Genomic DNA, 57,671 nt, shown 5'->3' on the forward strand with positions numbered 1-57,671 from the left:
GACGCCCCGCTGCTTGCGATGGACGTCCTCCAGTGGAGCCGCCACTACCGCTGCTTCCCCGGCCAGGGCGGCTTCGACGTCGCCGGACTCCTCCGGCACGTGCTGAGCGCGGGCTACGACGGCCCGCTCTCGCTGGAGATCTTCAACGACGTGTTCCGGCAGGCGGAAGCGGGCCCCACGGCGATCGACGCCCACCGCTCGCTGCTGGTCCTCCAGGAGACGGTCGGTCTCGCACAGCCCCCCGCGCCCGTCGTCCCCACCGGCATCGCCTTCGCCGAACTCGTCACGCCCGACGCGGAACCCGTCTCGGAGCTCCTGCGCGCGTTGGGCTTCGCCCGCACGGCCCGCCACCGCGGCAAGCCGGTCGACCTGTGGCAGCAGGGCGAGGCCCGCATCCTCCTCAACACCGGCCCGGCCCTACGCCGCGACGGCACCGCCCTCGCGGCGATCGGCCTCCAGTCGCCCGACCCGGAGGGCGCCGCCCGCCGCGCCGAAGCCCTCCTCGCCCCCGTGCTGCCCCGCCGCCGCACCCCCGAGGACGCCCGACTCGACGCCGTGGCCGCACCGGACGGCACCGAACTCTTCTTCTGCGCCCGCACCGCCCCCGAACACCCGGGCTGGCGCGCCGACTTCACCGACATCCCCGGCCAACTCCCGCCCGGGACAGGCGTCCTGTGCATCGACCACCTCGCCCTCACCCAGCCCTGGCACCAGTTCGACGAGGCGGCCCTCTTCCACCGCAGTGTCCTCGGCCTGCACGCCGAGCAGAGCGTCGACGTGGCCGACCCCTACGGCCTGCTGCGCAGCCGCGCCGTCACGACCCCCGACGGCAGCGTCCGGATCGCCCTGAGCGTCGGCCCGGCCCCCACCGAGGACGGCGCCCACGCCCAGCACATCGCCCTCGCCGTCGACGACGTGGTCGCCGCCGCCCGCCGCTTCCGGGCGGCGGGCGGCCGGCCGCTGCGGATGCCCGCCAACTACTACGACGACCTCGCGGCCCGATTCGACTTCACCGAGGACGAGTTGGCGGCCTACCAGGACCTCGGCATCCTCTACGACCGGGACGCGGGCGGCGAGTTCCGGCACTGCTACACCCGCACGGTCGGCCGCGTCTTCTTCGAACTGGTCCAGCGCGACGGCGCCTACCGGGGCTACGGCGCCCAGAACGCCCCGGTGCGGCTGGCCGCCCAGCACACCGCGAAGCGCCTCACTGGCGGCTGACGGTCCTGGTCACACCGGTGACGACCGTCGTGGCCAGGATCCAGCCGGTGATGATCAGGGCATAGCCCAGGTACTGGTACCAGCCGGTCGGCGCGAACGCCTCCTCCTGGCCGAAGGAGATCACCGGCAGCAGCAGGTCCAGGGTGTAGAACACCGGGTTGAAGTGCGGGGCCTCGGACGCCTTGAGGGCGTGCGGGTGGTGCAGCCCGTAGGCGATCGACCCGATGGCCAGCAGCGACAGCAGCCAGCCGCAGGCGCGCAGCGGGCGGAAGCCGTAGCCGACGGTGGCGTCCTGGACGTAGCCCCAGATCCGGCTGTACCACTGGAGGGTGCCGCGCAGCCTGCGCTGCTTGGCGAGTTGGACCTGACGGGCCGCGTAGTCGTCACCGGTGCGGCGGTAGGCGCCCGCCAACTGCTCGTAGGCGTGCGGTACATAGCCGTCGCCGTCCTGCTCCAGCATGGCCAGGCGGCGCTCGGCGGGCTCGTGCGGGATGAGCGAGGCGTACACGAGGCTGGTGAGATACACCTGGCCCGGCACCACCCGCGGCTCCAGCAGCAGCACGTCGATCTGGGCGCTGCGCAGGACGACCCCGCCCACGACCGGCGGGCTCTCCCGCAGCCAGAGTTCCCCGATGGTGGCGCTGCTCGCCAGCAGCACGGAGCTGCCGGGGTTCGACAGGGTGCTGTAGGACAGGTCGAGGCGGCCCGCGATCCGGGCGCCGCGCAGGCCGACCCAGCCCTCCGCCCGGGCGTGCCGGAGCAGGACGTTGCCCGCCACGACCAGCACCTCGGCGTCGATGGCGGAGTTCCCGGGGTGGTGCAGGTGCGCGGTGTTGAGGTTGACCGACCCGGCGACGCTCGCGCCGCTGAGCCGGATCTGCCCCTGCGTGCGCAGTCCGGCGGCCCGGAGGTCGTCGCCGACCGAGGCCTGGTTGAGCTGGAGGACCGGCTCCTCGGCGTCCGGGGCGAAGACCTCCGCGCCCTCCATGAACAGACTCCCGGCGACCTTGACCTCCGCGAGCCGCACCACGCCCCGGAACCGGGCCCGGGTCAGCCGCAGTACGCCGTCCACGCGCATCGCGTGCGCGGTCAGTCCGGGCAGGAAGGAGTCGCCGAGATTGAGTTCGCGCAGCCGGGCCGCGTAGCAGCGGGGCACTTCCTCGAAGTGGCAGTAGCGAAGCCGCACCGGGTGGTCGATCGTCGCGTACTGGAGGTCGAGCCGTCCGGTGATCCGGGCGCCCGCCAGACTCAGCGACGCTATCTCCCCCGCTTCCTGGGGCCCGTTGAGCAGCAGCGCCCGCAACACCGAGGCGCGCACGGTCCGTTCGGGACCCCAGTCGCCGCCGAGGCCGATGTCCTCGTCCTGCGCGGTGCGGAAGTCCACGGACTCGCCCAACGGGAAGGCCCGCCACACCTGTTCCTCGGCCGGTGTCAGATCGTTGATCTCCATCAAGGGGCGACTCTAGTCCGGCGGCCGTCGTCGGCACAGGGGACGAGAGCGGCCCGGACCGCGTGTCAACGCGCGGTCCGGGCCGGGGAGTTGTGCCGTCAGGGCCGGGTGTTCCACTCCGCGACGACCGGCCGGTCGTGCTCGGTGGAGAGGCGGCTGACGGTGCCGGTCGCCAGCTGGAACAGCCGGCCGTCCGCCGCCGGCAGGCCCAGCCTGCGCGCGGTGAGGACGCGCAGGAAGTGGGCGTGCGCCACCAGCACCACATCGCCGTCGCCGAGCGCGGAGTCCACCCGCTTCAGCACCCGGTCGGCCCGCTCGGAGATCTCGTCGGGCGACTCGCCGGGGTGTCCGGCGGGGCCCGGCGGTACTCCGTCGCTCCACAGGTACCAGTCGGGGCGGGTGCGGTGGATGTCGACGGTGGTGACACCCTCGTAGCCGCCGTAGTCCCACTCGTGCAGGTCGGGCTCGGGTACGGCCCCGGTGACGCCCGCGAGTTCGGCGGTGCGTATCGCGCGGTCCAGCGGGCTGGTCAGGGCGAGTGCGAAGGCCCGGCCGGCGAGGAGCGGGGCGAGGGACCTGGCCTCCTCCTCGCCGTGCCGGGTCAGCGGCAGGTCGGTCCAGCTGGTGTGCCGGCCCGACACGCTCCACTCCGTCTCGCCGTGGCGGACCAGCAGAAGATCCCCCACGGCGCGCCTACTTGGTCTCGACGGCGTGGCCGCCGAACTGGTTGCGCAGGGCCGCGATCATCTTCATCTGCGGTGAGTCGTCCTGGCGGGAGGCGAAGCGGGCGAAGAGGGAGGCGGTGATGGCGGGCAGGGGTACGGCGTTGTCGATGGCGGCCTCCACCGTCCAGCGGCCCTCGCCGGAGTCCTCCGCGTAGCCCTTGAGCTTGTCGAGGTGCTCGTCGTCGTCCAGGGCGTTGACGGCGAGGTCGAGGAGCCAGGAGCGGATGACGGTGCCTTCCTGCCAGGAGCGGAAGACCTCGCGGACGTCGGTGACGGAGTGGACCTTCTCCAGGAGTTCCCAGCCCTCGGCGTAGGCCTGCATCATGGCGTACTCGATGCCGTTGTGGACCATCTTGGAGAAGTGTCCGGCGCCGACCTTCCCGGCGTGGACGAAGCCGAACTCGCCCTCGGGCTTGAGGGCGTCGAAGACGGGCTGGACCTTGGCGATGTTCTCGGCGTCGCCGCCGACCATGAGGGCGTAGCCGTTCTTCAGGCCCCACACCCCGCCGGATACGCCCGCGTCGACGAAGCCGATGCCCTTGGCACCCAGCTCCTCGGCGTGCTTCTCGTCGTCCGTCCACCGCGAGTTGCCGCCGTCGACCACCGTGTCACCGGGCTGGAGCAGTCCGCCCAGCTCGTCGATGACCGACTGCGTGGGGGCGCCCGCCGGAACCATCACCCAGACCGTGCGCGGGGCTTCCAGCTTGTCGACCAGTTCGGCCAGGTCGCTCACGTCGGAGATCTCGGGGTTGCGGTCGTAGCCGATGACGGTGTGGCCGGCGAGGCGGATGCGCTCGCGCATGTTGCCGCCCATCTTGCCGAGGCCGATGAGTCCGAGCTGCATGTCAGTTCACTTCTTCCGGAGAGTGCGGTAGGTGGCCACGAGGGCGGCGGTGGAGGAGTCGAGGCCGGGTACGTCGGTGCCTTCGGTGAGGGCGGGTTCGACGCGTTTGGCGAGGACCTTGCCCAGTTCGACGCCCCACTGGTCGAAGGAGTCGATGTTCCAGACCGCGCCCTGGACGAACACCTTGTGCTCGTAGAGCGCGATCAGCTGGCCGAGCACCGAGGGGGTCAGCTCGCGGGCCAGGATCGTGGTCGTGGGGTGGTTGCCCTTGAACGTCTTGTGCGGGACCAGCTCCTCCGCCACACCCTCCGCGCGCACCTCGTCGGGCGTCTTGCCGAACGCCAACGCCTGGGTCTGCGCGAAGAAGTTGGCCATCAGCAGGTCGTGCTGCGCCTTCAGCCCGTCACTCAACTCCGCCACCGGGTCGACGAAGCCGATGAAGTCCGCCGGGATCAACTTCGTGCCCTGGTGGATGAGTTGGTAGTAGGCGTGCTGCCCGTTCGTCCCGGGCGTGCCCCACACCACCGGGCCGGTCTGCCACTCCACCGGATTCCCGTCCCGGTCCACGGACTTGCCGTTGGACTCCATGTCCAGTTGCTGCAAGTAGGCGGTGAACTTGGAGAGATAGTGCGAGTACGGCAGCACCGCGTGCGACTGGGCGTCGAAGAAGTTGCCGTACCAGACGCCCAACAGGCCGAGGAGCAGCGGTGCGTTGGACTCGGCGGGCGCGGTGCGGAAGTGCTCGTCGACGAGGTGGAAACCGTCGAGCATCTCCCGGAAGCGGTCCGGACCGATGGCGATCATCAGGGAGAGCCCGATCGCCGAGTCGAACGAGTAACGTCCGCCGACCCAGTCCCAGAACTCGAACATGTTGTCCGTGTCGATGCCGAAGTCCGACACCTTCCCGGCGTTCGTCGACAGCGCCACGAAGTGCTTCGCCACGGCCTTGTCGTCGCCCCCGAGCCCCTCAAGGAGCCACGTCCGGGCGGACGTTGCGTTGGTGATCGTCTCGATCGTGGTGAACGTCTTGGAGGCGATGATGAACAGCGTCTCGGCGGGGTCGAGGTCATGGGTCGCCTCGTGCAGGTCCGCGCCGTCCACGTTGGAGACGAAGCGGACCGTCAACGAGCGGTCGGTGAAGGCGCGCAGGGCCTCGTAGGCCATGGCGGGGCCGAGGTCGGAGCCGCCGATGCCGATGTTGACGATGTTCTTGATACGGCGGCCGGTGTGGCCGGTCCACTCGCCGGAGCGGATCCGGTCGGCGAAGCCGGCCATCTTGTCGAGGACGGCGTGGACCTGGGGCACCACGTTCTCGCCGTCGACCTCGATCACCGCGTCGCGCGGGGCGCGCAGCGCGGTGTGCAGGACCGCGCGGTCCTCGGTGACGTTGATCTTCTCACCGCGGAACATCGCGTCCCGGAGGCCGAACACGCCGGTGACGGTGGCGAGTTCCTGGAGGAGGGCGAGGGTCTCGTCCGTGATCAGGTGCTTGGAGTAGTCGATGCGCAGCTCGCCGACGGTGACCACGTACCGCTGCGCGCGCTCCGGGTCCGCCGCGAACAACTCGCGCAACTGCGGGTGCGGTTGAGCCGCGCGGTGGTCCTCCAGGGCGGCCCACTCGGGCCGCCGCACCAGCTTGGGGGAGTCAGACATGAGAGGGGGTCTCCTTGGTGCCCTCGGCCCGCAGGGCGATGGCGTACATCTCGTCGGCGTCGAGGCGCCGCAGCTCCTCGGCGATGAGTTCGGAGGTCGTGCGGACCTTCAGCGCGAGGGTGCGGGAGGGCTGTCCGGGCAGGGACAGCGTCGCGAGGGGGCCCTCGGGACGGTCGATGACGATGTCTCCCGCCCCGGTGCCCAGCCGCACGGCCGTGATGACCGGCCCGTCGGTGACCACGCGGTCGATCTTCACGTGGAGGCGGGCCTCCAGCCAGCGGGCCAGCAGCTCGGCGGCCGGGTTGTCCGCCTCGCTCTCCACGGCACCCGAGGTGATCTTCGACTTGGCCTGGTCGAGGGCCGCCGCCAGCATCGAACGCCACGGGGTGAGCCGCGTCCAGGCGAGGTCGGTGTCGCCGGGCGCGTAGGAACGGGCCCGGGCGTCCAGCGCCACCAGCGGGTCCGCCGCCGCGTACAGGTCGGTGATCCGGCGCTGCGCGAGGGCGCCCAGCGGGTCCTTCGCCGGGATCTCGGGCGCCTCCACCGGCCACCACACGACGACCGGCGCGTCCGGCAGCAGCAGCGGCAGCACCACGGAGTCGGCGTGGTCGGACACCTCGCCGTAGGTCCGCAGCACGACCGTCTCGCCGGTGCCCGCGTCGGCGCCCACCCGGACCTCGGCGTCGAGGTGCGAGTTGGTGCGGTCGCGCGGGGTGCGCGCGTGCCGCTTGATGACGACCAAGGTGCGCGAGGGGTGCTCGTGCGAGGCCTCCTCGGCCGCCTTGATCGAGTCGTAGGCGTTCTCCTCGTCCGTGACGATGACCATCGTCAGGACCATGCCCACGGCAGGGGTGCCGATGTCGCGGCGACCCTGCACCAACGCCTTGTTGATCTTGCTTGCCGTGGTGTCGCTCAGGTCGATCTTCATGGCCTGCGCCAGCTCCGTCCGTCTCGTGCGAGCATCTCGTCCGCCTCCTCGGGGCCCCAACTGCCCGAGGAGTACTGCGCGGGCCTGCCGTCTCGTGCCCAGTACTCCTCGATCGGGTCGAGGATCTTCCAGGACTCTTCCACTTCCTGGTGACGCGGGAACAGGTTGGCGTCGCCGAGCAGTACGTCCAGGATGAGCCGCTCGTACGCCTCCGGGCTCGACTCCGTGAACGACTCGCCGTAGGCGAAGTCCATGGACACGTCCCGGATCTCCATCGAGGTGCCCGGCACCTTCGAGCCGAAGCGGACCGTCATGCCCTCGTCGGGCTGGACGCGGATGACGATCGCGTTCTGGCCCAGCTCCTCGGTGGCGCTGGAGTCGAAGGGGGAGTGCGGGGCGCGTTTGAAGACGACCGCGATCTCCGTGACCCGCCGCCCGAGGCGCTTGCCGGTGCGCAGATAGAAGGGGACGCCCGCCCAGCGGCGGTTGTCGACCTCCAGCTTGACGGCCGCGTAGGTGTCGGTCTTCGACTGCGGGTCGATGCCGTCCTCCTGGAGGTAGCCGACGACCTTCTCGCCGCCCTGCCAGCCCTCCGCGTACTGCCCGAACACCGTGTGCTCGCCCAGCTCCCGGGGCAGCCGCACCGACTTGAGCACCTTGAGCTTCTCGGTGAGCAGCGCCTCCTCGTCGAAGGCGATCGGCTCCTCCATGGCGGTCAGCGCCATCAGCTGGAGCAGGTGGTTCTGGATGACGTCACGGGCCGAGCCGATGCCGTCGTAGTAGCCGGCCCGGCCGCCGATGCCGATGTCCTCGGCCATCGTGATCTGGATGTGGTCGACGTAGGACCGGTTCCAGATCGGCTCGTACATCTGGTTGGCGAAGCGCAGCGCCAGGATGTTCTGGACGGTCTCCTTGCCGAGGTAGTGGTCGATGCGGAACACCTGGTCCGGGTCGAACACCTCGTGCACGATCTTGTTCAGCTCGCGCGCGCTCTTCAGGTCGCGCCCGAACGGCTTCTCGATGACCGCCCGCCGCCAGGCCCCCTCCGGGGCGTCCGCGAGCCCGTGCTTCTTCAGCTGCTGGACGACCTTCGGGAAGAACTTCGGCGGTACGGAGAGATAGAACGCGTAGTTGCCGCTCGTCCCGCGCGAGGTGTCCAACTCGTCGACGGCCGCGCGCAGTTGCTTGAACGCGGTGTCGTCGTCGAAGTCGCCCGGGATGAACCGCATGCCCTCGGCGAGCTGCTGCCACACCTCCTCGCGGAACTCGGTCCGCGCGTGCTCGCGCACCGAGTCGTGCACCACCTGCGCGAAGTCCTGGTCCTCCCAGTCCCGGCGGGCGAACCCGACCAGGGAGAAGCCCGGCGGCAGCATGCCCCGGTTGGCCAGGTCGTAGACGGCCGGCATCAGCTTCTTGCGGGACAGGTCACCGGTGACCCCGAAGATCACCAGGCCGGACGGGCCCGCGATGCGCGGCAGCCGCCGGTCCCGGGCGTCGCGCAGCGGGTTGTCCCAGCCGGTGGCCGCCTCGTCCGTCAACTGCTCGACGGTCAGAGCCTGTTCACTCATTCCCCGTCGACCTCCTTCTCCTTGCCGCTCAGCGACTTCGCGACGGCGCCCAGCAGGTCCTGCCAGGCCACCTCGAACTTGGCGACGCCCTCGTCCTCCAACCGCGCGACGACGGTGTCGTAGGAGATCCCCAGACGTTCTACGGCGTCCAGGTCGGCGCGCGCCTGCGCGTAGCCGCCGGTCACCGTGTCGCCGTGGATGTCACCGTGGTCGGCGGTCGCGTTCAGAGTGGCCTCCGGCATGGTGTTGACCGTGCCGGGCGCGACCAGCTCGTCGACGTAGAGGGTGTCCTTGTAGGACGGGTCCTTCACACCGGTCGAGGCCCACAGGGGACGCTGCTTGTTGGCCTTCGCGCCCGCGAGGGCGTTCCAGCGGTCCCCGGCGAAGACCTCCTCGTAGGCCTGGTAGGCGAGCCGCGCGTTGGCGAGCGCCGCCCGGCCCTTGAGGACGAGGGCCTCCTGCGTGCCGATCGCCGTCAGCCGCTTGTCGATCTCGGAGTCGACGCGGGAGACGAAGAAGGAGGCGACGGAGTGAATGCTCCCCAGGTCCAGGCCGGCGGCCCGCGCCTTCTCCAGGCCGGCCAGGTAGGCGGCCATGACCTCGCGGTAGCGCTCCAGGGAGAAGATCAGCGTGACGTTGACGCTGATGCCCGCGCCGACGACCTCCGTGATGGCCGGGAGACCGGCCTTCGTCGCCGGGATCTTGATCATCACGTTGGGGCGGTCCACCAGCCAGGCCAGCTGCCTGGCCTCGGCGATCGTCGCCGCGGTGCGGTGGGCCAGGCGCGGGTCGACCTCGATGGAGACCCGGCCGTCCCGGCCGCCGGTCGCCTCGTACACCGGGCGCAGGACGTCGGCGGCGGCGCGGACGTCGGCCGTGGTCATCATCCGGACGGCCTCCTCGACCGTCACCCCGCGGACGGCGAGGTCGGCGAGCTGCTCCTCGTAGCCCGCTCCGGAGCCGATCGCGGCCTGGAAGATGGACGGGTTGGTGGTGACGCCGACGACGTTCCTGGTGTCGATGAGCTCGGCGAGGTTGCCGGACTCGATGCGCCCGCGCGAGAGGTCGTCCAGCCAGATGGAGACGCCCTCGTCGGACAGGCGCTTGAGTGCTCCCGCGGTGGCGGTCACTTCGGTCACTGTGATCATCTTCTTTCTGGCGATCGGATCAACCGCGCGCGGCGGCAAGGGATTCCCGGGCCGCAGCGGCGACGTTCTCGGCCGTGAAACCGAACTCGGCGAACAGGGTCGTGGCATCGGCGGAGGCGCCGAAGTGTTCGAGGGAGACGATGCGTCCTGCGTCACCCACGAACCGGTACCACGTGAGACCGATCCCGGCCTCGACCGCAACGCGGGCCTTCACGGACGGCGGAAGGACGCTGTCGCGGTACTCGCGCGGCTGCTCCTCGAACCACTCCACGGACGGCATCGACACCACCCGGGTGCCCACGCCCTCCGCCTCCAGCCGCTCGCGCGCCCCGACGGCGAGGTGGACCTCGGAGCCGGTCGCGATCAGCACGACGTCGGGAGTCTCGGTGGAGGAGTCCTTCAGGACGTAACCGCCGCGCGCCGCATCGGAGTTGGGCGCGTACGTCGGCACACCCTGGCGGGTCAGCGCGAGTCCGTGCGGGGCGGGCTTCGTGGCGTGCCGCCGGAGGATCTCGGCCCAGGCGACCGCCGTCTCGTTGGCGTCGGCGGGGCGGACGATGTTCAGCCCCGGGATCGCGCGCAGCGAGGCGAGGTGCTCGACCGGCTGGTGGGTGGGGCCGTCCTCGCCGAGGCCGATGGAGTCGTGCGTCCACACGTACGTCACCGGGAGCTGCATCAGCGCGGAGAGGCGCACGGCGTTGCGCATGTAGTCGGAGAACACCAGGAAGGTGCCGCCGTAGACGCGCGTGTTGCCGTGCAGGGCGATGCCGTTCATCTCGGCCGCCATGGAGTGCTCGCGGATGCCGAAGTGGATCGTACGGCCGTACGGGTTCGCCTCCGGGAGCGGATTGCCCTCCGGGAGGAAGGACGAGGTCTTGTCGATGGTGGTGTTGTTCGAACCGGCCAGGTCGGCGGAGCCGCCCCACAGCTCGGGCAGGACCGTTCCAAGTGCCTGGAGGACCTTGCCGGAGGCGGCCCGGGTGGCGACGGAGGAACCCTCCTCGAAGACCGGCAGGGACCGCTCCCAGCCCTCGGGGAGCCGGCCGCCGACGATCCGGTCGAAGAGCTCCGCCCGCTCGGGCCGGGCACCGCGCCACTTGTCGAGCTGCTTGTCCCACCCTGCGTGCGCCTCGGCACCCCGGTCCAGGGCCCGGCGGCTGTGCGCGAGGACCTCGTCCGCGACCTCGAAGGACCGCTCCGGGTCGAAGCCGAGGACGCGCTTGGTGGCCGCGATCTCCTCGGCGCCGAGCGCGGAGCCGTGGGCGGCCTCGGTGTTCTGGGCGTTGGGGGCGGGCCAGGCGATGATCGTGCGCATGGCGATGATGGAGGGGCGCGTGGTCTCGGCCTGCGCCGTCCTGAGCGCCGTGTACAGCGCGTGCGGGTCGATGTCGCCGTCGGCGGCGGGCTCGATGCGCTGGGTGTGCCAGCCGTAGGCCTCGTACCGCTTCAGCACGTCCTCGGAGAAGGCGGTCGCGGTGTCGCCCTCGATGGAGATGTGGTTGTCGTCGTAGACGAAGACCAGGTTGCCGAGCTTCTGGTGGCCGGCCAGGGAGGAGGCCTCGGCGGAGATGCCCTCCTCCAGGTCGCCGTCGGAGACGATCGCCCAGATGGTGTGGTCGAAGGGCGACTCGCCCTCGGGGGCGTCCGGGTCGAACAGGCCGCGCTCGTAGCGGGCCGCCATCGCCATGCCCACGGCGTTGGCGACACCCTGGCCCAGCGGTCCGGTCGTGGTCTCCACACCGGCCGTGTGCCCGTACTCGGGATGGCCAGGCGTCTTCGACCCGTGCGTCCGGAACGCCTTCAGGTCCTCCAGCTCCAGCTCGTAGCCCGCCAGGTACAGCTGCGTGTACAGCGTCAGCGAGGTGTGGCCGGGGGAGAGGACGAAGCGGTCACGACCGGTCCACTCGGGATCCGCGGGGTCGTGACGCATCACCTTCTGAAAGATCGTGTACGCGGCGGGGGCCAGGCTCATCGCGGTGCCCGGGTGTCCGTTGCCCACCTTCTGCACCGCGTCGGCGGCCAGAACACGTGCGGTGTCCACGGCTCGACGGTCGAGATCGGTCCACTCGAAGTCATCAGGTGTGTGCGCGTTCATCTTCAAGAAGTCCTCGGTTGGAGCGGCAGAACTGCTCGGACACCTTCAAATCTAAAAGTCTGACTTTTATGAGGGAAGGTGCCGGTGTGCCAGCCTGTGGTGAAAGTGGGACACCGGAACGCGTACTGAGGCGGCACGAGAAGGACATGGCGGACAGAACCATCCAAGGCGTCGGCGGTGACGACGACATGATCAGAACGTTTCCCTTCCCTGTCGATCTGAGCGTCTGCGGGGTCGGCATGCAGGTCGGCCCGATGGGCACCGGACGCACCTGGCACGCCGACGCACCCCTCAACCGGGTCCACCGCATCGACTTCCATGTGGTGATGCTCTTCGACGAGGGCCCGGTCCGCCACATGATCGACTTCGCCGAGTACGAGGCGGCGGCCGGCGACGTCCTGTGGATCCGCCCCGGCCAGGTCCACCGCTTCTCCCACCCCGACGCCTACCGCGGCACGGCCCTGACCATGCAGCCCGGCTTCCTGCCCCGCGCCACGGTCGAGGCGACCGGCCTCTACCGCTACGACCTGCCGCCCCACCTGCACCCCGACCCGCCCCGCCTCGCCGCCCTCCGCTCCTCCCTGGCCCAACTGCGCCGCGAGTACGAGGACTCGACGACCCTCCCCCTCAGCCTCCACACCTCGGTCCTACGGCACTCCCTGACCGCGTTCCTGCTCCGGCTCGCGCATCTCGCGGCCAGCTCGGCGGAGGCGGCCCGGCGACAGGCCGACACGACGTTCACGCTCTTCCGCGACGCGGTGGAGAAGGGCTTCGCCACCAACCACAGCGTCAGCGCCTACGCCGACGCCCTCGGCTACTCCCGCCGCACCCTGGTCCGCGCCGTCCGCGCGGCCACCGGCGAGACCCCCAAGGGTTTCATCGACAAGCGGGTCGTCCTGGAGGCCAAGCGGCTGCTGGCCCACACCGATCTGCCGATCGGCCGGGTGGGGGCGGCCGTCGGCTTCCCCGACGCGGCGAACTTCTCCAAGTTCTTCCAGCAGCACACGGATGTGACGCCGGCGGGATTCCGCGCGGAGCTGCGCTGAGGACGGGACGGGGCGGGGCGGGGGGAACGCGGGGCAGGGGGAGACGTGGGCACGGCGAGAAGGGGCTCCACGCGCACGCGTGAAACCCCTTCTCCCCGTGGGCGATCGGGATCAGTGACCGAAGTCGAACCAGTTCACGTTCACGAAGTCCGCCGACTGGCCGCTGCTGAACGTCAGATACACGTCGTGCGTGCCCGTCACCGAACTGATGTTGGCCGGGACCGTCTGCCAGGTCTGCCAACCTCCCGTACTCGCGATGGAGAAGCTGCCGATCGGGGTCGCCGTCGGACTGTCCAGGCGCACCTGGACCAGACCGCTCACCCCGCTCGCCGCCCCGCTGGCCACCCGGGCGTAGAACTGGGTGGCCGCCGTCGAACCGAAGTTGACACCCTTGTAGAGGGCCCAGTCGCCGTTGGCGATGTAACCGATGTCCTGTCCGCCGCCGGTGTCCGTGGTCGTCTCGGCCGTCACACCGGACTGGCTGTCGTACGACTCGGCCTGGATGGCGCTGTACGCGTCCCGGCTGCCGGTCGGCGGGGTCGTGGTACCGCTCCCACTTGACTGGAGCACCTGGACGTAGTCCACCGTCATCGGGTGGTTCGGGTCGGTGGCGCTGGTCGGGCCGCCGCCGTACGCCGCCGGGAAGCCGCCGCCCATCGCCACGTTCAGGATGATGAAGAAACCGTGGTTGGTGGCGTTGGCCCAGGTGGTCGCGTCGACCTGACTGGCGTTGACGGTATGGAAGTTGACGCCGTCGAGGTAGAAGCGGATCTGCTCGGGGCTCGTCGAGCGGTCCCACTCCATGGCGTAGGTGTGGAAGCCGGCCTGGCATGTGGTGCCGGTACACGCGGTGTTGCCGCCGATGCCGGTCGTCTCGTTGCAGGGGCCGCCCGGGTTGGTGCCGCAATGCATCGTCGCCCAGTCGGTGTTGAGGCCCTGGACGTTCTCCATGATGTCCAACTCGCCCACGCTGGGCCAGTTCTGGTAGTTGCCCCGGAAGGGCGCGCCCAGCATCCAGAACGCGGGCCAGTAGCCGAGCGCCGACGAACCGGTGACGTTCGGCAGCTGGATGCGGGCCTCCACCCGCAGCTTCCCGCCGGCCGGCGGCTGGAAGTCGGTGCGGTTGGTCTCGATCCGGCCCGAGGTCCAGTTGCCGGAGGCGTCCCGGCGCGGGGTGATCAGCAGGTTGCCGTTGCCGTCGAGCGCCACGTTGTTGGTGGACGAGGTCATCGACTCGACCTCGCCCGTGCCCCAGTTCGCGGCGCCGCCCGGATACGAAGTGCCGGTGTCGTACTGCCAGTTGGTGGTGGAGACGCCGGAGCCCGCGGCGCCGTTGAAGTCGTCGAGGAAGACCTGCGTCCAGCCGGTGGGGGGCGTGGGCGCGGAGGCGTCCGCGGGCAGGGTGAAGGCGGTGGCGGTGGCGATCGCGAGGCCGAGGGTGCTGAGGGCGGCGATCAGCACACGCCGGAGGGGACGGGGTCTGCGCTGCGTGCCGGAGGTTTCACTCATGGGTGCCTCTCGGGTACGGAGTGGGGGTGCGGGTGCCGCGCCCACTGTCTGAGAGCGCTCTCACGCAGTGGGTGCGCGGTCAATGTGCTCGCCGCAACTCCGGTCGTCAAGAGGTGAAGCCGGGAAAGTCCTTTCGCTGTGCGGGAGTTCAGGTGATGAAGGCGATGAATGCGGGTGAAAGAGGCGGATTCCGTGGGGCTCCCCGGCGGGCGGGGCGCCGGGGGAGCGGTGGGCGGGCAGGGCTTGGGGCATGTGGTTCGACCACGCGGGTGGTTCGAACGCGGGGCGCGGGCGCGGGTGGGGGTGCGGGTGGGGACGAGGGCGGGGGCGGCGGTGGTGGTGGGGGCGGTGGGGGCGGAAGCGATGCCGGCGGTGCGTATGACGGTGTCGGTGCTGGTCATCTGGGTCGCGCTGACCGTTCGTCCGCCCCGCGGCCTCAGACCGCGCTGCCCGCCTTCCAGTCCGCCCAGGACAGGTTCCACCCGTTGAGGCCGTTGTCGGCCGCGACCGTCTTCTCGCCCGAGTTCTTCACGACGACGACATCGCCGAGCATCGAGCTGTCGTAGAACTTGTAGCCCGCCACGGAACTGTCGCTCGCGCCCTTGGCGTCGTGCAGGCCCACGCAGCCGTGGCTGGTGTTCTCGTGGCCGAACACCGAGGTGGACGCCCAGTAGTTGCCGTGCACGAAGGTGCCGGACGTGGTCAGGCGCTGGGCGTGCGGGACGTCGGAGATGTCGTACTCGTCGCCGAGCCCGACCGTCGAGGACTCCATGCGGGTCTGCTTGAACCGCTCGCTGATCACCATGATCCCGGACCAGGTGGTGTGCTGGGCGTTGCCGCCGCTGACCGGATAGGTGGCGAGGGTCGTGCCGTTCCGCTTGACCACCATCTCCTTGGTGGACAGGTCGACCGTGCTGATCTGCTCGCGCCCGATGTGGAAGGTGACGTCCTTGGACTGGATACCGTAGACACCGTCCTGCCCCTCGACGTCCTTCAGCCGCAGGCTGAGCGTGATCTTCGTGCCCGCCGCCCAGTAGGTCTCGGGGCGGAAGTCGAGGCGGGTGTCGCTGAACCAGTGGCCGACCACCTCGACGGCGGGCTCGGCGGTGACCGTGATCGCCTTCTGGACGGCGGCGCGGTCCTTGACGGCGTGCGTGAAGTTGATGGACACGGGCATGCCGACGCCGGAGGTGGAGTTCGCCTCGGGGGTGAAGTAGCCGACGAAGGTCTCGCCGGGCGACTTGGTGGTGAAGGTCGCGCTCTTCACGGCGGCGCCCCGCGCCTGCGCGGCGACCGTGTACTTCGTGCCCGAGTACGGGTTCTTCGTGGACGTCCACTTCGTCTTCGCGTCGTTGAAGGTCCCGGCGAGCGTGGAGCCGTCGTTGCCGGTCACCTTGACCGTGGCGAACGTGCCGTCGGCCACCGTCACCGTCACCGGGGTCGAGAAGTCGGCCTTCTTCGTGCCGTCGGCGGGGGAGACCGTGACGGTCGGTGTCTTCGCGGACTTCACCGAGGCCTTCGCCGACGCGCCGCCGGACGCGGCGCTCTCCGTGGCGCCCGCCGAGCCGCTGCAACCGGTCAGCACGGCCGCCGGTACCACCCCGAGCACGGTGAGGACCCCGCGCCGGGACCACCTCTCCGACGGCTTCTCGGACCGGTTGGATATGTGCGACACGCCCACGGCAGGCCTTCCTCCAGGTGTCGCGCACACCACTGGCCGTACGCGACGAGATCACCAGTGCCGTTGCATCCTGCGTCACTTCCATGGGTTGAATCTTTGAATCCCAGGGCCCTCACCTGAGATTCCTGTGAAGAGCGCCTGAAAGAAGGCCTGAAATAAGGCCCCAGTGAAGGCCCCAGTGAAGGCCCCGGTGAAGGTCTCAGCGAAGGCCTCAAAGGTCGCCTGAAAAATCGCCTGAACACATCGCGTGGAAGAAGGCTGAAAGACCGCGCCGCCACACGGAGGGCAGTTCACCGGCCGGCTGTCTCACCGCTCCGGACGCCACCCGAGCGCCCGCGAGATCCCGCGTGCCGCGAGCCGGACCGCCGGGATCAACGCCGCTACCTGGGCGTCCACTTGGGGTACGACGACCGACACGGCCGCCACCACCGCACCGCCCGGCCCGCGCACCGGAGCGGCCACCGACAGCGCGTCGTCCGTGACCTGACGGTCGCTCACCGCCACACCGGCGCGCCGCACTTCGGCCAGTACCCGCCGCAGCCGTACCGGATCGGTGATCGTGTACGGCGTGAAGGACGCCAACTCGCCCGCGCAGTAGGCCTCTTGGCGGTCCGGCTCGTCGTGGGCCAGCAGGGCGAGGCCCACTCCGGTGGCGTGCAGCGGCCAGCGGGCGCCCACCCGGATGTGCACGCCGACCGCCGAACGGCCCGAGAGCCACTCGGTGTAGACGACCTCAGTGCCGTCCCGCACCGCCAACTGCACGTTCTCGTGCGTCGATTCGTAGAGGTCCTCCAGGTAGGGCAGGGCCAGCTGACGCAGGGCGAGACCGCGGGGCGCCAGCGCCGCGATCTCCCACAGCCGCAGTCCCACGTGGTAGACGCCGGAGGTGTCCCGCTCCAGCGCGCCCCACTCGGCGAGGGCGCCCGCGAGCCGGTGCGCGGTGGTCAGGGTGAGCCCGGCCCGGCGGGCGATGTCGGACAGCGACAGGGCCGTGTGCTCGTGGTCGAAGGCGGCGAGCACGGCGAGCAGCCGGTCCGGGGCGGAACGCGCGGGGAGCGTGGTGCGCACGGGTCGTGCGGGGTGCGCGGCACGTACGGGGTGCGCGGTGCGCGCGGACCGGGCGGTCGGCTCGGAAGGTGAGGTCGGTTTGGAAGGGGAGATCGGCTCGGAAGGCGCAGGCGTCTCCGGGCTCACGGGCGTCTCCGGGCTGACGGGCGTCGCCGACCGGGTCGTGGTCATCGCCGTACCTCCTCGTCCGTCCTTGTTCCGCCTTGTTCCGCCTTGTTCAGCCTTGTTCGTCTCGTCCCGTTGTCAGGCGAGCCCGTCCTCGGCGACCTGTTGCAGCAGCGTGTGCAGGGTCTCCCGCTGGGTCGCGTCCAGCGGGCCGAGCAGTTCGTTCGTCACGCGCAGTCCGGCCTCGTCCGTGTCGCGCAGAAAGCCGCGGCCGTCGCTCGTGAGGACCACGATGCGGCTTCGCCGGTCGTCGGGGGAAGGGCGGCGCTCGGCGAAGCCCAGTTTCTCCAGGTCGTCGACCAGGCCGACGATCGCACTCGGGTCGTAGCCCAGCCGCGTGCTCAGCTCGCGCTGGAGGGCGCCCTCGGAGGTGGCCAGGAAGCGCAGCAGCGCGTAGTGGCGCAGCCGCAGGCCCGACTCCTGGAGGAACGTGTTGAAGAGCTGGCCGGAGCGCAGGCCCAGCCGGTACAGGAGGTAGCCGGTGTCCGCGTGCAGCCCGCGCATCCACGGCTCGTGCGCGTCGATCGGGGGGTTCGCGGCGTGCTGCTGGCGGGCGATGGCGGGCTCCCTGGGTCGAGGCCCCGGGCGGGGCGTGCGGTGGTTCGGGGCCAGTGTGACGCACCTGGTCCGTCGGCAACAACTATTGACGTCAACAATTATTGCTCTTAGCTTCGATCTCGCAGCCGCCCCCGGTGCGCCGGTAGCCGCATCGGGGCGCATCGTCTTGTGAAGGGACTCGCTCGTGCCCAGCATCGATCTGACCGGCAAGGTCGCCGTCGTCACCGGCAGCGGCCGGGGCCTCGGCCTCGCCTACGCGCACGCCCTGGCCGACCGCGGCGCGTCCGTGGTCGTCAACGACATCGACGAGGCGGTGGCCGAGCAGGCCGTGAAGTCGATCACCGAGGCGGGCGGCACCGCCGTCGCCGAAGTGGTCCCGGTCGGCACGACCGAGGCCGCCGAACGGCTGGTCGGCCGTGCCGTCGAGGAGTTCGGCCGCCTGGACGTCCTGGTCACCAACGCGGGCATCCTGCGCGACAAGGTGCTGTGGAAGATGACCGACGACGACTTCGACGCGGTGATCACCACCCACCTCAAGGGCACCTTCACCTGCGCCCGCGCCGCCGCCGTACGGATGCGCGAACAGGGCGAGGGCGGCAGCCTGATCCTGGTCGGCTCGCCGGCCGGCCAGCGCGGCAACTTCGGCCAGACGAACTACTCCGCCGCCAAGGCCGGCATCGCCGCCTTCGCCCGCACCTGGTCGATGGAGCTCGGCCGCGCGGGCATCACCGTCAACGCGATCGTGCCGGTCGCCGCGACCGCCATGACCGAGACGATCCCCGCGTTCGCCCCCTATGTCGAGGCCCTGCGCGACGGAGAGCCGCTGCCCGACTTCCTCCGCAAGGGCGAGGGCTTCGGCACCCCCGAGGACTGCGCCGCCCTCGTCCCCTTCCTCGCCTCCGAGGCCGCGCGCGGTATCACCGGCCAGGCCATCGGCATCGGCGGCGACAAGGTGGCACTCTGGTCCCACCCGCAGGAGATCAGCACGGCCTACGCCGACGGCGGCTGGACCCCCGAGACCCTGGCCGTCGCCTTCCCCACCTCGGTCGGCGCCGAACTCCAGTCGGTCGGCATTCCCGCACCGAAGCTGCCGGAGGCGTGATGACATCCCCCATGGACATCGGCGACCTCGTCGCGATCGACGTCCACACCCACGCGGAGGTGTCCTCCAAGGGCCACTCCTCCCTGGACGACGACCTCCACGACGCCTCCTCGGCCTACTTCAAGGTCGAGGGCAAGCGGAAGCCGACCCTTGAGGAGACCGCCGCCTACTACCGCGAGCGGAAGATGGCCGCCGTGATCTTCACGGTCGACGCCGAGTCCGCGACCGGCACCGAGCCCGTCCCGAACGAGGAGGTCGCCGAGGCCGCCGCCGCCAACGCCGACGTCCTCATCCCCTTCGCGTCCATCGACCCGTTCCGGGGCCGAGCGGGCGTGAAGCGGGCCCGGCGGCTGGTCGAGGAGTACGGCGTCAAGGGCTTCAAGTTCCACCCCAGCATCCAGGGCTTCTTCCCGAACGACCGGGCCGTCGCCTACGACCTGTACGAGGTCATCGAGGAGACCGGCACCATCGCCCTCTTCCACACCGGCCAGACGGGCATCGGCGCGGGGGTGCCGGGCGGCGGCGGCATCCGCCTGAAGTACTCCAACCCGCTGCACGTGGACGACGTCGCCGCCGACTTCCCGCACCTCAAGATCATTCTGGCGCATCCGTCCTTCCCCTGGCAGGACGAGGCCCTCGCCGTCGCCACCCACAAGCCGGGCGTCCACATCGACCTGTCCGGCTGGTCGCCGAAGTACTTCCCGCCGCAGCTGGTGCAGTACGCCAACACCCTGCTCAAGGACAAGGTCCTCTTCGGCTCCGACTACCCCGTCCTCACCCCGGACCGCTGGCTCGCCGACTTCGAGAAGCTGCCCATCAAGGACGAGGTCAGGCCGAAGATCCTCAAGGACAACGCCGCCCGCCTGCTCGGGCTGACGTAAGGGGCGCCGGATGCGCAACGAGGGACTGGGCTCCTGGCCCGCACGCCGGGCCCGCAAGACCCCACACCGCACGGCTTTGATCCACGGTGGACTGTCGACGGTCGGCGGAGGATCGTTGGTGGTCGGGAGTGGTTCGTCGACAGTCGACGGTGGACCGTCCGCGGTCGGTGGTGGATCATCGGCGGTCGACGGTGGACCGTCTACGGTCGCCAATGGGTTGTCCACGGTCGACGGTGGACCGTCGGTGGTCGGCAATGGGCCGTCGACAGTCGACGGTGGGTCGTCCGCGGTCGTCGGCGGGGCGTCCACGGTCGGCGGTGGATCGTCGACAGTCGACAGCGGATCGTCGACGAGCGGCACCAGCGCGTCGATGGACTACAGCACACTGCATACACGAACCACCCGCCTCGCCCACGCCCTGCGCACCCGGGGTGTCCGCCGCGGTGACCGCATCGCCTATCTCGGCCCCAACCACGCCTCCTACCTGGAGACGCTGTTCGCCGCAGGCGTTCTCGGCGCGGTCTTCGTCCCGCTCAACACCCGCCTCACCACTCCCGAGATCGCCTACCAACTCGCCGACTCCGGCGCCAAGATCCTCGTCTACGGCCCGACGCACACCGCCCTCGTCGCCGGCCTGCCCGGCAGCACCGACGTACGCGTCTACATCGAAGTCGGCCCGGAATACGAGGAGTTGCTCGAAGCCGCGTCCGCCGAGCCGATCGACGAGCCCGTCACCGCAGACGACACCTGCATCATCATGTACACCTCGGGCACGACCGGCCGCCCCAAGGGCGCCATGCTCACGCACGGCAACCTGACCTGGAACGCGCTCAACGTCCTCGTCGACACCGACCTGATCGCCGACGAACGCGCCCTGGTCTCCGCCCCGTTGTTCCACACGGCCGGCCTCAACATGCTCACCCTGCCGGTGCTGCTCAAGGGCGGCACCTGCGTGCTGGTCGAGTCCTTCGACCCGGACGCCACCTTCGATCTGGTCGAACGGCACCGGATCACCTTCATGTTCGGGGTGCCGACGATGTTCGACCAGATCGCCCGCCACCCCCGCTGGGCCGACGCAGATCTGTCCTCGCTGCGCATCCTCACCTGCGGCGGCTCCCCGGTGCCGTCCCCGCTGATCGCCGCCTACCAGGAGCGGGGTCTGACCTTCCTCCAGGGCTACGGCATGACGGAGGCCGCGCCCGGCACGCTGTTCCTGGACGCCGAACACGCCGTGAGCAAGGCGGGTTCGGCCGGTGTGCCGCACTTCTTCAGCGACGTACGGGTCCTGCGGCCGGACCTCACCCCGACCGACGTCGGCGAGACCGGCGAGGTCGTGGTGCGCGGGCCGCATGTCATGCCCGGCTACTGGGGGCTGCCCGAGGAGACGGCCGCGGTCTTCGCCGACGGCTGGTTCCGCAGCGGGGACGCGGCCCGGACCGACGACGACGGCTACGTGTACATCGTCGACCGGATCAAGGACATGATCATCTCCGGTGGGGAGAACATCTACCCCGCCGAGATCGAGGACCTGCTGCTGGCCCACCCCGACATCGTGGAGTGCGCGGTCATCGGTGTCGCGGACGACAAGTGGGGCGAGGTGCCGCGCGCGGTCGTCGTCCCGCGCGAGGGTGCCTCGCTGGACCCCGACGAGGTACTGGCCTCACTGGCCGGCCGGCTGGCCAAGTACAAGATCCCCAAGTCGGTGGTGGTCGCGGACGAACTCCCGCGCACCGCCTCGGGGAAGCTCCTCAAGTCCCGGGTGCGCCAGCGCTTCGGCGACCGATAGCGACCCGCAACTCCCTCAAGGAACAGGCTACTCATGACCATCACCGTCAACGGTCTCGACGAACTCAAGAAGCTCGCGGGCAGCGACCTCGGCTCCAGCGAGTGGATCGAGGTCACCCAGGAACGCGTCGACACCTTCGCCGACGCGACCGGCGACCACCAGTGGATCCACGTCGACCCGGAGAGGGCGGCGGCGGGCCCCTTCGGCGCGCCCATCGCGCACGGCTATCTGACCCTGTCCCTCTTCATCCCGCTCTTCACCGAGCTGCTGGACGTCGAGGGCGTGTCCACGAAGGTCAACTACGGCCTGAACAAGGTGCGTTTCCCCGCACCGGTCAAGGTCGGCTCGCGGATCCGGCTGGTCGCGAGGCTCGCCTCCGTGGAGGAGGTGCCGGGCGGGGTGCAGATCGCCGTCGACGGCACGATCGAGATCGACGGCGGGCCGAAGCCCGCCGCCGTCCTCCAGAGCCTCTCGCGGTTCTACGCCTGAGCGGCCCTCAACTCCACACCCGCTACTGCTGCTTGTACGAGTAGACGCTGGTCGACACCGCGCACACGCCCGGCTGGACCACCTCGGCGCGCAAGGTCTGGCTGTTCACGTCGTAGTCGACGCCCTCGGCCTCGAACGTGCCCGTGCAGATGCTGCGTTGGGGCAGCGCGAACAGGCTCGTGACCGTACCGGTGATCGGCTGCCCGTCCAGCTTGTGCGGCAGGTCGACCTGGAGCAGCGGGCGGATCTCGGGGAACTTGGTCCCCGACGCGTCGTCCGAGACGCACACCAGCCGGGTGTCCGTCACGAAGTCGCAGCCCTGGATGTCGTTCACCGTCCTGTCCAGGGTGATCTGCCCGGCCTGCGGCAGCGTGCCACCCGTCGCCGGAGTGGACGGATTGAGCAGGGGAGTGGGGAAGACCTGGAGTCTGGACTGGTCGCCCCACTCGCCCGACACCATCCACTGGGTGTCCGGCGAGATCGCGTCGAAGGAGTTGTTGATCTTCTCGCCCGAGTCCAGCGGGTGGACGTACGTGTAGCGCGTCCCGGACGGTGTGGTGACCGCGAACATCTTGGACGTGGCCGTGTCGGCGCCCTGGTAGGCGTCGAAGACATAGCCGTTCGCGATGTCCGGGTCGCCGATGTGGTTCCAGCCCTGGACGCGCAGATCCAGCGGGATGGACGCGAGCCCGCGGTACAGCAGCGAGCCGTCTGCGCGGGACGCGACGCCCTCGCCGCCGCCGAGGCTGTCGGTGTAGGCCGTGCCGGTCTCCACCCAGGTGGTCGCGGCGGCGGCCGAGGAGGTGCTCACGCCGAGCGTGAAGGCACCCAATAAGGCAGCGAGGGCGGTGAGTTGACGCTTCATCAGTTACCTGCCAGATCGACGAAGATGGGGTTGGAATAGAACCACGTGTCGGCCCACGGGTCACCGTTTCCGGGCTCGTGGGGGATCGGGCCGTGCGGATCGACCGAGGCACCCAGGTAGCCGGCGCCGTGCCGCCGGCCGTCGCTGCCGCGCAGCCGCAGATAGAACGGCTCGTCCCCGACGGTCACCGGGACGCGCAGGGTGTACGTCCCCTTGCGGCCGTCCACGTCGGCCGTGCGGACGACCTTCGTGTCGGGCGCCCGCCAGGCGTCCCGGTCGGTCACCGCGCCGCGCACCGCGCCCCGGATCACGTCCACGTGCGCCAACTCCGGCAGGATTCCCTGGGCGTTGGGCCGCGAGGCGGTCGTCACGGTGACGCTCAGCGTGAGCCGGTCGCCCCTGCGCGCCCGCAGCCGGCCGCCCAGTGTGACGCCCCGGCCGCCGTCGCAGTCCCGCTTGAGGCGGACGTCGAGCCCGTCCAGCAGATGCCCGTGGTCGACCCAGACCCGGCCCGCGCGCATCCCCTCCATCACCGCGCCGTAGCCGTAACGCGTCACGCCGACATGCGTGCGGCTGAACTCGCCGGGCCAGAAGTCGCTGCCGGGCTGCGGGGTGCCGGTCTGCACCGGGTCGGGCAGCTTGCCGGTGTTGTCGAAGTTCTGCCCCTCGGGCCAGGCGCCGTTGGCCCAGGTGTCGTAGACCGTACGGTGGTTGTCCGAGTTCGTGGTGATCGAGAACAGCCGGCCCTCGGCCAGCATCGAGTCCCACAGCCCGCCCACGGTCGCCGTCGCCCAGTCGAAGCCGCCGTAGGTCAGATACGCGTCCGTGGGATAGCCCGACCAGGACTGCGCCGAGGGCTTGTTCTCGTACTCGCCCCGGATCGACGTCGTACTGCGCAGACCGGGCAGGGCCGCGCCCTGGGCGCCCGGCGCGCCCTCCATGCCGATCATGATCTCGGGGGCCGCGTCCCGCCAGGCCCGCATCTCGTGCGGGGAGTCGATGCCCAGGCGCAGCGGGTGGTTGGCCAGGACCAGGACGTCGTCGACGTAGCCCGAACGGCGCTGCTCCGCCAGCCACTTGATGGCCTTGACGGCGTGCGCCTCGTTGCGCGCGGTGTCCGTGGCCCCGGCCGAGCCCTCGGTGTAGCCGAGCAGCTTCCCGTCGTAGGCCAGCTCGAACTGCGTGAGGAGATCCACTTCGTGGCGGCCGGGCGCGGCGAAGATCGTGCAGTGTTCGGCGGCCGGGATGTACCACTCCAGGCCCTGGAAGATCAGCTGGCGCGGGTTCTCGGCGCGGGCCTTGAGGATCTCCGCGTGCTCCAACTTCGCTCCGTAGGAGGCGTGTCCGAAGTTGGAGTGCTCGTTGAACACCATCCAGTCGAGGCCGTACGTCGCGGCGGCCTTCGCCTGCTGGGAGAACGTGTACTTGGCGTCGTGGCTGTACACCGAGTGCACGTGGTGGTCGCCCACGAGGTAGGCCAGGCGCGGGTCGTTGCCGCCGTAGCCCCGCCCGGCCGCCGCTGCCGGGGTGGCGAGCGGTCCCGCGCCGAGGGTGAAGGCGGCGCCGAACAGGCCCGCGCGGCGCAGGAGTTGGCGTCGGGAGACGCCCTGCGCGTCCAGGGCGGCGGGGGAGACGGACGGGTCGGCCCAGGTGGGCAGCTGCTGCTCGGTCATGATCTTTCGGAGTCCTCTGGAGGGCTGTCAGTGGGTCATGAAGGAGGTCACGGGCAGCGCCCGGGAGACGATCCGGACGTCGCCGAGGCGGCCGTGCAGGATCTGGTCGATCTTGTCCGCGTAGGTGTAGCCGCCGAGCAGCCACGGCAGGCCGACCGAGGCGAGGCCCACGGCGGCGGCCTTCGGGTTGCGTACGACCGGGCAGCCGTCGACGTACAGGGTGGTGTGCCTGCCGTCGTTCACGACGGCGAGGTGCGTCCAGGTCTCCAGCGGGGTCTCCTGGCCCCAATTGCTGGCGATGCCTTCCTGGTTGAGCGGACGTACCGCCCACTGCGGCTCGCGGTCGTTGGACAGGGAGAGCGTGGCGAGGGGCTCGTCCGGGTCGTCCGCGGTCTTGCCCGCGTCACCGCCGGTGCCGGTCCGGCTCACCAGCCCGGACCAGGCGTTGTGGTCCGGGTCCCAGTCGGCGGGCAGCCGGAAGAACGCCTCGATCGTGTAACCCCGCTCGAACGTCGCGGAGTTGAGCGGTGCACGGTCGACCGTGCGCAGGTAGGCGCCCTTGAGCGGGGACTTGTAGCCGGTGAACTCCAGGCTGCCGTGGCCGGGTTGGTCCGGGTGGTGGTCGGCGGTCCAGCCGAGCGTGCCGCCGTTGACCGCGACCACGGTGAGGTCGTTGCCGTGGCCGGACAGGTCACGGACGGTGCCGGAGGCCGGGGACTCGAAGCGCCAGTAGGCGGTCGTGCCCGGGATCACCATCTTCGACGCGGGACGCGCCGCGCGGGCAGGCACCGGGTCGAAGCCCGCGAAGCGCTCCGCGAAGTCGATGCCGACGGAGAACCGGTCGGCGTCGCCGCTGAGTTCGATCTCCTGCCGCTCCAGCTCGTTGAGGCCCCTCGCGGCCCGGCCCAGGATCCACGGCGACACCGTCTCCACGTCGATGACGTCGCGGTCCAGGTCGAAGTGGTAGAGGCGGATCATCGCCGCACCGCCGAAGTAGCGGTTCTGATAGTTCGTCAGGTGCAGGTGGACGTCGTTGCCCGCCGCGTTCTTGCGGGTCGCCCGGCCGGCGGGCCAGTAGTGGCCGTTCAGGGTGAGGAAGATCTGGTCGTGGTCGGCGATGAGCTGGTCCCACAGCTGCTGGCCGTAGTCCGACAAGGTGTCGTCGGACACGACGAGTTCGTGCGTGGTGAGGACGACCGGCGTCTTCGGGTGCTGCGCGATGACGTCCTTCGCCCACGCGTAGCCCTTCGCCGAGAGCCGCCAGTCCAGCGCCAGCACGAGCCACTCCCGCCCGGCCGCCTGGAACACGTGGTACGTGTTGTAGCCGTCCGAAGAGGCCCCGCCGAACGTGGACTTGTTCTTGAACCGCCGCGGACCGAACGTGTCCAGGTAGGCCGACGTCCCGCGCTGGTCGTCCGTCGACGACGAGATGTCGTGGTTGCCCGCCAGCACGCTGTAGCCGACGCCCCGCCGGTCCAGCAGCCCGAACGCCTCCCCGATGGCGGCGAATTCGGTCACGGCGCCGTTCTGCGTCAGGTCGCCGAGGTGGGACAGGAAGACGATGTTGTCGTCCTTGCCGTGCTCCAGCAGATAGCGCAGCGAGGCCTCGATCGGCGCCTTGTCGATGCTCGGCCCGTCGAAGAGGTACTGGGTGTCCGGCATCACGGCGAGCGTGAAGCGCCGGCTGTCGGTGTCGGGCCGCCAACCCGCCTTCGTGGACGCCGTGTCGGGGGCCGCCTCGGCGACGCCCGGCACGGTGACGGCGGCCGTGGCGGCGGCACCGAGCAGCGCGGTGGCCCGGAGGAAGTTGCGCCGCCCGGCGCCCGCCTGGGCCCGCTCGCACTGCTCTTGCTCGTGGTCATGCGAAGTACACACGGGTGCTCCGTACAGGGTGAGTGCTCGTGAAAGCTGCTGAGAACCGGGAGGTTCAGAGAACGCGCAGGGTCCAGCTCCAGCGATGGACACCCGGTGCGACGAGGTACTGCGGTGTGGTGTCGGGGCCGCACGATGCCGTGCCCAATCCCCGGTGCGCCGCGTCGAGTTGCACCACGCAGGCGGCGCGCGGCACCAGCTCGTCGTGATGCCGTACGGCGGTCAGGTCGTCGGCGCGGTAGCGGGTCACCGAGACCTGGCGGGGCTCGTCGAGTTCGACCGTGAGACCGGTGGCGTCCGGTGCCGACAGCGTGAACCGCCGCACCCCGTGCCGGCCGCCGCTCTCCTGCGGGCGCAGATACGGGGTGAACAACTCGTCGACGGGGACCGAGTGGTGGCCCACGGGCGCACCCGCGGCCCGGTCGGGGTACGACTCCCACGGACCCCGGCCGAACCACTCCAGCAGATCGAGCCCCGGCACCGTCTCGAACACGGTGCCCACCCGGGCCACGTCGTCGAACTCCTCGGGCAGTTCGGCCGATTCCTCGACCCGCACCCCGCCCTCCACCGGTGTGAACACCTGACAGTGCCGCACGACACCGACGGCCCCCGCGTACTCGGCGACCGCCGTCACCCGCTCGCCGTCCCGCCGTACGGACACCACCTTGCGGACCAGCGAGTCGAGCCCCCAGGTCCGCCAGCGCAGCGCCATCCCGCCCAACTCGTCGTTGTCGGTGGGCGCCCGCCACAGCGACAGGGTCGGCGCGACCGTCAGCAGCGGGTGGAGCAGCAGCCCCTCGCCGTCGACCTCGACCCGTCCGCCGCCGACCACCGGCGGTGTCACGACAGGCGCCGCCCGCAGCTGCACCTGGGGCGCGCACACCTCGGTGCCGCGCGGTGCCCACGTCTGGTCCTCGGCCGTGGTCACCCGCAGCGTCAGCCAGGCCTCGCCGCCGTCCTCCGGCAGCCCGAACGGCAGCGGCACGGCCGCCGTCTCACCCGGGCACAGCGCGGGCAGCTCGGCCGGGGCGGTCAGCGTACGGCCGTCCGCGAGCGCCAACTCCCAGGTCCCGGAGAGCCATTCGAGGCCCCGGAAGTGCTGGTGGTTGCCGAGGACGATGCCCTCGTGCCGGAAGCTCTCGATGCGCAGCGGCGCCGCGATCTCCCGGTGCTCGAACATGACCGGCTTGGGCGTGCGGTCGGGAAACACCACGCCGTCCGCGATGAACGCGCCGTCGTGGATCGTCTCGCCGAAGTCACCGCCGTACGCCCAGCGTTGACCGGGCGCGGCGACACCGTTGTCATACAGTCCGGCGCCCGCGCGGCCGGTGGGTCTTCCGTCGCTCACACGCTGGAGGATTCCGTGGTCCCAGAACTCCCAGATGAAGCCGCCCTGAAGACCCGGGGTTGACTCGATGGCGGCCCAGTGGTCCGCGAGCGTGCCGTTGCTGTTGCCCATCGCGTGCGAGTACTCGCACTGGATCAGCGGTTTCGTCTGCTCGCCGGACAGCGCGTGCGCGACGCAGTCCTCCAGCGAGGCGTACATCGGGCACGCGATGTCGGAGGCGAGGGACAGGTCCGCCCAGCCGCGCTTGGCGGCCCCCTCGTACTGGATCGGCCGGGTGGGGTCGTGCCGCCGCACCCAGCCGGCCGCCGCGTCGTGGTTGGCGCCGTAGTCGGACTCGTTGCCCAGCGACCAGACGATGATCGACGGGTGGTTCTTGTCGCGCAGCACCATCCGCGACACCCGGTCCACGAAGGCGTTCAGGTAGCGCGGGTCGTCGGCGATCTCGTGCGCGTGGTCGTGCGACTCGATGTCCGCCTCGTCGACGACATACAACCCCAGTTCGTCCGCGAGGTCGTAGAGCGCCGGGTCGTTCGGATAGTGCGAGGTGCGCACCGCGTTGAACCCGAACCGCTTCAGCAGCACGAGGTCCGCGCGCATGTCGTCGTACGACACCGTGCGGCCGGTCAGCGGGTGGAAGTCGTGCCGGTTGACGCCCCGGATGAACACCCGCTCCCCGTTGACGAGCAGGTCCCGCCCGACGATCTCCACGTCACGGAACCCGATGCGTGCGTGCGCCGTGTCGGCGACCGTGCCGTCGGCCCGGTGCAGCCGGACCGTGAGCCCGTACAGCTCGGGCGTCTCGGCGTTCCAGGTGCGTACCTCGGGGACGGTGTCCCGGATGCGGGCCTCTCCGAGGAAGTCGGAGACCCGGTCGTCCTCCGTGTTGAACCGGTCGAACTCGGTGTCCTGGGCGAGAGGCCGGCCGTCGAGGTCGCCGCTGATCCACCACCCGGCGGGCAGCGCGCCACCCGCGTCCCGCACCTGGCAGTCGACCTGCAACTGCCCGTCGTGGCACGCCCGGACGGTCACGTCCGCGAGATGCAGCGGGTCGGTCGCGTACAGCAGCACCGACCGGCTGACGCCGCCGTGCCACCACTGGTCCTGGTCCTCGATGTGCGTGGCGTCCGACCACTTGACCACGGTCAGCCGTACGGTGGCGCGCCCGCCGGGCCGTACGACGGCCGAGAGGTCGAAGTCGGCGGCGAGGTGGGAGTCCTTGGAGACACCGACGGGCCGCCCGTCCACCTGGACGAGCAGCACGCTCTCGGCGGCGCCCACCCGGAGCACGATCCGCCGGCCCGCCCACTCGGCGGGGACGTCGATCTCCCGCTCGTAGACACCCGTCGGATTGTCGGCGGGCGACAGTGGAGGGAATTCCGCATACGGCATACGGACGTTCGTGTACTGCGGAAGGTCGTCGGCGCCGGCGGACTGCATGGTCCATACACCCGGCACGTAGGCGGACGACCAGGCATCCGCGAGCGGGGCGTCCGGGGCCGGCAGCAGCTGGAAGCGCCAGTCGCCGTCCAGGGACAGCGCTCCGGTGTGCCGGTCGACGGCGTTCATGGGGAGCCGTGCCCAGGAGGTCAGTTCGGGTGCCTCCCAGGGGCGGAGGGCGATCAGGGGATCGGCGGGCCGGGGCCCGTGGATCGACGGATCGTTCATCGGCGGACGGCTCCCTCTGGGGTCTGCGCGAGTGGCGGGGACGGTGTGGTGGGGCCGGGCAGGACGCGTCCGGCCAGGCCCCAGGCCGGGTCGGCGGGGATGCCGAGCCGGTCCAGGACGGTGGGGGCGATGTCGACGAGCCGGGGCGCGTCGAGGCGGGTGCCGGCGGGTGTGCCGGGACCGGTGAGGACGACGAAGACCTCGCGTTCGGCGCGGGTGTCGCCGCCGTGGCCGCCGGTGTCGAGATGCCCGTGGTCGGTGGTGACCAGCACGGTCCACCGCTCCCCGGCCGGCCGGGCGTCGAGCGCCGCCAGCAGCCGCCCCAGGTGGGCGTCCTGGGCGAGGAGAGCGTGGTCGTAGGTGGCCGAGAGCGGGCCGGTGGCGTGGCCGGCCTCGTCGGTGGCGCCGAAGTACACGAACAGCAGGTCGGGATCGTCCTCGGCGAGCCAGCGCAGCGCGGTGCGGGCGACGAGCTCGTCCGCGGTCGCGTAGCCGTCGCTCTCGCCGTCGTACTGCACCCGCTGTCCGACGGCGGGGCCCAGGACCCCGCGGTGGACCAGTTCCGGCCAGGACACCGCCGCCGCGGTGCGCAGACCGGGGCGGGCGAGGGCCGCGCGGGTGAGGAAGTCGGGGTGGCGGGCGTAGTCGGCGCCCGCGAAGTCGTTGCCGGTGACCCCGTGGCGGTCGGGCCACACCCCGGTCAGCACGCTGGACCAGCCGGGCCCGGAGTCGGTGTAGGCCATGCTCGTCCGCGGCCCGCCCTCCGCCTGGCCGTCTGCCTCGCCGTAGGGCAGCAGGCTGGTGCCGTGGGCGCCTGCGGAGAGCAGGCCGTGCAGGACGGGGGCGTGGGCCGGGGAGCGCATGAGCCGGTCGTTGCGCAGCCCGTCCATGCCCACCACGAGCACCTTGTCGCGCGGCGGGGGCGCCGCGGGCGCCTCGCCCCGCGCCGCCCGTGTCCGCTCGGCGTCGGTGTCCGTCACCGGATCCTCCTCTGTGCTGCGCGTATCGCGCGAATGCGCGGTGCGTACCGCGCGGCTGTACCGCGCGGGCCGGGGCGGCCCGCGCGGGTCAGGTGCCCTGCGCGGGTCAGGTGCCCTGCACCGCGCCCTCGGTGGCGCCCGCGATGAAGCCGCGCGCGAAGATCGCGAAGACCAGCACCAGCGGGAGCGAGGCCATCAGCACCCCGGCCATGACCATGCTGTAGTCCGTGGTGTGGCCGACGTTCAGCTGGGCCAGCTCCACCTGGAGGGTCACGTGGTCCGGGTTGGTGAGCACGATGAGCGGCCACACGTAGTCGTTCCAGGCGCCGACGAAGGCGTAGATGGCGAGGAAGGACAGCGCGGGCCTGATCATCGGCAGGGCGATGTTCCAGTACTGGCGGAAGAACCCGGCGCCGTCGATGCGCGCGGCGTCGAGGAGTTCGTCGGGCACGCCGTTCTCGATGTACTGGCGCAGCCAGAAGATGCCGAAGGCGTTGGCCAGGGCCGGCGGGATCAGTGCCTTGAGCATGCCCACCCAGCCGATGTTCGACATGAGGATGAACTGCGGCAGGATCGCCAGTTGCAGCGGCAGCATCATGAACAGCAGCAGGGTGCCGAAGAGCACCTTGCGGCCGGGGAAGTCGAACTTCGCGAAGGTGAACGCCGCCAGCGAGTCGATGAACAGCACCAGGACGGTGGTGACGGTCGCGACGACGATCGTGTTGAGCATCGACCCGAAGAAGTCGATGGTGTTCAGCACGTGCCGGATGTTCTCCAGCAGGTGGGAGCCGAAGGTGAACTTCGGCGGGCTCTTGTAGATGTCCTGCGTGGTGTTGGTGGCCATGACGATCGTCCACACGAACGGGAAGACCGAGAGCAGGACGGCCGCCATGAGAATGATGTGCGCGGTCAGGCCCTTGGGGCGGCGCAGCCGTCGCGCGCGCGGGGCCGGCCCGGTCGGGTCGGCCGCTGCGGGGGCCGTGGTGTCGGCTGTGGTCACGGCTTCCTCCCTCGTTGGGTGATGCGCCAGTTGACGGCGACGAGGACGATGATCAGCAGGAAGAAGGCCCACACGATGGCGGCGCCGTAGCCGTAGTCGTTGTTGAGGAAGGCCGACTGGTAGAAGTACAGCAGCGTGGTCAGACCGGCCTGTCCCGGGCCGCCGAGATTCGCGTTCGCGGCGTTGCTGGCGAACAGCACCTGGGGTTCGCTGAAGCTCTGGAGGCCGTTGATCGTCGAGATGATGACGGTGAACAGGATGATCGGCCGCAGGATCGGGACGGTGATCTGGAAGAAGGTGCGGACCGGGCCGGCGCCGTCCATCTTCGCCGCCTCGTAGATCGAGGTCGGGATCGCCTGGAGACCGGCCAGGTAGATGATCATGTTGTAGCCGGTCCACATCCAGGTCATCAGCAGCGCGATGACCACCTTGATCAGCCACGGGTTGCTCAGCCACGGCACCGGTGAGATGCCGACCGTGCCGAGGATCGCGTTGACCAGGCCGAAGTTGTTGCTGAACACCGCGCCGAAGAAGATCGCCACGGCGACGATCGAGGTGACGTTCGGGACGTAGAGCGCGATCCGGTAGAAGCCCTTGAAGCGGCGCACCGAGTGCAGCAGCGTCGCCAGCACCAGGGCGCCCAGCAGGGTGGGCACCGTGGACAGCACCCAGATCACCAGGGTGTTGCGGATCGACAGCCAGAAGACCGGGTCCGACCAGAGGAACTTGAACTGCTGGAGGCCCACGAACTGCTTGTCCCCGAGCCCGTCCCAGCGCTGGAAGGCCAGGTACAGCGAGTAGAACACCGGGAAGAAGGAGAACGCGGCGAAGATCAGGTAGAACGGCGAGATCGCCAGGTACTGGCGCCAGTACGCGAGCGGGCCGCGCCGCTTCGGCCGGACGGTGCCGGCGGGCGTGGCGCGTCGTGGGCGGAAGCGGGCCGGGCCCGGCCCGCCGCGGTGTTCTGGCACCGCGGCGGTACCGGTGACCGGAGGGGATGTCACCTCAGTTCACCCCCTGGCGGCGGGCGATCTGCTTGGCCTGGCTGACCGCGTCGTTCCAGGCGGCGTCGGGCTTCTTGCCCTTGGCCTCGATGTTGGTCAGCTCCGTCATGTACGGGGCCATGACGGCCGCGTCGGCCGGCGCCTCGTAGCTGTCCGGGATGGCCTTGGCGGCCGGGCCGAACACCTCGATGATCTTCTGCCCGCCGAAGAACGCGTCCGGGCCCGTCATCGCGGGCATGGCGTACGCGGCCGGGGCGGCCGGGAAGATGGCGGCGTCGGTGAAGCCGCGGGCGTCGTTGGCGGGGCTGAGGATCCAGCTGATGATCTTGAAGGCTTCCTCGGGGTTGCGGCACTGCTTGGGCAGCGCCAGGTAGGAGCCGCCCTGGTTGGACGGTCCGACCGGGTTGGCGCAGACCCGCCACTTGCCCTTGGTCTGCGGGGCGGCCTGCTCGATGTCCAGCGCGTGCCAGGCGGCACCGAGCTCGGTGAGCAGGTTCTTGCCGATGGCCGCGTTCCAGCTGTTGTCGTTGATCTTGGCGTCGATGCCCAGGGTGTAGGGCCGCACCGCCGTGGTCCACGCGGCGCGGATGTGGTCCTGGTCGCCGATGAAGTGGTTGTTCTTGTCGATGAACCGCTGGGTGCCCTGGCCGACCACGACGGTGAAGACCGAGCCGATGTTGTTGACCAGGTAGCTGCCGGGGTTCTTCTTCTGCAACTCGGTGCCGAGCGCGAAGTAGTCGTCCCAGGTCTTGACCAGGGCGGCGACCTTGTCGGGGTCGGTGGCCACCCCGGCCTTGGCGAACAGGTCCTCGCGGTAGAAGAGCGCGGTGGGGCCGATGTCGATCGGGAAGCCGATCTGCTTGCCGTCGGAGGTCTGGGCGAGCTTCGTCTTCCAGCCCAGGTACTGCGAGGAGATCTTCTTGAAGCCCAGGTCGTTCAGGTCCAGGAAGCGGGAGGCGTTGGGCAGGAAGGACGCGATGTCCTCGCCCTTGATGCCGGTGATGTCGGGCACCGAGGAGCCGCCCGCGGCGAGCGTGGTGGTGAGCTTCTGCTTGAAGTCACCGCCGATGGAGGCGGCGGTCAGCTTGACCGTGCTGCTGAAGTGGGTCTTCGCCTCCGCCACCACCTTGTCGCTGAGCGCGCCGCCCCAGTACCACAGGGTGAGGTTCTTGCCGTTCTTGGTGCCGCCCGATCCGGAGCCGCCGCCGCATGCGACGGTCAGGCCGGACGCCGCCGCGGTGAGCGCGGCGGCCTGGAGGAAGCCTCTGCGTGAAAGGTCCACGGGTCACTCCTGTTGTTCCTGTGCGTGGTACTGAGGGGCGTGGTGGTGTGGGTGTGTCGGCGGTGGTGCTGTGGGGTTCTGGGGTGGGGCGGTGGATCGGGTGCGGGTCAGGGCTGCCGGGCGGGCGGGGTGACGGGCGCGTGGCGCACCGGGGGGCCCACGTCCGCCGGCAGGCGGTCGGCGAGGAAGCCGTAGGTCCGCTTCAGGCCGGGGTCGGTCAGTGAGCGCCACCAGCGGTCGACGCCGTACCAGCCGGGGGCGGCGAGGGCGCCGCCGTGCTGCTGGACGGAGAGTCCGGCCGACAGGACCGCGAACCGCAGCCGTTCGGCCAGCGGCCAGCCGGCCAGCGAGGCGGTGACGAAGCTGGCCCCGAAGACGTCCCCGGCGCCGGTCGCGTCCAGGACGTCCACGGCCAGGGCCGGGACCTCCGCGTACTCCCCGGTGATCTGGTCGACGGCGACAGCGCCGTCCCCGCCCCGGGTGACGACCGCCACCGGTACCAGCTCGGCGAGCGTGCCGAGGGCCGCCACCGCGCTGTCGGTGCGGGTGTAGGCCATCGCCTCGGTCTCGTTCGGGAGGAAGGCGTGGCACAGCGCGAGCTGGTCGAGGAGGTCGCGGGACCACTCCTGGGTGGGGTCCCAGCCGACGTCCGCGTAGACGTGGGTGCCGTTCGCGGCGGCCTTGGCGATCCACTCGCGCGGCTCGGCCTCGATGTGCACCAGCGCCGTGCGCGCCTCGGGCGGGTCGCCCATCAGCGTGTCCTGCGAGTACGGGGGTTCCTGGCCGTGGGTGACCAGCGCCCGGTCGTCGCCGGTCGCGAGCGAGACGGTGACGGGGGTGGGCCAGCCGTCCGCGGTGCGGGAGAGCGAGAGGTCGATGTTCTCCTGGTCGCACAGGACGTCCCGGCAGTACTCGCCGTAGAAGTCGTCCCCGAAGACCGTGGCCAGCGAGGTGCGCAGGCCGAAGCGGGCGGTGGCCACCGCGAGGTTCGCGATGCCGCCCGGGCCGCAGCCCATGCCGGCCGTCCAGATCTCCTCGCCCGGCGTCGGCGGCTTTCCCAGACCCGTCAGGACGAGGTCGTAGAAGAGCAGCCCGGTCAGCAGCACATCGGGCCTGTCGTCGTCCACGCGCACCACCTCTCGTCAAAACTCGTCATTTTCGATGCCGGAATCGTGCGCTGCTCGGGGAGATTGGTCAATACCCGAGCAGAACTGAGCATAGAAATGATTGAAGATGACGAGTAGTGTGCACCGCGTGCTGGCAGAACGACGACACCAACTCATCCTGCGGGCCCTTCGCTCCGGTGGCCCCGCCTCTGTGACCGACCTCTCCGAGCAACTCGGCGTGAGTCCGGCCACCATCCGGCGCGACCTGCTCAAACTGGAGGAGGACGGGCTGCTCACACGTGTCCACGGCGGTGCCGTGGCCGACGAGGGCGACCAGCCCTTCGCCGAGGTGGCCGAGGTGCGGGTGGCCGAGAAGGACGCGATAGCCGCCCAGGCCGCCTCGATGGTCGCGGACGGCGAGTCGGTCCTCCTCGACATCGGCACCACCGCCTACCGGCTCGCCCGGCAACTGCGCGGTCGCCGGCTCACCGTGATCACCAGCAACCTCGTGGTCTACGAGGAGCTGGCCGACGACGAGGGCATCGAACTGGTGCTGCTCGGCGGCATGGTCCGGCGCGAGTACCGCTCCCTGGTGGGCTTCCTCACCGAGGACAACCTGCGCCAGCTGCACGCCGACTGGGTCTTCCTCGGCACCAGCGGGGTGCGGCCCGGCGGGCAGGTGATGGACACGACCGTCGTCGAGGTGCCGGTCAAACGGGCCATGATCAAGGCCGGCGAGAAGGTCGTCCTGCTCGCCGACGCGCAGAAGTTCCCGGGTACGGGCATGGCGAAGGTGTGCGGTCCCGAGGACCTGGACGCGGTCGTGACGAACGCCCCGGTCGACCCGGCGACCCGCTCCTCCCTGGAGGAAGCGGGCGTGGAGGTCGTCGTGGCAGGAAAGGTGCAAACGTGAGGTTGACGATTCTGGGCGGCGGCGGATTCCGGGTGCCGCTCGTGTACGGGGCACTGCTGACGGACCGCGGTGAGGGCCGGGTCACCGAGGTGGTGCTGCACGATCTCGACGACAGTCGACTGTATGCGGTCGCCCGTGTACTGGCCGAACAGGCCGCCACCGTGCCCGACGCCCCCACGATCACCGCCACCACGGACCTCGACGAGGCCCTGCGCGGCGCCGACTTCGTCTTCTCCGCGATCCGCGTCGGCGGCCTGGAGGGCCGGGCGAACGACGAGCGGGTGGCCCTCGCGGAAGGCGTCCTCGGCCAGGAGACGGTCGGCGCCGGCGGTATCGCCTACGGTCTACGAACCGTCCCCGTGGCCGTCGACATCGCCCGGCGCGTGGCCCGCCTCGCCCCCGACGCCTGGGTCATCAACTTCACCAACCCGGCGGGCCTGGTCACCGAGGCCATGTCCCGCCACCTCGGCGACCGCGTCATCGGCATCTGCGACTCCCCGGTCGGCCTCGGCCGCCGTATCGCCAAGGTGCTGGGCGCCAACCCGCGCGAGGCCTTCATCGACTACGTCGGCCTCAACCACCTCGGCTGGGTACGCGGCCTGCGGGTCGCGGGCCGCGACGAACTCCCGCGCCTGCTCGCCGACCCCGACCTGCTCGGCTCCTTCGAGGAGGGCAAGCTCTTCGGCACCGACTGGCTCCAGTCGCTGGGCGCCATCCCGAACGAGTACCTGCACTACTACTACTTCAACCGCGAGACCGTGCGCGCCTACCGCGAGGTCGAGCGGACCCGCGGCGCCTTCCTGCGCGACCAACAGGCCCAGTTCTACGACGAGATGAAGCGCCCCGACGCCGCCGCGCTGACCGCCTGGGACCGCACCCGCGCCGAGCGCGAGGCGACCTACATGTCGGAGAACCGGGAGACCGCAGGCGCCGGCGAGCGCGACGCCGACGATCTCTCCGGCGGGTACGAGAAGGTCGCCCTCGCCCTGATGCGGGCCATCGCCCGCGACGAGCGCACCACCCTGATCCTCAACGTCCGCAACCAGGGCGCCCTGTCCGTCCTCGACGCGGACGCCGTCATCGAGGTGCCGTGCCTGGTCGACGCCAACGGCGCCCACCCGGTCGCGGTCGCCCCGCTGCCCGACCACGCCACCGGCCTGGTCTGCGCGGTCAAGGGCGTCGAGCGCGAGGTCCTCGCGGCGGCCGAGAACGGCTCCCGCGCGACCGCGGTGAAGGCCTTCGCGCTGCACCCGCTGGTCGACTCCGTGAATGTCGCGCGCCGCCTGGTCGAGGGCTACACCGAGGTCCACCCGGGTCTGGCGTACCTTAAGTAGGCATCGTTCGGTAAGCGCTTTCCCCCGAGATCTCGGCAGCGAGTTCTCACCAGCTCCCCAAGCTCTCAGCAGCTCAGCTCCCTGGTTCCCTGGAGACCTCCCATGCACGACGAACGCAGCCGGATCGAGGAGCGCGTCCAGCGCGCCCACGACCAGCGGATCAAGCCCGCGATCTACGCGGCCACCGCGCCCTTCACGGTCGAGGCCTGGCAGGCCCCGGGTGAGCCGGTCTCCTTCGAAGAGGCGGCGGCGGCGCCGTACGCGCCGTTCGCGATGGACACCCCCTGGGGTCCGCCCTGGGGCACCACCTGGTTCCGGATGCGCGGACAGGTGCCCGCGGAGTGGGCCGGGAAGCGCGTCGAGGCCGTCATCGACCTCGGGTTCGTGGGCGACTGGCCGGGCAACCAGGCCGAGGCGCTGGTCCACCTCGCGGACGGGACGCCGCTGAAGGCGGTCAACCCGCTCAACCAGTACGTCGCGATCGCCAACCCGGCCGCGGGCGGCGAGGTGATCGACTACCTGGTCGAGGCGGCCTCCAACCCCGACATCCTCGCCGACAACTTCTCGAAGACGACACCGCTCGGCGATGTACTGACCGCGGGCGACCGTCCACTGTATACATTCCGCCGCGCCGACCTCGCCGTCCTCGACGAGGAGGTCTTCCACCTCGACCTCGACGTCCAGGTGCTGCGCGAACTCATGCTGGAACTGGGCGAGCACGACCCCCGCCGGCACGAGATCATGCACGCCCTCGACCGCGCCCTCGACCTCCTCGACCTCGACGACGTCGCCGGTACGGCCGCCGACGTCCGGGCCGCGCTCAAGCCGGTGCTCTCCAAGCCCGCCAACGCCAGCGCGCACATCGTCTCCGGCGTCGGGCACGCGCACATCGACTCGGCGTGGCTGTGGCCGATCCGCGAGACCAAGCGCAAGACGTCCCGCACCTTCTCGAACGTGACCTCGCTCGCCGACGAGTACGAGGACTTCATCTTCGCCTGCTCCCAGGCCCAGCAGTACGAGTGGGTGCGCGACAACTACCCGCAGGTGTGGGCCCGGATCCAGGAGTCCGTCAAGCGCGGCCAGTGGGCGCCGGTCGGCGGCATGTGGGTCGAGTCCGACGGCAACCTGCCCGGCGGCGAGGCCATCGCGCGCCAGCTCATCCACGGCAAGCGGTTCTTCATCGAGCACTTCGGCGTCGAGACCAAGGGCGTCTGGCTGCCCGACTCCTTCGGCTACAACGCGGCCTACCCGCAGCTCGCCAAGCTCGCCGGCAACGAGTGGTTCCTCACCCAGAAGATCTCCTGGAACCAGACCAACAAGTTCCCCCACCACACCTTCTGGTGGGAGGGCATCGACGGCACCCGCATCTTCACCCACTTCCCGCCGGTCGACACCTACAACGCCCGCTTCAGCGGCGAGGAGATGTCCCGCGCGGTCCGCAACTACGCGGAGAAGGGCGGCGCGACGCGCTCGCTGGCCCCCTTCGGCTGGGGCGACGGCGGTGGCGGCCCCACCCGCGAGATCATGGAACGGGCGCGCCGGCTCGCCGACTTGGAGGGCTCCCCGAAGGTCGTCGTCGAGCACCCCGACGAGTTCTTCGCCAAGGCGCGCGCCGAGTACCCCGACGCCCCGGTCTGGGTCGGCGAGCTCTACCTCGAACTCCACCGCGCCACCTACACCTCCCAGGCCCGCACCAAGCAGGGCAACCGGCGCAGCGAACACCGGCTGCGCGAGGCCGAGTTGTGGGCGACCACGGCCGCGCTGCACGTACCGGGCTACGCCTACCCCTACGAGAAGCTCGACCGGCTGTGGAAGACGGTGCTGCTGCACCAGTTCCACGACATCCTTCCCGGTTCCTCGATCGCCTGGGTGCACCGCGAGGCCGAGGCCGAATACGCCCGGGTGGCAACGGAGTTGGAGGAGCTGACGGCGGCGGCCGTGGCCGCGCTGGGCGGCGGCGCGACCCGGGTCTTCAACACCAGCCCCTACGACCGCGCCGAGGTCATCCGCACCGCGACCGGCGTGCCCATGTACGCGACGGTCCCCGCCAACGGCAGCGCCCCGCTGGCCGCCGAGTACGTCCCGCAGGCGGTGAGCGTCACCGACCGCGTCCTCGACAACGGCATCGTCCGCGTCGAACTCGCCGACGACGGGACCCTCGCCTCCGTGCGCGACCTGCGCCACGGCGGCCGTGAGGTCCTCGCCGACCAGGGCAACCTGCTGCGCCTGCACACCGACCTCCCCAACTACTGGGACGCGTGGGACGTCGACAAGCACTACAAGAACCGCTTCACCGACCTCCTGGACGCCGACTCGATCACGGTCGTCGAGCAGGACCCGCTGCTCGGCGCGATCCGTGTGGAGCGGTCCTTCGGTAAGGGCTCGAAGATCACGCAGACGATCACCGTCCGCGCGGGCAGTGCCCGGATCGACTTCGAGACCGACATCGACTGGCACGAGGCCGAGAAGTTCCTCAAGGCAGGCTTCCCGGTGGACATCCGGGCGGCGCACTCTTCCGCCGAGATCCAGTTCGGCCACATCCAGCGGCCCACGCACACCAACACCAGCTGGGAGGCGGCCCGTTTCGAGGTCTCCGGCCACCGCTGGGTGCACCTCGCCGAGCCCGGCTACGGCGTCGCCGTCATCAACGACTCGACGTACGGCCACGACGTCTCCCGCACCGTCCGCGAGGACGGCGGTACGACGACCACGGTCCGGCTGAGCCTGGTGCGCGCCCCGCGCATCCCGGACCCGGGCGCCGACCAGGGCAGGCACCGCTTCGTCTACTCGCTGCTGCCCGGCGCGAGCATCGAGGACGCGGTCGCCGAGGGCTACGCCCTCAACCTCCCGCTGCGCGTGGCCGATTCGGACGGCGCCCCGCAGCCGGTCGTCTCCGTGGACGGCGACGGCATCACCGTCGAGGCGGTCAAGCTCGCCGACGACGAGTCCGGCGACGTAGTGGTCCGCCTCTACGAGTCGAGCGGCGGCCGTGCCGAGGGCGTACTGCGCACGGGCTTCCCGCTCGCGGGCGCCGGCATCACCGATCTGCTGGAGCGCCCGCTGGAGGACGCCCCGACCGACGGCGACTCGGTCGCGGTGACCCTGCGGCCCTTCCAGATCCTGACGCTCCGTCTGAAGCGGGCGGGCGCAGGTCAGTAGAACCCCAGGGGGCGGGACCGGTTGTCGCACACCGGTTCCGCCCCCTGGCCTTTCCCCGACTGGCCTTGTACACAACGGAGTTCAGCCGTGCCCATGCAACCGTGGTTCACCGACGCCAAGTTGGGGATCTTCGTCCACTGGGGGATCTACGCCGTCGACGGTGTCCAGGAGTCCTGGTCGTTCTACGACGACATCGTGCCGCACGACCGGTACATGTCCCAGCTCGACCGCTTCACCGGCGCGCACTACGACCCGCGCGCCTGGGCCGACCTGTTCGCCCGCGCGGGCGCGAAGTACGCCGTCCTCACCAGCCGCCACCACGACGGAGTGGCCCTGTGGGACACGGAGTTCGGGGATCTCAACCTCGGCCGGGACTACCTCACCGGGTACGCCGACGCCCTTCGCGAGCAGGGCCTCAAGGTCGGCCTCTACTACTCGCACTCCGACTGGAACCACCCCGACTACGCCACCACCCGCAAGCCCGGCCGCCCGCCGGAGCTGGAGGACAACCGGTACTCCGAGTGCTCCGCGCAGGACGAGGACCTGGCGGCCTGGGAGCGCTTCATCGCCTACCGGGACGGCCAGATACGGGAGTTGGCCTCCCGCTACCGGCCCGACCTGATGTGGTTCGACGGCGAGTGGGACCGCAGCGAGGAGCAGTGGCGCATCAAGGACCTCGCCGCGCTGATCCGCTCGTACGCACCGCACGTCGTGTTCAACGCCCGCATGCTCAGCGAGGGCGACTACGCGACACCGGAGCAGGGCGCCCCCATCGAACCCCCGGACGGGCCCTGGGAGTTGTGCCTCACCATCAACGACTCGTGGGGCTATCAGCACCACGACGACAACCACAAGTCGCTGAGCCAGCTGATCCGTTACTTCACGGAGACGATCGGTGGGGGCGGCAACCTCCTCCTGGACGTCGGCCCGATGGAGGACGGCACCGTCCCGCAGCCGCAGGTCGAGCGCCTCGAAGGCCTGGGGGAGTGGATCCGCAAGCACTCCGACGCCGTGTACGGCACGGTCCGCGGCCTGCCGGCCGGGCACCACTACGGGCCGAGTACCCTCTCCGCGGACGGCCGCACCCTCTACCTCACCCTGTTCGACGTCCCACGCGCCGAGATCGGTGTCCGGGGGCTGGTCACCCCGGTCCGCCGGGTCACCGTGCTCGGCACCGGCACCGAACTCGCCCACCGGGTGATCGGCGGCCTGCACGAGGCGGTCGGCGTGCTGTGGATCGACCCGCCCGCCGAGGCCGACCTCGACCCGCACGCGACCGTGCTCGCGGTGGAACTCGACGGGGAACTGGAGCTGTACCGGGGCTCGGGCCGCTTCTGAGCGCCGTGCGCGTCCCAAGGCGCGGACCAGTTCCCATGAAGAATTAAGGAAACGGTAAGTGGGCAGGTCGGCGGCCCTTCTCGACCGTTTTCCGCAGCCGGCGTTCGACTCCGTGACACCTGGAGTTCGCCTGCTCCCTCTGGGATCCGAGGGAACGGCGAGAGAAAGGTGTCAGCATGCGAGACCCGCGGATGTCCGCGATCGGCAAGGGGCTCAGGCGGCGGGGGAGGCTGATGGCGCAGGCGGTCAGCCCGCCGCGCCGCCACCTCGACGCGCTGCCCGCGCCCCGGCCCGCCGCCGACGCCTACACCGCGCCGCGCGCCCCGCGCCTGGTGGACTCGCCGGTGTTCGTGCTGTCCTCCGTGCGCTCCGGGTCCACGCTGCTGCGGGTCCTGATGAACAGCCACAGCCGCATCCGCGCCCCGCACGAGATGCATCTGCGGACCCTGCACGTCCATCTCTCCCGCGAGTTCACCGACGACGCGATGCGGGCGCTCGCGCTCGACAAGGAGGAACTGGAACACGTCCTGTGGGACCGGGTGCTCCACCTCGAACTGGAGCGCAGCGGCAAGGACGTCATCGTCGACAAGACCCCGCCCAACACCCTCATGTGGCCGCGCCTGCACCGATGTTGGCCGCACGCCCGCTACATCCTGCTGCTGCGCCACCCCGGTGCGGTGCTCGCCTCGCTCACCGCGCGCCGGGACGATCCCGACCACGCGGCGATCCGCGCCGAAGTCCTGGGCTACGCCGAGAAGTTGGAGGAGGCCCGGCAGCATCTCGACGCCCACGTCATGACCTACGAGGACCTCACCGCGCACCCGGAGAAGGCGACCCGGGACCTGTGCGCCTACCTCGGTGTCCCCTGGGAGAGCGGCATGCTCGACTACGGCAGCAAGGACCACGGTCTCTACCGGCCCCAGCTCGGTGACTGGAGCAGCACCCTGAAGTCGGGCCGGGTCCAGCCCGCCCGCACGGCCGATCCGGCCGTGGAACTGCCGTCCAGGCTCGCGGAGTTGGCGCGGGCGTGGGGGTACCCGGACGAGGCACCCCCACGCTGACGCTCAGCCGGTGAAACCGGCCGTGATGGATGTGAACTGCCAGGTGCTCTGGTTGATGCCGGAGCAGTTGCTGACCACCCCGCCACCGGCGCACGGCCGGTCGCGGTTGACGGCCCAGTAGGCGAGCCGGGCGATGTGGTGCGCGTTGGACCAGTCGCGGATCTGGGTCCAGATCGCCGGAGTGGTGTTCTCCTGCTGGTCGCTGAGACCGTTCATGCCGGAGATCCCGATGTGCGCGTAGGCCGTCGCGTCGTCCCACCCGAAGGTGGACTTCAGCTTGGCCTTCAGGCCCTCGGCCGCCGCGACCGTGTTGCCGTACATGTCGGAACCGCCGCCGAAGTCGAACGGCATGATGGTGAAGACGTCGATACCGGCGTTCAGCGACTGCGCCTGCTCGATCAGCCGGTTGCCGTAGTACGTCGGGCCGGTGGTCGAGGTGCCGAAGGTGACGATCGTGCGCAGGCCGGGGTTGTTGGCCTTGACGGTCTTCAGCGCGGTGAGGATCTTCGCCTGGACGGCCTCGTTCTCGAACTCGTCCGTGTTCTCGATGTCCATGTCGATGGCCTTGAGGCCATAGGCGCTGATCACCTTCTGCAGCGCCCCGGCGAGCGCGCTCGCGGAGGAGCAGTTGGCGCCGAGCTTGCTGCCCTGCCAGCCGCCGAACGACGGCACGATGTCACCGCCGGCCGCGCGGATCTGGTTGATCGCGGTCTGGTCGACGCCGCCGGTCAGCGCCCGGCTGCCGTCCCAGGCGGGGGTGCAGCCGCCGGAGTCCAGCACGAACGCCATCGTGAACCACTTGACGCCCGTCGCGGCCATCACCGTCGCCGGGTTCGGCGGGTCGCCCCACCCTTCGTACAGATAGGGCGCGGCCTGCTTGAAGCCGGTGCCGCCGCCGGTGCCCGCGTCCGTGGTGACGCTCACGGAGTTGGAGGCCGCGGAGGAGTTCCCGGCCGCGTCCCGCGCCTTCACGGTGAAGGTGTAGGCGGTGCTGGAGGAGAGCCCGCTGACGGTGGCACTCCTACCGGAGACGCTGAGGACCTGGTTGGAGCCGCTGTAGATGTCGTACGCCGTGACGCCCACGTTGTCCGTCGAGGCGCCCCAGGACAGGGACACGCTGGAGGACGTCTTGCCCGTGGAGGTCAGTCCGGTGGGCGCGGTCGGCGCCTGGGTGTCACCGCCGCCACCGCCGCCGGGACCGTCGAGGCTGATGTCGTCCGCGTAGTAGGTGCCCTGCGCGTACCAGCCGTGGACGTAGATGGTGGCGCTGGTCTGGGTGGCGCCGGTCGTGAACGACGTCGTCAACTGCGCGTACGCCGACGGGGACGAAGTCCACGTGGAGGAACCGCCGTTGACACCGAGGTAGACATAACTGCCGCGCACCCAGCCGCTGAGCGAGTACGCCGTGTTCGGTTGCACGGCGACCGTCTGGGAGCACTGTGCGGTGTCGCTCGAACTCACCGCGCCCGCAAGGGCCTTGGAGCCGCCGTGCACCGGAGAGGAGACCACCGAGCCGAGGTTTCCGGTGCAGGACCAGGGGGAGAGGGAGCCCGACTCGAAGCCGGGGTTGGTCAGGACGTTGGCCGCCTGCGCGGTACCGGGCAGCGCGATGGCCCCGGCCATGGCCAGGGCTGCGGTACCGAGCAAAGCGAGGAGGCGACGTCTGGAACGTCTGAGTGTGTCGCGCACGCGATCTCCCTGAAGGAATGGGGGTGTTCGGGAGTACAGGAAGGTGCGCAACCAAGCTGGTATGGACCAATCATGGTGTCAAGGTGCTGCGCCATGATTGGTCCAGACCGGTATGGAGTTGTAGTGCGGTGGAGGGGGACGGGGGCTTCGGAGGCCTAGGCGCGGGCCGCCGCGTGGCTGCCCAGCTCCGGTGCGAGGGCGCTCTCCGGCTCCGCCTCGGTCTGCGCCGGGACCGTCGCGGGCAGCGGCTCCGACTCCTCCGCGCGCTGGTGCGGGAGGGTCACGGGACGCAGCTGACGCGGGCCCGAGACCACCGCGTAGTCCGCGCCCAGGAACGGCGGCTCCATCGTGCCCGGGTCCTCGCCGAGCGCCAACTGCACAGCCGCCCAAGGGGCGTTGACCCCGCACAGCGACAGCTGGTGCAGCCCGCCCGCGGGCCGGGTGTTGACGTCCATCAGTACGGGCGTCTCGCCGAACATGCGGAACTGGATGTTGGAGAGGTAGTGCAGCCCGAAGCCCTCCGCGATCCGGCGGGCCGGCTCCAGCCACTGCTCGTGCAGGGTGAAACCGCGTCGGCGGCCGTTCTTCGTGCGGCCCACCGCGAGCCGGACCAGGTTGTCGGGACCGGTCAGGCAGTCCACCGACACCTCCGGCTCCTCCAGGCGCGGCATGACCAGCCAGTCGACCTGCTCGTCGGCCTGCTCCAGCGCGTCGACGACCGTGTCGAGCGGGACGTAGGGGCTCGGGAAGCCGTTGAGGTGCATGAGCGAGAAGGGGGCGCGCGTGATCACCCGGAAGCCCACCCCGCCCGCGCCGGACGCCGGCTTGAAGCACGCCTTGTGCCCGGCGGCCTCCAACTCCTCGACGGCGGCCACGAGTTCGGGGGCCGTGCGGACGCGCCACCACGGCGGCACGGGCACGCCGATCGCCTGGACGGCCTCGTAGGCGATCACCTTGTCGTGGAAGACGGCGACGGCCTCGGGGGTCGGCGCCAGCAGCGCCGTGCCCACCGCCTCGAAGTCCGCGCGGTGCGCCACGATCTCCGACTGGTGCAGTCGGGGCACGAACACGTCGATGCCGCGACGGGCGCACTGGTCGAGCGCGAACTCGACGTATCCGGCCGGGGACAGGCCCTCGGGCTCGAAGTCGGCGGTGTCGGCCGCGGCCAGTACGGGGGAGTCCGCGTCGCCGTGCGTGGCATGGATCTCGACGGCCCGATCGCTGGGATTTCTCCGCAGCTGATCCATGAAGAACACGTTCTCCGCGTACGTGCGGTTGAGCCAGACGCGTACGCGAGAGACCATGCAGGGCCGTCCTTTCGGGTTCGCGGGCACGGCGGAGCGAGGCCGTGCCCGGCCAGGGTGGTTGGAGGGACACCAAACCGCCCTCGGCGAAGAGGCGTTCGTGGCGGTGGTGTTGGGGCGATCATACGGCTTTCAAGGGGTGCCGCGTGCAACGCCCGTGTTACGGATTTCCCGATGCTGCCCACCCGGCACGTGAACTCCCGCCGTCGACCCGCCCCGACCTGCCCGCACGCCCCTGACGGCCCTCCCCGCCCGCCGTCTTGTCGCGCGCGGCGGGATGTGATCTCGTGACCTCATTCGTGCGCGGCTAAGGGGGCGAGAGGTGGAGTCGACGGCCGGTGGTGCCGGACAGCTGCTGGCCATCAGCGACCTGCACATCGGGTACGCCGAGAACCGCGCCCTGGTGGAGCGGATGCGCCCCGGCACGGACGAGGACTGGCTGATCGTGGCCGGCGACATCGCCGAGACAGTGTCCGACGTCCGCTGGGTCCTCGAACTCCTCGCCGGCCGCTTCCGCAAGGTCCTGTGGTCCCCCGGCAACCACGAACTGTGGACCCACCCCAAGGACCCCGTCACCCTGCGCGGAGTCGCCCGCTACGAACACCTCGTCGCCCTCTGCCGGGAACTGGGCGTCCTCACCCCCGAGGACCCCTACCCCCTCTGGGAGGGCCCCGGCGGCCCGGTCGTCGTCGCCCCGCTCTTCCTCCTCTACGACTACTCGTTCCTCCCGCCCGGCTGCGCCACCAAGGACGAGGGACTGACGTACGCGCACGGCACCGGCATCGTCTGCAACGACGAGCTCCTGCTGCACCCCGACCCCTACCCCAGCCGCGAGGCCTGGTGCCGGGCCCGGGTCGCCGCGACCGAACGCCGCCTCGCCGAGATCCCCGACACCCTGCCCACGGTCCTGATCAACCACTACCCCCTGGACCGGCACCCCACCGAAGTCCTGTGGTACCCCGAGTTCGCCATGTGGTGCGGCACCACCCTGACCGCCGACTGGCACCGCAGATTCCGGGTGGACACCATGGTCTACGGCCATCTCCACATCCCGCGGACCACCCACCACGAGGGAGTCCGCTTCGAGGAGGTGTCCGTGGGATACCCCCGCGAGTGGCAGAAGCGCCCGGAACCCCCGGGACGACTGCGCCGCATCCTGCCGACGGAGGTCGCAGCCGGTGATCGAGGAACTGCTCCCGGAGTCCGTGGTGACCATGGAGACCCACGGTGACGAGGGGTTCCACGACACCCCGCTCTACCCCGAGGAGGCGGCCCGGGTGGCCCGCGCGGTGCCCAAGCGGCGGCGCGAGTTCACCGCCGTACGGGCCTGCGCCCGGCGCGCCATGGAGAAGCTCGGGGTGCCCCCGCAGCCGATCCTGCCCGGCGCCCACGGCGCGCCGATCTGGCCCGCCGGACTCATCGGCAGCATGACCCACTGCGACGGCTACTGCGGCGCCGCGCTGGCCCGCGCCACCGACCTCGCCTCGCTCGGCATCGACGCCGAACCCCACGCACCGCTCCCCGAGGGCGTCCTGCCCTCCGTCGCGCTGCCCGCCGAACAGGAACGCCTCACCCGGCTCGCGGCCCGCGTGCCCGCCGTGCACTGGGACCGGCTCCTGTTCAGCGCCAAGGAGTCCGTCTACAAGGCCTGGTTCCCCCTCACCGGGAAGTGGCTGGACTTCTCGGAGGCCGACATCGACCTCTTCGCGGACCCCGGCGACGAACCGCGCGGCGGCCTGCGCGCCCGTCTCCTCGTCCCCGGCCCGGTCCTCGGCGGCGAGCGCCTCGACACCTTCGAGGGCCGCTGGACCGTACGCCGGGGACTGGTCGCCACCGCGATCACGGTCCCCCGTCCGTGACCCCGCTCATCCCTGCGGGCACCAGTTCTCCAGCAGCCGGAAGAACGCCTCCTCGTTGCCAGCGAGTCCGGCGTCCGTCAGCGCCCGGTCCGCCTCGGCCAGCACCGAGGGTGGGACCAGCACCGGGCGCGGGTCGCCCGGCGGGCCGTCGAAGGCGGCTCTGACCGTGTGCAGCAGCCGTAGATAGGCCTGGACGGCGGCGCGCTCGCGGTCGGTCATCACGGCGGTCTGCATAGGACGGCTCTCCCCTGATCGGCGTCGTGCGCCCCCGCACGGCGGTGGCACGACTCCAGCTTGCCGCCTGCCACTGACAATCCCGTTTCCCCCGGCCCCGGTTCGCCCGCTTAGCGGAGGCGAAACGTCCCCGAAACCCCCCGTGGGACAGCGGCCCTACGCTGGGAGGAAGGGCTTTCGGCCGCCTGCGGGCGGCCAGGTGAACGGGAGGCGAGTGCGTGGAGGACGTCCCGGCACGGCGCCCGGAGCGCGCCGCACGGCTGCGCCCGGTGGGCGACGCGGAACTCACGCTCCAGTACCGCGTCGTGCACGGATACCGCCGTGCCTTCCGGATGGCCGGGCAGGGCCCGGCGCTCGTCCTCATCCACGGCATCGGCGACTCCTCGGCCACCTGGGCCGAACTGATCCCGCAGCTCGCCCGCACCCACACGGTGATCGCCCCCGACCTCCTCGGCCACGGCGCCTCCGACAAACCACGCGCCGACTACTCGGTGGCCGCCTACGCCAACGGCGTGCGCGACCTGCTCACCACCCTCGGCATCGAGTCCGCGACCCTGGTCGGGCACTCGCTGGGCGGGGGAGTGGCGATGCAGTTCGCCTACCAGTTCCCCGAACGCACCGAGCGGCTCGTCCTGGTCAGCGCCGGCGGTGTGGGCCGCGAGGTCAACCCCGTGCTGCGGCTCATCACGCTCCCGGGTGCCCATCTCGCCCTGCCCGCGCTGCGGTTGCCCGGCATGCGCCTCCAAGTCGGCCTCACCGTGGGCCTGATGAGGCTCCTCGACACCGACCTCGGCCAGGACGCCCCCGAACTCCTCACCGTGGTCGACGCGTTGCCGGACGAGACCGCCCGCAACGCCTTCATCCGCAGCCTGCGCGCGGTCGTCGACTGGCGCGGTCAGGTGGTGACCATGCTGGACCGCTGCTATCTGACCGAGGGCATGCCGACCATGCTGCTGTGGGGCGACCGCGACAGCGTGGTGCCGGTACGGCACGCCCACGGCGCCCACGAGGCCATGCCGGGCAGCCGGCTGGAGATCTTCGAGGGGTCGGGACACTTCCCGTTCCACACCGACCCGGCCCGATTCCTCGCCCTGGTCACGGAGTTCACCGCGACCACCACCCCGGCCCACTGGAGCCGCGAGCACTGGCGCGACCTCCTGCGCGAGGGCCGGCCCGGCACCACGGCCCGCAGCGGCGCCCTGGAACGGGACTTGAGGGAGGCGAGCGAACGCAGCGCGACCTGACACCCCGTCAACTGTCGGTGCTGCGGCCCCGGATCACGCCTCGGGGCGTTTCACGCTCTCCAGGAGCATGTCCAGCCACTCGGCGACCTTGTCGCGGTGCTGGTCGGTGGGCAACTGCGCGGCGCGCCAGGCGATTCCGCGCACCCCGTGGTCCTGGAGCAGCCGCTCCAGCGGGTCCCCGGCGGCCTCGGCCGCCGCCCGCTCGCGGTCGGCGAGCTTCTGCAACAGGTCCTGCTCGGCGCGCTGGAGGGCGCCCGCGAGGGCCTCGGGGTCCTCGGCCGTGAGGAATCCGGCGTGCACCCGGAAGAAGCGCTGGAGCGCGTCGCAGTGCTCCATGGTGGGACGCCGGTCGCCGTTGATGAGCGCGCCCGCCTGCTGACGGGACATGCCCGCGCCGTCCGCGATCTCCTGCTGGGTGTACCGGCGCCCGTTGGGCTTGAGCCGGGTACGGCGCAACAGGTCCAGGCGCTGAAGGAACCGCGCCTGCACATCGGGCTCGCCCGCCGGACGGCCGCTCAGCAGTGCTCTGACCACGGGGTCGGGGACACCGGAGGCCCTGGAGAGCCGGCCCACGTGGAAGACCTCGGCCTGCGGGACGTCGAGCCGCTCGGCGAGCGCGGTGACGCGGTCGACCACGGCGGGCAGCACGGCGCCCGCCGTCGCGCCCGGTACCTCGAAGCCATCCGACACCGACAGATCTCCTACGTCTCTCACAGGCTTCTCACAAACGGTCGCCGTGAACATCCCGGAGGGTAGCGGTTCGTTCGAACTCGCATCCAGGTCTCGCCACAACTGTGGCCAATTTCAGCCGTCAACCAACGTGAAATGCCACGATAGTTGACACGGCTCGCGTCGGGGCAGCAGGATCGGGGCGCCGCGAGAAGGCCGCATAGGCAAGAGGGGTGACCTCCCGATGGCGTATCAGGCAGGTGGGCAGCGGTCCGTACCGCGACCCGCCCCCGAGAGTCCCGAGGCCCAGGCGTATCTGCTGGACTACGCCGCACTGCTGGAGGCCGTCCCTTTTCCGTCCGTCGTCATGGACCACCGCTGGGACGTGGTGTTGACCAACGGCGCGTTCAAGTCACTTTTCCGCGCGGTCGGTCCGCATCCGACGGCGATGCCGGGCGACAACTTCCTCAGGTTCGTGCTCTTCCACCCCGACGCGGGCACGGTGCTCGGTGAGCACGAGTCGAGCTGGTGCCTGCCGATGCTGGCCCACTTCGCCTCCGCCGTGGAGAGCCACGGCCACGACCACGGCCTTCAGGCGATCCGCCGCGACATCGCCCAGGACCCCATCATGGAGGCCGCCTACCGGCAGGGCCTGCCGCACTGGATCCGCGCGGTGGGCGAGGAGGCCGTGGAACACGACGGCGCGGTGCGCCCGGTGCTGCACCCCGACCCGCGCTGGGGCGCCACGGACTGCCGGATCGTCGGCGAGACCCCCAAGACCCTTCAGAACATGGGCTATACGCGGCTGACCCTGGTCCTGCGCGAGGCCCGCCGCACCCCGCCGCCCAGGACCCGCAGGCCGGGCCGCGGCGCGGGACACCTCAGGGTGGTCCCGGCGGCCGACTGAGCCATCGCGCCGACTCCCGCCGAAGCACGCGTCAACTCCCGTCACGGCGGGCCGAGTTCCGCCGTGACTTGGACTCGCGCCGCCACCGGGCCGGTCGGGTCAGCGCTCGGCGACGGCCAGCACCAGCGGCACCCCGTCGCACGGCACCAGCCGCAGCCCGCGCGCGTACCCCGCCCGGCCCACCGCGAGCGCCTCCGCGAAGTCCGGGCCCTTGCTGAGCGAACCGACGAGATGGCACGGGTCGGTGGACGCGGCGACCCGGCCGCGCGCGTTCACCAGCCGTGCGGGCGCGGGCAGTTGACGCAGCATCGGCATCACGGCCGCCTCGAAGTGCCGTAGGTACACGTCCGCCGCGGCCACCCCCGCGAACCGTCCCGCCAACTGCACCGGCGCCGACAGGGTGAGGCTGTACTCGTCCGAGCAGAGGTAGTCGACGTACGGTCCGGCCACCGCGCGCTCCCCGGTGTCACGGGGCAGCGCGAACCAGTCCCAGTGCGTGTAGTCGGCGTACGCCGAGTGCTCGGGATCGAGGTCGAGCAACAGCGGCCGGACACCCCCGTCGGCGGTCGTCTGCCACCACTCCAGCCACGCCGGTACGTCGCCGAGCAGACCCGGCGCCGCGACGAAGCCGACGCCGGACACCAACTCGTGCCGGGCCAGCCGGAGATGGAGACCGGGGCGCAGCGCGGCGAGGTCCACGGTCGCGGGGTGGCGGCCCTGCGCCGACACCTCGGCGAGCACGGCGGTGGTGTCGGCGCGGGTGGCGGCCACGGCGTCGAAGACGGACTCCAGGGCCGAGCGGACGCCCGCCGCGACGGACTGCTCGGGTGCCGTGGCCGGCGGTGCCGTCGCGAGGCTCATGCGTGCCCTCCAGCAGACGGGGAGCGGGCGCGCGGCGACGACTACAGGGCCAGCCGCTCGGCGATCAGCCGCGCCGTCGATTCCCGCACGCACCGCTCGGCCAGCTCCCTGGCCCAATCGTGGGCCCCATCTTGCACGGCCGAGATTACGGAGCGGTGACGGTCTGCGGCTTCTTCACGATATTCGTCGCTGCCCAGCACGAGGCACAGCAGCGCCCCGACCTCCGTCTGCAACGCGACCTGTTCCCGGGTCAGCCGGGCCGACTGCGCGGCGGCGGCCAGCTCGACATGGAACCGCCCGTACACCCGGCCGCGCGCCGCGACGTCCTCGGCGTGCGTCAACTCCTCGGCCGTACGGCGGAGTTGCAGGAGATCCTCGGGCTCGGTGCGCTCGGCGGCGAGCCGGGCCGCAGTGCCGGACAGGGCGGCCCAGTGGTCGCCGAGGTCGCGCAGCTCCTCGGTGCTCCAGCCGCGCAGCCGGACCCTCAGCCGCTCCTCGCCGGGCACCTCGGGCAGGGAGACGAAGCTGCCGCCGCCGCGCCCGCGCCGGGTGGTGACCAGACCTTGCTGGCGCAGCGCCATCAGCGCTTCCCGCAGGGTCACCGTGGACACGCCGAGCTGCCCGGCGAGCTCGCTCTCGCCCGGCAGCTGCTCGCCGTCGGCGAGCAGCCCCAGTTCGATGGCGTCCCCGAGCCGGCTGACGACGGCGTCGACCCGCGCCCGGTTGTCGACCGGGGCGAAGACGGCTTTTCGGGCGCCGCCGTTGAGGTGCTGCTGCTGGTTCACGGCCACCACCTTGCACGTTGACTCAAGCTTTACCCTAAGGGGGCCTTGAGCTTTGAACTATGACTTCATATGTTTCCGTGCAACGTCACAGAGCACCAGAAAGGTTCCCGCCCATGGAGGGGATTGCGATCCGGCTGCGGGATCTGCGGAAGTCGTTCGGCGAGACGACCGCCGTGGCCGGCGTCGACCTGGAGATCAGGGACGGCGAGTTCTTCTCGATGCTCGGCCCCTCCGGCTCCGGCAAGACGACCGTGCTGCGCATGATCGCCGGCTTCGAGAGCCCCACCGGCGGCACCGTCGAACTCGCCGGCCAGGACGTCACCGGCCTCGCCCCCTTCGAGCGCGACGTCCACACCGTCTTCCAGGACTACGCCCTCTTCCCGCACATGACCGTCGAGCAGAACGTCGCCTACGGCCTCAAGGTCCGCAAGGTCCCCAAGGCCGAACGACTGTCCCGCGCCCGAACAGCCCTCGCGGACGTACGACTTGAGGGCTACGGCACCCGCCGCCCTGCCCAGCTCTCCGGCGGCCAGCGGCAGCGCGTCGCCCTCGCCCGCGCCCTCGTCGGCCGCCCCCGGCTGCTGCTGCTCGACGAGCCGCTCGGCGCCCTCGACCTGAAACTGCGCGAGCAGATGCAGGTCGAACTCAAGGCGCTCCAGCGGGAGGTGGGCATCACCTTCGTCTTCGTCACCCACGACCAGGAGGAGGCCCTGACGATGAGCGACCGCATCGCCGTCTTCGACCAGGGCCGCATCCAGCAGGTCGGCACCCCCGCCGAGGTCTACGAGCGGCCCGCGACCCCCTTCGTCGCGTCCTTCGTCGGCACATCCAACCTGCTGGCGGGCGAGGCGGCCGAGCGGATCGTCGGCACCGCGGGCACCTACAGCGTCCGGCCCGAGAAGATCCGCGTCCTCAAGGACACGGCCGAGACCGGACCGCCGGACCACGAGAGCGCCGCCGGAACCGTCGCCGAGGTCGTTTACCTCGGGGACTCCACCCGCTTCCTCGTCGACCTCGACGCCGGCGGCCGGCTCACCGCGCTCCAGCAGAACCTGGAGACCTCCGCCGAGGACGTGGCCGCCTACCGCGGCAGCCGGGTGCGCCTGCGATGGCACCGGCGGCACACGGTGCACGTCCCGGACCCCCGCTGACCCGCCCGCTCCCGTCCCCAGCGCCCGACCCCGTTGCTCACCCATCTCCTCCACCCATGGAGAACGCCGTGCGTCTCACCCGAACCCTCCGGGCGGCGGCCTGCGCCGCCGTCCTGCTCGCCGCCACCGCCTGCGGCTCCTCCGACAGCGGCTCGTCGGGCGGCGGCCTCAACCCCCCTGATCTCAAAGCCCAGTCGAAGCTCGGCAAGAGCGAGGGCGAGGTCAACCTGATCGCCTGGGCCGGCTACGTCGAGGACGGCTCCAACGACCCCAAGGTCAACTGGGTCAGTGACTTCGAGAAGCAGACCGGCTGCCAGGTCAACTCCAAGGTCGCCGCCAGCTCGGACGAGATGGTCAAACTGATGAAGACCGGCGAGTACGACGCCGTCTCCGCCTCCGGCGACGCCTCCCTGCGCCTCATCGCCTCCGGCGACGCCGCCCCCGTCAACACGAGCCTGGTCCCCAACTACAAGGACATCTTCCCGGACTTGAAGCTCCAGGCCTGGAACTCCGTCAAGGGCAAGGCGTACGGCATCCCGCACGGCCGCGGCGCCAACCTGCTGATGTACAACACCCGGAAGGTCACCCCCGCCCCGACCTCCTGGGCCGCGGTCTTCGACGACGCCTCGACGTACAAGGGCCATGTCACCGCGTACGACTCGCCGATCTACATCGCCGACGCGGCCCTCTATCTCAAGTCCACCAAGCCCGAGTTGAAGATCAAGGACCCCTACGCGCTCGACCAGACCCAGTTCGACGCCGCCGTCGCCCTGCTGAAGAAGCAGAACGCGGACATCGGCGAGTACTGGAGCGACTACCTCAAGGAGATCTCCGCCTTCAAGAGCGGCGACTCCGTCATCGGCACCACCTGGCAGGTCATCGCCAACCTCACCGCCGACGAGGGCGTCGGCGTCAAGGCCTTCGTCCCCAAGGAGGGTTCGACCGGCTGGTCCGACACCTGGATGATCTCCGCCAAGGCCAAACACCCCAACTGCGCCTACCAGTGGCTCAATTGGATCGTCTCCCCGAAGGTCAACGCCCAAGTCGCCGAGTACTTCGGCGAAGCACCCGCCAACTCCAAGGCCTGCGCCGAGACCAGCGACAAGAACTTCTGCACCACCTACCACGCCGCCGACACGGCGTACTGGAAGAACATCGCCTTCTGGAACACGCCGATCGAGCAGTGCCTCGACGGCCGCACCGACGTCAAGTGCGTGCCCTACGCCAAGTGGGTACAGGCCTGGACCGAGATCAAGGGCTGAGGCATGTCCCTGCTCAACCGGACCGCGGGGGCGCTGTACCGGCGCCCCCGGCTGCGGCTCTCCCTGCTGCTCACCGCGCCGCTGCTGTGGCTGGCCGTGCTCTATCTCGGCTCGCTGAGCGTGCTGTTCGTCTCCGCGTTCTGGACGACGGACTCCTTCACCTCCGAGGTGGTGAAGGTCTTCTCGACCGACAACTTCCACGAGCTGTTCACGGTGCCCGTGTACCGGCAGGTGATCCTGCGCAGCATCGGCGTCGCGCTCGCCGTCACCGTCCTGTGCGCCGTGATCGCCTTCCCGCTCGCCTTCTACACCGCCCGCGTGGCCGCGCCGAGGTGGCGCCCGCTGCTCGTGGTCGCCATCCTCACCCCGCTGTGGGCCAGTTACCTGGTCAAGGTGTACGCGTGGCGGCTCATCCTGTCCCAAGGCGGCCTGGCCGACTGGATGTTGAAGCCGTTCGGGCTCAGCGGCCCGGGGTTCGGACTCCCCGCCGCCGTCCTCACGCTCACCTACCTCTGGCTGCCCTACATGGTCCTGCCGATCCACACCGCGCTGGAGCAGCTGCCCGCCAACCTCCTCGACGCGTCGGCGGACCTGGGCGCGCGAGCGGGCCGCACCTTCCGGTCGGTGGTGCTGCCGATGGTGCTGCCGTCCGTCGCCGCCGGGTCGGTCTTCACCTTCTCGCTCAGCCTCGGCGACTACATCACCGTGCAGATCGTCGGCGGCAAGACCCAGCTGATCGGCAACCTCGTCTACTCCAACATCGAACTCAACCTGCCGATGGCCGCCGCCCTCGGCACCGTCCCCGTCGTCGTGATCGTCGTGTACCTGCTCGCGCTGCGCCGCACGGGCGCGCTGAGCAGCCTGTAACACGCCATCGACCGCCTCTGAAGGAGGTGACATGTCATGCAGCTCTCCCGTTCCGCGCGCATCGCCCTGCGCGTGGCCGCCGGGTTCGGCTTCGCGGTGATCTACGTCCCGCTCCTGCTCGTCCTGGTCAACTCCCTCAACCCGGACCGCAGCGCGAGCTGGCCGCCGTCCAGCCTGACCCTGCACTGGTGGTCCGTCGCCTGGCAGAACGCGGGCGCCCGCGCGGCGCTGTGGGTGTCGGTGAAGGCCGGCCTCGGCGCGACGGCCATCGCCCTGGTGCTCGGCACCCTGATCGCCTTCGCGGTCGCCCGGTACCGCTTCTTCGGCCGCGACGCCGTCTCCTTCGTGGTCGTGCTGCCGATCGCGCTGCCCGGCATCGTCACGGGCATCGCCCTCAACTCGGCGTTCAGCACGGTACTTGAGCCGCTCGGCGTGGGCCTCGGCCTGTTCACGGTGATCGTCGGACACGCCACCTTCTGCATCGTCGTCGTCTTCAACAACGTCGTCGCCCGCCTCAGGCGCACCTCCGGGTCGTACGAGGAGGCCGCGATGGACCTGGGCGCCGACAGCTTCCGCGCCTTCGTCGACGTCACCTTCCCGCTGGTGCGCTCGGCGCTGCTCGCGGGCGGACTGCTCGCCTTCGCGCTGTCCTTCGACGAGATCGTGGTGACCACCTTCACCGCCGGGCCAGGCATCGAGACCCTGCCGATCTGGATCTTCGACAACATGACCCGGCCCCAACAGGCGCCGGTCGTCAACGTGGTGGCCGCGGTACTCGTCCTGCTCTCCGTCCTCCCGATCTACGTCGCCCAGCGGCTGTCCGCCGACACGGCCGGCGCGGGCCGGGTCTGACGCCCTGAACACCTGTTTCCCGGAGCGTGGACCGGTCTAAGCTCTGCGGATGACCTTGGAATGGGAACAGGTAATCGTGCACTCGGCGGACCCGACGGCCCTGGGCCAGTGGTGGGCCACGGCTCTGGGCTGGGTGGTGGTCCACTCCTCCGACGACGAGTTCGAGATCCGTCCGGCGCCGGACCGCCTGCCGGGGATCGACTTCGTACGGCTCGCCGAGAGCAAGAAGTCCAAGAGCCGGCTGCACCTCGACTTCAGGCCCGACGACCAGGCCGCGGAGGTGGCCCGCCTGGTGGCCCACGGCGCGCGGCGGGTCGACATCGGCCAGGGCGACCAGTCGTGGGTCGTGCTCGCGGACCCCGAGGGCAACGAGTTCTGCGTCCTCGGGCAGCGGAGCCAGTAACCGGTCCTGCGGGAGCGGTGTCCCCGGTCGGCCACCGCTCACCGTCGGCGCGGCGGTGACCTACGCGCGGGACATTCTCAGCCGCAGAGGTATGTGACATAGTACTGACGTGAGCAAGCGACTGACCTGCGATGTCGTGGTCGTCGGAGCCGGAGTGGTGGGGGCGGCCTGCGCCCTGTACGCGGCCCGGACCGGCCTCGACGTCGTCGTCGTGGATCGCGGCCCGGTCTCCGGCGGCACGACCGGCGCCGGTGAGGGCAACCTGCTCGTCTCCGACAAGGCCCCCGGTCCCGAACTCGACCTCGCCCTCCTGTCTCACCGCCTGTGGGAACAACTCGCCCAGGAGCTGGGCGAGTTCATCGAGTACGAGGCCAAGGGCGGCCTGGTCGTGGCCGCCACGCCCGGCGGACTCACCGCCCTGGAGCGCTTCGCCGGGGAACAGCGCACCGCCGCCGTCGTCGCCGAACCGGTCGACGCCGAAGCCCTGTACGAGCTCGAACCCCGGCTCGCCCCGGACCTCCCGGGCGGTGTGCACTACCCGCAGGACCGCCAGGTGATGCCCGCCCTGGCCGCCGCCCACCTGATCCGGGTCTCCGGCGCCCGCCTGCTCACCGGCCGCACGGTGACCGACGTACTCCGCGCGGCGGACGGAACGGTCCAAGGCGTCCGCACCCCCGCCGGGGACATCCTCGCCCCGGCCGTGGTCAACGCCGCCGGCACCTGGGGCGGTGAACTCGCCGCCCTCGCCGGCGTCACGCTCCCCGTTCTCCCGCGCCGCGGCTTCGTCCTCGTCACCGAACCGCTGCCCCGCCTGATCCGCCACAAGGTCTACGCCGCCGACTACGTGGCCGACGTGGCCAGCGACTCGGCCGCCCTGCAGACCTCGCCCGTCGTGGAGGGCACGGCCGCCGGACCCGTCCTGATCGGCGCCAGCCGCGAACGCGTCGGTTTCGACCGGGAGTTCTCGCTGCCGGTGGTCCGGGCGCTGGCCGCCGGCGCGACCCGGCTGTTCCCGTTCCTGGCCGACGTCCGGGCGATGCGCTCCTACCTCGGCTTCCGCCCCTACC

Annotated in this window: 48 protein-coding genes (2 of these 48 cut by a window edge); 21 read left to right on the forward strand and 27 right to left on the reverse strand. The window is 70.7% G+C overall.

Features of this window, described 5'->3' with window-relative positions:
* Positions 1–1,221, forward strand: the 3' portion of a protein-coding gene (locus ACIQPR_RS07110; protein ID WP_403643227.1) for a bifunctional sugar phosphate isomerase/epimerase/4-hydroxyphenylpyruvate dioxygenase family protein. 579 nt of this gene lie to the left of the window's left edge; 1,221 of the gene's 1,800 nt are visible here — the last part of the coding sequence; its start codon lies beyond the left edge, outside the window; the stop codon is at positions 1,219–1,221.
* On the opposite strand, the gene ACIQPR_RS07115 is transcribed toward ACIQPR_RS07110, so the two are convergent.
* From ACIQPR_RS07115 to tkt, 8 genes are all read right to left on the reverse strand, one after another.
* Complete coding sequence (locus ACIQPR_RS07115; RefSeq protein ID WP_403644733.1) at positions 1,208–2,671, reverse strand: membrane-associated oxidoreductase; 1,464 nt, start codon at positions 2,669–2,671, stop codon at positions 1,208–1,210. The two genes, ACIQPR_RS07110 and ACIQPR_RS07115, sit on opposite strands and share 14 nt — an antisense overlap.
* A 98-nt stretch (positions 2,672–2,769) precedes the next feature.
* Positions 2,770–3,357: a histidine phosphatase family protein gene (locus ACIQPR_RS07120; protein WP_403643230.1), complete on the reverse strand. Its 588-nt coding sequence runs from the start codon at positions 3,355–3,357 to the stop codon at positions 2,770–2,772.
* Positions 3,358–3,364: 7 nt separating this feature from the next.
* Complete coding sequence (gene gnd, locus ACIQPR_RS07125; RefSeq protein ID WP_403643233.1) at positions 3,365–4,240, reverse strand: phosphogluconate dehydrogenase (NAD(+)-dependent, decarboxylating); 876 nt, start codon at positions 4,238–4,240, stop codon at positions 3,365–3,367.
* 6 nt (positions 4,241–4,246) lie between these two features.
* Positions 4,247–5,893, reverse strand: coding sequence for a glucose-6-phosphate isomerase (gene pgi / locus ACIQPR_RS07130; protein ID WP_403643236.1), 1,647 nt, complete (start codon positions 5,891–5,893; stop codon positions 4,247–4,249).
* Positions 5,886–6,821: a glucose-6-phosphate dehydrogenase assembly protein OpcA gene (gene opcA, locus ACIQPR_RS07135; RefSeq protein ID WP_403643239.1), complete on the reverse strand. Its 936-nt coding sequence runs from the start codon at positions 6,819–6,821 to the stop codon at positions 5,886–5,888. The genes pgi and opcA overlap by 8 nt, the downstream gene beginning before the upstream one ends.
* Entirely contained in the window at positions 6,818–8,389 is a 1,572-nt protein-coding gene (gene zwf / locus ACIQPR_RS07140; RefSeq protein WP_403643241.1) for a glucose-6-phosphate dehydrogenase, read from the reverse strand. Before zwf ends, opcA begins: the two co-directional genes overlap by 4 nt.
* The gene (tal, locus tag ACIQPR_RS07145) at positions 8,386–9,537 is read right to left on the reverse strand and encodes a transaldolase (RefSeq protein WP_403643244.1); all 1,152 of its coding nucleotides are present in this window, start codon (positions 9,535–9,537) and stop codon (positions 8,386–8,388) included. The genes zwf and tal overlap by 4 nt, the downstream gene beginning before the upstream one ends.
* Positions 9,538–9,556: 19 nt before the next feature.
* Positions 9,557–11,632 (reverse strand): transketolase, encoded by a 2,076-nt coding sequence (gene tkt, locus ACIQPR_RS07150; RefSeq protein WP_403643246.1) that lies wholly within the window; start codon positions 11,630–11,632, stop codon positions 9,557–9,559.
* Between the two features lie 146 nt (positions 11,633–11,778).
* On the opposite strand from tkt, the gene ACIQPR_RS07155 reads away from it, so the two are divergent.
* Positions 11,779–12,678, forward strand: coding sequence for a helix-turn-helix domain-containing protein (locus ACIQPR_RS07155; RefSeq protein WP_403643249.1), 900 nt, complete (start codon positions 11,779–11,781; stop codon positions 12,676–12,678).
* A gap of 111 nt (positions 12,679–12,789) precedes the next feature.
* Here ACIQPR_RS07155 and ACIQPR_RS07160 read toward each other — a convergent pair whose 3' ends face one another.
* The 4 genes from ACIQPR_RS07160 to ACIQPR_RS07175 all read right to left on the reverse strand — a co-directional run bounded on the left by ACIQPR_RS07160 (position 12,790) and on the right by ACIQPR_RS07175 (position 17,605).
* A complete protein-coding gene (locus ACIQPR_RS07160; RefSeq protein ID WP_403643252.1) occupies positions 12,790–14,187 on the reverse strand; it encodes a glycoside hydrolase family 16 protein in 1,398 nt (465 codons plus the stop codon).
* A 436-nt stretch (positions 14,188–14,623) separates the two neighbouring features.
* Positions 14,624–15,868 (reverse strand): Ig-like domain-containing protein, encoded by a 1,245-nt coding sequence (locus ACIQPR_RS07165; RefSeq protein ID WP_403643255.1) that lies wholly within the window; start codon positions 15,866–15,868, stop codon positions 14,624–14,626.
* 306 nt (positions 15,869–16,174) lie between these two features.
* Positions 16,175–17,107 (reverse strand): IclR family transcriptional regulator C-terminal domain-containing protein, encoded by a 933-nt coding sequence (locus ACIQPR_RS07170; protein ID WP_403643258.1) that lies wholly within the window; start codon positions 17,105–17,107, stop codon positions 16,175–16,177.
* Between the two features lie 72 nt (positions 17,108–17,179).
* Positions 17,180–17,605, reverse strand: a complete 426-nt coding sequence (locus tag ACIQPR_RS07175) for a MarR family winged helix-turn-helix transcriptional regulator (RefSeq protein WP_403643260.1) — start codon at positions 17,603–17,605, stop codon at positions 17,180–17,182.
* Positions 17,606–17,843: 238 nt separating this feature from the next.
* Between ACIQPR_RS07175 and ACIQPR_RS07180 the strand changes: the two genes are divergently transcribed.
* The 4 genes from ACIQPR_RS07180 (at position 17,844) to ACIQPR_RS07195 (ending at position 21,917) form a co-directional block, all read left to right on the forward strand.
* Positions 17,844–18,761, forward strand: coding sequence for an SDR family NAD(P)-dependent oxidoreductase (locus ACIQPR_RS07180; protein WP_403643263.1), 918 nt, complete (start codon positions 17,844–17,846; stop codon positions 18,759–18,761).
* An 11-nt stretch (positions 18,762–18,772) separates the two neighbouring features.
* The gene (locus ACIQPR_RS07185; protein WP_403644735.1) at positions 18,773–19,642 is read left to right on the forward strand and encodes an amidohydrolase family protein; all 870 of its coding nucleotides are present in this window, start codon (positions 18,773–18,775) and stop codon (positions 19,640–19,642) included.
* Positions 19,643–19,859: 217 nt separating this feature from the next.
* Positions 19,860–21,428 (forward strand): long-chain fatty acid--CoA ligase, encoded by a 1,569-nt coding sequence (locus ACIQPR_RS07190; protein WP_403643266.1) that lies wholly within the window; start codon positions 19,860–19,862, stop codon positions 21,426–21,428.
* Between the two features lie 33 nt (positions 21,429–21,461).
* Complete coding sequence (locus tag ACIQPR_RS07195) at positions 21,462–21,917, forward strand: MaoC family dehydratase (RefSeq protein WP_403643269.1); 456 nt, start codon at positions 21,462–21,464, stop codon at positions 21,915–21,917.
* Between the two features lie 22 nt (positions 21,918–21,939).
* Here the strand turns inward: ACIQPR_RS07195 and ACIQPR_RS07200 are convergent, their stop codons facing one another.
* The 9 genes from ACIQPR_RS07200 to ACIQPR_RS07240 form a co-directional block, all read right to left on the reverse strand.
* Positions 21,940–22,782, reverse strand: a complete 843-nt coding sequence (locus ACIQPR_RS07200; protein WP_403643272.1) for a hypothetical protein — start codon at positions 22,780–22,782, stop codon at positions 21,940–21,942.
* Entirely contained in the window at positions 22,782–24,455 is a 1,674-nt protein-coding gene (locus ACIQPR_RS07205) for a histidinol-phosphatase (RefSeq protein ID WP_403643274.1), read from the reverse strand. Before ACIQPR_RS07205 ends, ACIQPR_RS07200 begins: the two co-directional genes overlap by 1 nt.
* 27 nt (positions 24,456–24,482) lie before the next feature.
* A complete protein-coding gene (locus tag ACIQPR_RS07210; RefSeq protein WP_403643277.1) occupies positions 24,483–26,330 on the reverse strand; it encodes a LamG-like jellyroll fold domain-containing protein in 1,848 nt (615 codons plus the stop codon).
* A gap of 52 nt (positions 26,331–26,382) precedes the next feature.
* Positions 26,383–29,340, reverse strand: a complete 2,958-nt coding sequence (locus tag ACIQPR_RS07215; protein WP_403643279.1) for a glycoside hydrolase family 2 TIM barrel-domain containing protein — start codon at positions 29,338–29,340, stop codon at positions 26,383–26,385.
* Complete coding sequence (locus tag ACIQPR_RS07220) at positions 29,337–30,320, reverse strand: alkaline phosphatase family protein (RefSeq protein ID WP_403643282.1); 984 nt, start codon at positions 30,318–30,320, stop codon at positions 29,337–29,339. The genes ACIQPR_RS07215 and ACIQPR_RS07220 overlap by 4 nt, the downstream gene beginning before the upstream one ends.
* Positions 30,321–30,426: 106 nt before the next feature.
* The gene (locus ACIQPR_RS07225; protein ID WP_403644738.1) at positions 30,427–31,212 is read right to left on the reverse strand and encodes a carbohydrate ABC transporter permease; all 786 of its coding nucleotides are present in this window, start codon (positions 31,210–31,212) and stop codon (positions 30,427–30,429) included.
* 104 nt (positions 31,213–31,316) lie between these two features.
* Complete coding sequence (locus tag ACIQPR_RS07230; protein ID WP_403644740.1) at positions 31,317–32,291, reverse strand: carbohydrate ABC transporter permease; 975 nt, start codon at positions 32,289–32,291, stop codon at positions 31,317–31,319.
* Between the two features lie 34 nt (positions 32,292–32,325).
* Entirely contained in the window at positions 32,326–33,606 is a 1,281-nt protein-coding gene (locus ACIQPR_RS07235) for an ABC transporter substrate-binding protein (RefSeq protein WP_403643284.1), read from the reverse strand.
* Positions 33,607–33,713: 107 nt separating this feature from the next.
* Positions 33,714–34,733 carry a carbohydrate kinase family protein gene (locus tag ACIQPR_RS07240; protein ID WP_403643287.1) on the reverse strand — a complete coding sequence of 340 codons (1,020 nt, stop codon included), beginning with the start codon at positions 34,731–34,733 and terminating at the stop codon, positions 33,714–33,716.
* Positions 34,734–34,860: 127 nt separating this feature from the next.
* Between ACIQPR_RS07240 and ACIQPR_RS07245 the strand changes: the two genes are divergently transcribed.
* The 5 genes from ACIQPR_RS07245 (at position 34,861) to ACIQPR_RS07265 (ending at position 42,517) form a co-directional block, all read left to right on the forward strand.
* Positions 34,861–35,625: a DeoR/GlpR family DNA-binding transcription regulator gene (locus tag ACIQPR_RS07245; protein ID WP_403643290.1), complete on the forward strand. Its 765-nt coding sequence runs from the start codon at positions 34,861–34,863 to the stop codon at positions 35,623–35,625.
* Positions 35,622–36,959 carry a 6-phospho-beta-glucosidase gene (locus tag ACIQPR_RS07250; protein WP_403643293.1) on the forward strand — a complete coding sequence of 446 codons (1,338 nt, stop codon included), beginning with the start codon at positions 35,622–35,624 and terminating at the stop codon, positions 36,957–36,959. Before ACIQPR_RS07245 ends, ACIQPR_RS07250 begins: the two co-directional genes overlap by 4 nt.
* Before the next feature lie 102 nt (positions 36,960–37,061).
* Positions 37,062–40,118 (forward strand): alpha-mannosidase, encoded by a 3,057-nt coding sequence (locus tag ACIQPR_RS07255; RefSeq protein ID WP_403643296.1) that lies wholly within the window; start codon positions 37,062–37,064, stop codon positions 40,116–40,118.
* An 87-nt stretch (positions 40,119–40,205) separates the two neighbouring features.
* On the forward strand, positions 40,206–41,456 hold the full coding sequence (locus tag ACIQPR_RS07260; protein WP_403643299.1) for an alpha-L-fucosidase: 1,251 nt from the start codon (positions 40,206–40,208) through the stop codon (positions 41,454–41,456).
* A gap of 176 nt (positions 41,457–41,632) precedes the next feature.
* Positions 41,633–42,517, forward strand: coding sequence for a sulfotransferase family protein (locus ACIQPR_RS07265; protein ID WP_403643302.1), 885 nt, complete (start codon positions 41,633–41,635; stop codon positions 42,515–42,517).
* 3 nt (positions 42,518–42,520) lie between these two features.
* On the opposite strand, the gene ACIQPR_RS07270 is transcribed toward ACIQPR_RS07265, so the two are convergent.
* Both ACIQPR_RS07270 and ACIQPR_RS07275 read right to left on the reverse strand, forming a co-directional pair.
* Entirely contained in the window at positions 42,521–44,206 is a 1,686-nt protein-coding gene (locus ACIQPR_RS07270) for a carbohydrate binding domain-containing protein (protein ID WP_403643305.1), read from the reverse strand.
* A gap of 155 nt (positions 44,207–44,361) precedes the next feature.
* The gene (locus ACIQPR_RS07275) at positions 44,362–45,510 is read right to left on the reverse strand and encodes an ATP-grasp domain-containing protein (protein ID WP_403643308.1); all 1,149 of its coding nucleotides are present in this window, start codon (positions 45,508–45,510) and stop codon (positions 44,362–44,364) included.
* A 322-nt stretch (positions 45,511–45,832) separates the two neighbouring features.
* Between ACIQPR_RS07275 and ACIQPR_RS07280 the strand changes: the two genes are divergently transcribed.
* Positions 45,833–46,741 carry a metallophosphoesterase family protein gene (locus ACIQPR_RS07280; RefSeq protein WP_403643311.1) on the forward strand — a complete coding sequence of 303 codons (909 nt, stop codon included), beginning with the start codon at positions 45,833–45,835 and terminating at the stop codon, positions 46,739–46,741.
* On the forward strand, positions 46,689–47,369 hold the full coding sequence (locus ACIQPR_RS07285; protein WP_403643314.1) for a 4'-phosphopantetheinyl transferase: 681 nt from the start codon (positions 46,689–46,691) through the stop codon (positions 47,367–47,369). The genes ACIQPR_RS07280 and ACIQPR_RS07285 overlap by 53 nt, the downstream gene beginning before the upstream one ends.
* A gap of 6 nt (positions 47,370–47,375) precedes the next feature.
* Here ACIQPR_RS07285 and ACIQPR_RS07290 read toward each other — a convergent pair whose 3' ends face one another.
* Positions 47,376–47,603: a hypothetical protein gene (locus ACIQPR_RS07290; protein ID WP_403643317.1), complete on the reverse strand. Its 228-nt coding sequence runs from the start codon at positions 47,601–47,603 to the stop codon at positions 47,376–47,378.
* 218 nt (positions 47,604–47,821) lie between these two features.
* On the opposite strand from ACIQPR_RS07290, the gene ACIQPR_RS07295 reads away from it, so the two are divergent.
* Positions 47,822–48,847, forward strand: coding sequence for an alpha/beta fold hydrolase (locus ACIQPR_RS07295; RefSeq protein WP_403643320.1), 1,026 nt, complete (start codon positions 47,822–47,824; stop codon positions 48,845–48,847).
* A 33-nt stretch (positions 48,848–48,880) separates the two neighbouring features.
* Here ACIQPR_RS07295 and ACIQPR_RS07300 read toward each other — a convergent pair whose 3' ends face one another.
* A complete protein-coding gene (locus ACIQPR_RS07300) occupies positions 48,881–49,537 on the reverse strand; it encodes a helix-turn-helix domain-containing protein (RefSeq protein ID WP_403643323.1) in 657 nt (218 codons plus the stop codon).
* Positions 49,538–49,760: 223 nt separating this feature from the next.
* Between ACIQPR_RS07300 and ACIQPR_RS07305 the strand changes: the two genes are divergently transcribed.
* Positions 49,761–50,423 (forward strand): hypothetical protein, encoded by a 663-nt coding sequence (locus ACIQPR_RS07305; RefSeq protein ID WP_403643325.1) that lies wholly within the window; start codon positions 49,761–49,763, stop codon positions 50,421–50,423.
* A 99-nt stretch (positions 50,424–50,522) separates the two neighbouring features.
* Here the strand turns inward: ACIQPR_RS07305 and ACIQPR_RS07310 are convergent, their stop codons facing one another.
* Entirely contained in the window at positions 50,523–51,284 is a 762-nt protein-coding gene (locus ACIQPR_RS07310) for a cache domain-containing protein (protein WP_403643328.1), read from the reverse strand.
* Positions 51,285–51,325: 41 nt separating this feature from the next.
* Positions 51,326–52,069, reverse strand: a complete 744-nt coding sequence (locus ACIQPR_RS07315) for a FadR/GntR family transcriptional regulator (RefSeq protein WP_403643331.1) — start codon at positions 52,067–52,069, stop codon at positions 51,326–51,328.
* A 113-nt stretch (positions 52,070–52,182) separates the two neighbouring features.
* Between ACIQPR_RS07315 and ACIQPR_RS07320 the strand changes: the two genes are divergently transcribed.
* The 6 genes from ACIQPR_RS07320 to ACIQPR_RS07345 form a co-directional block, all read left to right on the forward strand.
* Positions 52,183–53,220 (forward strand): ABC transporter ATP-binding protein, encoded by a 1,038-nt coding sequence (locus tag ACIQPR_RS07320; RefSeq protein WP_403643334.1) that lies wholly within the window; start codon positions 52,183–52,185, stop codon positions 53,218–53,220.
* A 68-nt stretch (positions 53,221–53,288) separates the two neighbouring features.
* The gene (locus tag ACIQPR_RS07325) at positions 53,289–54,482 is read left to right on the forward strand and encodes an ABC transporter substrate-binding protein (RefSeq protein ID WP_403643337.1); all 1,194 of its coding nucleotides are present in this window, start codon (positions 53,289–53,291) and stop codon (positions 54,480–54,482) included.
* A 3-nt stretch (positions 54,483–54,485) separates the two neighbouring features.
* Positions 54,486–55,349, forward strand: coding sequence for an ABC transporter permease (locus ACIQPR_RS07330; RefSeq protein WP_403643340.1), 864 nt, complete (start codon positions 54,486–54,488; stop codon positions 55,347–55,349).
* Positions 55,350–55,385: 36 nt separating this feature from the next.
* Entirely contained in the window at positions 55,386–56,201 is an 816-nt protein-coding gene (locus tag ACIQPR_RS07335) for an ABC transporter permease (protein WP_403643343.1), read from the forward strand.
* A 49-nt stretch (positions 56,202–56,250) separates the two neighbouring features.
* Positions 56,251–56,604 (forward strand): VOC family protein, encoded by a 354-nt coding sequence (locus tag ACIQPR_RS07340; protein WP_403643346.1) that lies wholly within the window; start codon positions 56,251–56,253, stop codon positions 56,602–56,604.
* 109 nt (positions 56,605–56,713) lie between these two features.
* A protein-coding gene (locus ACIQPR_RS07345; protein ID WP_403643349.1) for an NAD(P)/FAD-dependent oxidoreductase crosses the window boundary here: on the forward strand, positions 56,714–57,671 show its 5' portion. Its footprint extends 200 nt past the window's final position; the window shows 958 of its 1,158 coding nt (coding positions 1–958); it begins with the start codon at positions 56,714–56,716; its stop codon lies off the right edge, out of view.

It is taken from the genome of Streptomyces sp. NPDC091280 (assembly GCF_044768565.1).
In the GTDB taxonomy this organism is placed as follows: Bacteria; Actinomycetota; Actinomycetes; order Streptomycetales; family Streptomycetaceae; genus Streptomyces.

Coding starts and splice junctions, on each gene's coding strand:
- pgi (WP_403643236.1), bottom strand. CDS start 5,893: ATGTCTGACTCCCCCAAGCTGGTGCGGCGGCCCGAGTGGGCCGCCCTG.
- tal (WP_403643244.1), bottom strand. CDS start 9,537: ATGATCACAGTGACCGAAGTGACCGCCACCGCGGGAGCACTCAAGCGC.
- ACIQPR_RS07290 (WP_403643317.1), bottom strand. CDS start 47,603: ATGCAGACCGCCGTGATGACCGACCGCGAGCGCGCCGCCGTCCAGGCC.
- ACIQPR_RS07225 (WP_403644738.1), bottom strand. CDS start 31,212: ATGGCGGCCGTCCTGCTCTCGGTCTTCCCGTTCGTGTGGACGATCGTC.
- ACIQPR_RS07170 (WP_403643258.1), bottom strand. CDS start 17,107: ATGACCACGACCCGGTCGGCGACGCCCGTCAGCCCGGAGACGCCCGTG.
- ACIQPR_RS07310 (WP_403643328.1), bottom strand. CDS start 51,284: ATGAGCCTCGCGACGGCACCGCCGGCCACGGCACCCGAGCAGTCCGTC.
- ACIQPR_RS07275 (WP_403643308.1), bottom strand. CDS start 45,510: ATGGTCTCTCGCGTACGCGTCTGGCTCAACCGCACGTACGCGGAGAAC.
- ACIQPR_RS07305 (WP_403643325.1), top strand. CDS start 49,761: ATGGCGTATCAGGCAGGTGGGCAGCGGTCCGTACCGCGACCCGCCCCC.
- zwf (WP_403643241.1), bottom strand. CDS start 8,389: ATGAGTGAACAGGCTCTGACCGTCGAGCAGTTGACGGACGAGGCGGCC.
- ACIQPR_RS07205 (WP_403643274.1), bottom strand. CDS start 24,455: ATGACCGAGCAGCAGCTGCCCACCTGGGCCGACCCGTCCGTCTCCCCC.
- ACIQPR_RS07330 (WP_403643340.1), top strand. CDS start 54,486: ATGTCCCTGCTCAACCGGACCGCGGGGGCGCTGTACCGGCGCCCCCGG.
- ACIQPR_RS07195 (WP_403643269.1), top strand. CDS start 21,462: ATGACCATCACCGTCAACGGTCTCGACGAACTCAAGAAGCTCGCGGGC.
- ACIQPR_RS07175 (WP_403643260.1), bottom strand. CDS start 17,605: ATGCGCGGGCTGCACGCGGACACCGGCTACCTCCTGTACCGGCTGGGC.
- ACIQPR_RS07215 (WP_403643279.1), bottom strand. CDS start 29,340: ATGAACGATCCGTCGATCCACGGGCCCCGGCCCGCCGATCCCCTGATC.
- gnd (WP_403643233.1), bottom strand. CDS start 4,240: ATGCAGCTCGGACTCATCGGCCTCGGCAAGATGGGCGGCAACATGCGC.
- ACIQPR_RS07335 (WP_403643343.1), top strand. CDS start 55,386: ATGCAGCTCTCCCGTTCCGCGCGCATCGCCCTGCGCGTGGCCGCCGGG.
- ACIQPR_RS07185 (WP_403644735.1), top strand. CDS start 18,773: ATGGACATCGGCGACCTCGTCGCGATCGACGTCCACACCCACGCGGAG.
- ACIQPR_RS07340 (WP_403643346.1), top strand. CDS start 56,251: ATGACCTTGGAATGGGAACAGGTAATCGTGCACTCGGCGGACCCGACG.
- ACIQPR_RS07255 (WP_403643296.1), top strand. CDS start 37,062: ATGCACGACGAACGCAGCCGGATCGAGGAGCGCGTCCAGCGCGCCCAC.
- tkt (WP_403643246.1), bottom strand. CDS start 11,632: ATGAACGCGCACACACCTGATGACTTCGAGTGGACCGATCTCGACCGT.
- ACIQPR_RS07320 (WP_403643334.1), top strand. CDS start 52,183: ATGGAGGGGATTGCGATCCGGCTGCGGGATCTGCGGAAGTCGTTCGGC.
- ACIQPR_RS07115 (WP_403644733.1), bottom strand. CDS start 2,671: ATGGAGATCAACGATCTGACACCGGCCGAGGAACAGGTGTGGCGGGCC.
- opcA (WP_403643239.1), bottom strand. CDS start 6,821: ATGAAGATCGACCTGAGCGACACCACGGCAAGCAAGATCAACAAGGCG.
- ACIQPR_RS07265 (WP_403643302.1), top strand. CDS start 41,633: ATGCGAGACCCGCGGATGTCCGCGATCGGCAAGGGGCTCAGGCGGCGG.
- ACIQPR_RS07160 (WP_403643252.1), bottom strand. CDS start 14,187: ATGAGTGAAACCTCCGGCACGCAGCGCAGACCCCGTCCCCTCCGGCGT.
- ACIQPR_RS07155 (WP_403643249.1), top strand. CDS start 11,779: ATGGCGGACAGAACCATCCAAGGCGTCGGCGGTGACGACGACATGATC.
- ACIQPR_RS07200 (WP_403643272.1), bottom strand. CDS start 22,782: ATGAAGCGTCAACTCACCGCCCTCGCTGCCTTATTGGGTGCCTTCACG.